This window comes from Pseudomonas sp. B14(2022) (assembly GCF_012030485.1).
In the GTDB taxonomy this organism is placed as follows: domain Bacteria; phylum Pseudomonadota; class Gammaproteobacteria; order Pseudomonadales; family Pseudomonadaceae; genus Aquipseudomonas.
In genome coordinates this window covers 1-55,419 of the sequence record NZ_JAAUVM010000024.1, presented here as the reverse complement: position 1 = coordinate 55,419, position 55,419 = coordinate 1, and the positions used below count along the sequence as shown (strand labels likewise).

Sequence of the window (55,419 nt, the reverse complement as noted above, 5' to 3'; positions counted from 1 at the left end):
CATATTGCCCGCCGGACACGGTACGGAACTGCGCCGTGAGCACCACGCCATTAAGGTCCATCTTGTCGACGCCAAACACCTCCAGCGGCCCTTGCAGGTTGTACTTGAGGAACACATCGTCGCGAATCGACTGCCCGGCCTCGCGGATCAGCTCCACGGCCTTGTCCACATCGGTGTCGTAGGTGAACTGCACCGAGAAGAACGCATAGGCAAATTGCCGCGACTGGTTGGTGACCGCCTTGATCTGCCCGAACGGCACCGAATGCACAAAGCCTTTGCCGTCACGCAGGCGCAGGGTGCGGATGGTCAGGCCTTCGACGGTGCCGGCGTGGCCGGAGTCGAGCACCACCCAGTCGCCGATGGACAGCGTGTCTTCGATGATGATGAACAGGCCGGTGATCACGTCCTGCACCAGTTGCTGGGAACCAAAACCAATCGCCAGGCCGACCACACCGGCACCCGCCAGCAGCGGCGCGACGTTGATGCCGAGGTTGGCCATGGTGGTGATTGCGCAGATCACCACCAGGATGATTTTGATCGCATTGCGCAGCAGCGGCAGGATGGTTTTCACCCGGGTGCTGGGCTGGCGGCTGGAGCGTTTGTTCACCGGCGGCTTCAGCGCTTCCTGGATCGCCGTGTCGAGCACCACCCAGAACAACCAGGTCATCAGCAGGATCAGGCCGATGCTGCTGAGGGAGTCGCTGATCGCACGGCCCACCGAGTTGCGCTGGGCAAATTCGAACAGCGACACGCCCCAGATCCGCCCGAGAATTTCGATAAAGGCGATGGCCATGACGATGCGCAAGATCGCGTGCAACAGGCTGAGAAAGCGCTCCTTGTAAGCACTGCTGCGTTGGATCGCCACCTGACTGCGGGACTTGAACAAGTGTTGCAGCACCGTGCTGAGAAACACCGTGCCGATCAACAGGATCGTGGTGAACAGCGCGCAGCGCAGGGCTTTCTGGTTGTCGTCACCGGCCCCGATCAGGTTGATCGCCGAGACCAGCACCATCAATAAGATCGGCCAGTACCACAGCCCGGAAAATATTCGCAGCGACTGCTGCAAGGCCGGGTGTTTCAGGCGCTGGGCCAGCGGTCGATTACGGATCAGATGGGCCACCGGACGGCGCAGGCGCACCACCAGCACGCCAAAGATCACTGCCGCGAACAGGCCGGTAAACACTGCGATGCTGCTGGTGATATTGCCGCCGAGCTGGCGCGCGATCTGCGGGCTGGTCAGGGCGTCGCTGAGGGCCGCGAGGAAGCCGATCAGGAACAGCGGCTTGGGGCAGTAGTCGCGAATGATCTGCACCGCCGGCCGCTTGTGGCCGACATTGAACATGACGATGACGCACAGCAGCATGGAGGTGGAAAAGATGCCGCTGCTGGTGGCGTAGGCAAAACACAGCGCCAGCGCACGGCCTATCGAGGCGGGTAAAAAGTGGCTGACGTAGAGTGTCAACGGCAGGCAGATCAGCGCCGGGATCGTGTAGGGCACCACATAACCCAGCACGCCTTGCAGGCGCCCCCGTCGTTCGATGAAAGGACGGCGACTCAGGCGCAGCACGATAAACCGCCCCAGCAGCGTCAACCCCACGAAGGCACCGACCCACACCCCGGACAGCAGCAGGAAGTCGCCGGCTACGCTCCACGGCGAACGCTCCGACGTCTGGTCAACCAACCGGCCGACCTCATCTGCCGCGCGGTCCGCGCGCAGGCGCCAGGCATCAACGAGGTTCTGATTGAGGTCGAGCTTGTTCTGCACATCATCGATGCTGGAACTGATGGCACCGAGCAGTCCGCCCTCCACCAGCAACTCGGGTTTGGCCGGCGCTTCGGCTTCCGGCGCGGTGGCCGCGGCTTGCAGTGCGTCGCTGCCGCAGAAAAGCAGCGCGCCGAGCAGTAATGCAGTCTTGAAATTCAGCAAAACACCGGGCTCCTTCAGAAGGGTCTGTAAGGAACTGACGGGTTTGAGCCTTGATCGTTCACTTCAGGTCGACATTCAGGCTCGGCGCGCCAAACGCCACCAACTGCGCGTTGGAGCCTGCAAAGTAGCCTTTCCAGAAGTCTTCCAACGCTTGAATGGTCTTGCCTGAGCGATAAGCGTGCTTGACATCCTTTGTCACCAGCGCAGCACCGACCACGTAGACGCGTGCGCCCTGCAGATCAGCGAACAGGCCCTTCTCACTCACCCGTTTAAGCTCGCCCTCCGGTTGCAGGTCACGAATCCGGTTGTTGACGTAGAAGCTGCCAAAGTCGCTGTTCTCCAGCATGTCAGAAATCAACAACACCACACGTTCCTGCGCCGGTTGTTGGCCCAAATCCTTGCCGATCTCGCGTAGTGAATGGAAGATCTCACTGCGCGCAATGTCCTCGGAAGCTTCACGTAACGTGGTGACAAACACCTTGCCCAAGGTCTTGTTGAAAAAGCTGCGTTGCTCGGCAAGACAGGTGTCCAAGGTGCGCAGCGATTGCATGCCGACGCGGTCGCGCGCGCTGTCATCGACGCCTCGGTTGAGTTCACCGGCAAACCGCAGTTGCATGAACTGCTCCGGCAAAAACGCCGAAAAGCTATACAGGCGAACCTTGTCGCCCGGCTGGACGAAGCGCTGGATCTGCGCCCAGGTTGCCTTCTGAATGTTCTCGGGCATCGGGATGGTTTGATCAACGATCACCGTCAATTCCCGCCCAACCGCAGCCGGGCGAAATTCACCGACCTTGGCATAGGCGTAACAGTCCGGAATGTCATTGCGCTCGCCTGCCGCCGCCATCAAGGGCGCCAGCAACAGGGCACAGAAAAAACGCGGGATTGTCATTCAGGCACCTGTGGCGTCAAAGTCTTTGAGCAGTTGCTGTTCAGCCCGCAGCGCCAGCACGTCTTCCAATGCATGACCCTTGGCGCGGCTGATCGTCGCCAATTGCTCTTCGCTGTAGGCCGTCAGGTCCTTACTGCGCAGGGCGTCGATACCCGCCGACGGTACCGCAGGTTCCGGGTTGGCCGCCTGGAGTGGAGCGGATGGCTGAATGGGAGCCGCCACCGGCGCCGCCGGCACCACCAAAGGTTTCTCGGGCGTGGCCGGCAATGTCTGTTTGCGCGCCACGAAGGTCTCGAAACTGCGATTGTGAGCACTGGTCAGCGCCGCCTGCTGCTGAGCGTTGGTGGTGGTGCGGCCGGCCAGCTTGAGCTGCAACTTGCTCAATTTGTGATCGGCATGGGAGGCGATTTCCACGCGCTGGCTCTGCATCCAGTTTTCCAGGGCCTCACCGCTGGAAAACTTATGGGTGTGTTCCCAAGCGGTCTTGGACTCAACCCCCGCAAAGCCGAAGATCGAGGCCAGCCAGATGCTGGTGATCTGAATCGCGATGTAGATCACCGACAGCACGATGAAGGTAATCAGTGAGGCTTTGCGAATTGCGTCCATCTTGTCGGTGAGGGTTTGTTTATCCGCTTGATCGTTGAGCTCAGCCGAATCGGCCGGCAATTCGAACGGGCTGGCCGAGTCGTAATTTTGCTGGGCAAACGCATGCGGGCTGCCGACCATCTCGGTCTCGATGCTTTTGAGTTGCATGGTGCGGATGCCGAACGCCGCAACCGCAATAATCGCGATCCAGATTCCCGTGGTCACCATCCAACCATGGCTTGGCGTCACCGTGTGATTGGTATTGATGCGCGCCAGGATACGGTTGTAATCCTTGCCGTCTTTATCGCTGTCGGTGTGTTTGATACCGATGCCAGGCAACTCCTTGAGCTGGTTGGGGCGATCACTTTCGGCGTCGTTTTCCCACCAGTGGCGAGCCTTGCTGATCAAGGCATTCTTGTGAGCGGCGCGGCCGGTCACTTCAGCCAGGATTGCCGAGGCGACGGCCAGCAGGAAGGCGAACAACCAGCCCATCCAGCTTTGGTCGTTGGCCGACAGGTTCTGGTTGATGAACGGCACCAGCACGTAGGCAAAACCCACGGCCTCGAACATGATCAGCATGAAGATCAGGGCAAACACCCAGAACGGCCGCTCACGTCGCCCCCGCTCACCGATGGTGCGCAGGTAGGATTCACTCTTGTTGAAAAAGTCGACGTTTTTCGCGCCAATTTTTTCATAGCGCGAATAGTAGGCGTCACACAGCTCGCTTTCGGATTTAGGCCAACCGTAGGCGTCGAGCATCAGGCTCTGCTTGGACAAACGCGCCACCTTGCCGATCAAGGGCACGCCGTGCCACACGCGCATGATGAAATAACCTACCTTGTCCCAATACGCTTGAATCAGGATGGCCGCCAGCAAGGTGGAAATCACCAGGCCGGTGATTAACTTGTTTGCCCAAAGCAGGGCTGTCAGCGCATTGAAGCTGAACTCTTCCATGGTGTATGTCCTTGAGTCTTACGCGCGAATCGGCACGAAACGGGTGGTGAAAGCTTCATGGCTGCGAGGGTAGAACAACGCACCATCAGTGGCTTCTGAGTTTTTCTTGCTGAACACCACGTCGATACACGACACCGGTGCCTTGGGGTCCTGGGTGAATACCCGATACAGCACCAGGTCCTCACCTTCATAGGTGTTGGCCACGGCTTTGCTTTTGATCGACTTGCGATTGCCTTGGTCGTAGCCCTTGACCACCTCGATGAAGGGTTGGCGATCAACGCTCGCACCGTCGCGCAGGATCGAGACAGGTGACAACGTCACCAAGTGACCATTGACGAGGTTGGCCCACACACGGTTGTTGTAACCCGGCAGGTAGTCGGTAGTCCCTTGGGTATCCAGGGCTTGACCGCTGGCAAGGTTGAACACCTTGCCGCTTTCACGCGGCCGGTCCGCCTCACAACTGCTGGATGGCAAGTCGCTGGCGTGAGCGCTGGCCACCAGGGCAAAACCGGCCTTTTTCGGCGCGATGGCCTGGCCCAGTATCCAGCGGGTGTCGCTGGCAGGGCCTCCACCGAAATCCACCAAGGCAGTACCCACATCGGCGGGTTTGCTCTCGCCGGTGGGTTTCGCGACAACGGTGGGTTTGCTTTTTGCGGGTTTGGCAGCGGTTCGCGCAGGCTCGGTCGAGGTGCCGTGCGCCAGATACTTGGTGTTGTTTTGTTCGGCGTTGACCCGCTTGACCAGCATATTGCGATCAGTGACTTCAACGATTTCAACGCGACGGTTCTTGCCCCGTTGCTGGCTGTCGCTGTTGTCGGCGATGGGTCGGGAAGCTCCCGCCCCTTGGAAAAACATGCGCTGTGCGGAGATGCCTTGTTCGGCGAGGATCGACGCTACGGCACGGGCACGCTGCTCGGACAGCCGTTGATTGGTGGCAGCGCTGCCAGTGGCGTCAGTATGACCCACGACGAGAATGGCAGCCTGGGTATTCTGGCCCTGCTTAGGCGCAAAGGCGGCAGCCAGTTTGCGAACCTGACGCTGACCATTGGCACTCAGTTGTGCACTGCCGGTGGCGAACATGCCTTCATCCTGAACCTGGGCGACGATGCCCGCATCGGCCGGAGCAGGCGCACGGGCGCTGCCGGTGGCCGCGTCCTGGGTCTGCAGGGTTTGCACCTCGATATTCAGGTTCTCTTCCCGGGCAACTCGCTCCAGCTCCTGCAAGCGGTTCTGCCACAAATTGCCCGCTACGCAACCGGCGGCCGCGCCCACGCCGCCACCGACGATGGCTTTTTTCGCATCGCCTGTAATCGCGTACGTCAAGCCAGCACCGAGTAACGCACCACCGGCGCAGCCAATGGCCGTGCCGTAGTTTTTGCCTGCATCGTTGAGCGTCGCACAGCCACTGAGCGCAACAGCTCCGGCAAGCAGGCTGATTTTTCGGGTAAAGGAGGTATTCACTTGATGGGTTCCGGCTTTCATGAATAGAGCCGCCGACCCACTGTTAACGCCAGAAAAGCGTCAACTGCGTCATCCATGAACAGGCCCTGCACAATCGTTGAATGGGGTAGATACGCGGGATTTGATCACGCCACTGATGGCAATTCAATACTATTTGTAACTCTTTATCTCCCCCCAGGAACCGTCTGTAGGGCGCTCGAAACTTTCTCCCGCCACCGGCAGTCAGCCATAAATGAAGCCTTGCCCCACTCTTCACAGGAATAAACATGGCTGCGATCCCCGAATGGGTGCCCATCACCCCTAGCGTCGCCATCACTCGTTTTACGGTGCTGACGGTCAATATCCACAAGGGCTTCACCGCCTTGAACCGGCGTTTCATCCTGCCCGAGCTGCGCGAAGCGGTGCGCAGTGTGGGCGCTGATATGGTGTTTCTGCAGGAAATCCACGGCACCCACGAGCGCCATCCCCAGCGTTACAGTGACTGGCCGAACATGCCGCAGTACGAGTTCCTCGCCGACAGCATCTGGCCGCAGTTCGCCTACGGGCGCAACGCGGTCTACCCCCATGGCGACCACGGCAATGCGTTGCTGTCGAAATTCCAGATCGTGAGTTACGACAACCTCGACATTTCCCAAAGCGGCCATGAAAACCGCGGCCTGCTGCATTGTGTGCTGCGCCTGCCCGGTACCGGGCAGGAGGTGCATGCGATCTGTATCCATCTGGGCTTGCGCGAGGTGCATCGCCAGCAACAATTGCGCTTGTTGGAGCAACGTATCAGCGAGATCCCGGCGGATGCGCCGTTGGTGGTTGCCGGTGATTTCAATGACTGGCGCCAACGCGCCGACCTGAGCCAAAGCGACCTGCAGGAAGTCTTCGTGCACGCCCACGGCAAACCCGCGCGCACCTTCCCGGCCCGCCTGCCGCTGTTGCCGCTGGACCGCATTTATGTGCGCAACTTGAAGATTCATAACCCGCGGGTGCTGACCTCCCGCCCCTGGTCCCATTTGTCAGACCATGTGCCGCTGTCGGTGGAGATCGAGCTATGAACGTTGCGGTCGAGCATATTTCCACCGACCAGCCGCCGGATGATGCCAAGGCTCGTGACCTCGATTACGGCTGGCAGAGCGGCAACCAGATCGAATTGCTGGAGAACGGCGAAGCCTATTTCCCCCAAGTGTTCGACGCGCTGCGCCAGGCCCAGCGCGAGATCCTGTTGGAGACCTTTATCCTTTTCGAGGACAAGGTCGGCCATGAGCTGCAAGGCATCCTGATCGAGGCTGCGCAACGTGGCGTGAAGGTAGTGGTCAGCCTCGACGGTTTTGGTTGCGGCGAGCTGAGCCCGTTGTTCCTGAGCGAACTGGCTGACGCCGGCGTCATGGTGCAAATGTTTGATCCCGCGTCAAAGACTCTGGGGATTCGTACCAACTGGTTTCGGCGCCTGCACCGCAAGATCGTGGTGGTGGACGCCAAGGTGGCGTTTATCGGCGGAATCAATTTTTCTGCCGACCATTTGGGGGATTTTGGCCCAGAAGCCAAACAGGATTACGCGGTGCAGGTGATAGGCCCGGCGGTGGCCGACCTGCATCATTTTGCCCTCGCCCAAAGCGGGCGCCAGGTGCGCACGCGGCGCGGTTGGCGACGGCGCCAGCAACGGCCATCGCCTTGGCCGACCGATACAGGCGACGGCCTGGTGCGCCTGATTTACCGCGACAATCTGCAACACCGCGACGACATTGAAGAGGCGTATATCCATGCCTTGAGCAAAGCCCAACAACGCGCGGTGATTGCCAATGCCTACTTTTTCCCCGGTTACCGCCTGCTGCGCGAGATCCGCAATGCGGCCCGCCGTGGCGTGAAGGTGCAATTGATCATGCAGGGCCAGCCCGATGTGCTGCTGGCCAAGCTGGCCGCGCGCATGCTCTACGACTATCTGCTTAAGGATGGCGTGGTGATTCATGAGTATTGCCAGCGCCCGCTGCACGGCAAGGTCGCGCTGGTGGATGACGAGTGGAGCACCGTGGGTTCGAGCAACCTCGACCCGTTGAGCCTGTCGCTGAACCTGGAGGCCAACGTGCTGATTCGTGACCGGGCGTTCAATCAGCAGCTGTACGAACGTCTGGACGTACTCGCCAAGGAGCATTGCCAGACCATGCCGGAAAACCGCAAGCCGCGCCTGTGGCTATGGCGATTGACCGTCGGTTTCCTGGTGTTCCATGTGATGCGCCACTTCCCCGCGCTGACGGGCTGGTTGCCGGCGCACAAGCCACGGTTGAAACCCTTTGAGGCTCGAACCCATGACATCTGAAGCTAACGGTTCACGCTTCAAGCGCTGGAAGAAACCGCTGACCGTGGCGTTCTTCCTGCTGCTGATCGTGCTGTTCACCCTGCTTGCAAGGCGTATCGACTGGAGCGAAGTATTCCAGACCCTGGGCGATTTCAAGCTGCGCACCCTGCTGATCGCGGGCACGCTGACGTTGTGCAGCTTTATCGTCTACGCCTGCTTCGACTTGATCGGCCGCACCTACATTCGCCAACCGCTGCGCTGGAAGCAGATTCTGCCGGTCGGGATCATCAGCTATGCGTTCAATCTGAACCTGAGTGCCTGGGTCGGCGGGATCGCCATGCGCTATCGGCTGTATTCGCGGCTGGGGGTGAGCACCGGCAATATCGCCAAGATCCTCGGCCTGAGCCTGGCCACCAATTGGTTTGGCTATATGGCCTTGGCCGGGGTGGTGTTCAGCAGCGGCCTGGTGACCATGCCGCCAGGCTGGAAACTGAGCAGCGGCGCCTTGCAGGGAGTTGGCGTGTTGTTGGTCCTGGCCAGCCTGGGTTACCTGGCGGCGTGCCAGTTTTCGAAAAAGCGTGCGTGGTCGATTCGGGGGATCGAGATCAATCTGCCGTCACTGCGCATGGCGTGCCTGCAGTTGGCATTGGGCGCGTTGAACTGGTCGCTGATGGCTGCGGTGATTTTCACATTGTTGCCCGCCAAACTGGACTACCCGCTGGTGCTGGGCGTGCTGCTGATTAGCGCGATCGCCGGTGTTATCACCCATATCCCGGCCGGGCTCGGGGTACTGGAAGCGGTGTTTATCGCCCTGCTGCAACATGAGGCGTCGCGCGGCAGTTTGCTGGCCGGGCTGATCGCCTATAGGGCCATCTACTTTATCCTGCCGCTGCTGATCGCCCTGGTGATGTACCTCGGTGTCGAGGCCAAAGCCAAGGCATTACGGGTGAAGAAAACACCGGCATGATCGCGTTACTGAGATTGGATGATGCTCAACCGCTCGCCCACCACCATCTCGGTGATCCAGTCCACCAGGATCGAGGTGTAAGCCTGCTGGGACACGGGGTCGCTAAGGGAATGGTCGGCACCGTCGATGATGCGGTGAGTCAGGGAATGGGTCTGCTGGCAGGCCGCGCGGTAGCTCATGATGGTGGCGTGGGGCACATGGTCGTCGGTTTCCGATTCGACGATCAGCACATCGCCAGTGAACGCCGAGCAGGCGTGCAAGGCGCGATTGGTCTCGGCGCGCACCAGCGTGCTGCGATAGTCCATCAAGTCCATTTTGTCCAAGTCACGTTTGGGCTTGAGCCATTCATCGTCGCGGTACAGCGCCGGCACACGCAGTGCCAGCCAGCGCACAGGGCGCAACGATGTCAGGATCGCCGCCAGGTAACCCCCGTAGCTGGTGCCCACCACCGCCACCGCCGAGGTGTCGATGGCCGGGTGCGAGAGCAGTCGGTCGTAGGCCGCCAGCAGATCGCGCAGGTTGTCTTCACGGGTGACGCGGGACAGCGGGATACCCGTGCCGGCGTGGCCACGCAGATCGAACGTCAGGCACACACATCCCAGGCCGGCGATACCTTTGGCGCGTTCCAGGTCACGCTCCTGGCTACCGCCCCAACCGTGCACGAATAACACCCCTGGCACCTTCGATTTGGGGCTCAGGAACGTGCCGCTCATCTGTTCGTCGTCGATATCGATCGCAATGCTTTCGCTTCTAGCCGTCATAAGATTCAACCGTCACATACTTGAGAAGAAAGTCGCTGTTTTCGGCCGGGCCTCGGTACACCTCGATGGCATCCGCGGGCAACGCCTGGTCCACGTAGGTTTCTACCGAGGACACATGAATCGCCTTCAGGCCCGGGTGGTTGATAAAACTCTGCAGCGCCGCGACTTCCGCGCTGCTGGCGCCGCCCATGCGCCAGGATTGCTCGAGCACGCCGCTGCGGCGCTGGCCGTCGCTGTCCAGGCCTTGGGCGATGTCGTAGTTGCGCCGGGACGCGTAGAAACCCGGGTAGGCCTCATCGGCGGCCGCGTCGAAGACCTGGGCTTGCTCGATGGCTTGGCGCACGTCGCCGGGCAGCTCGAGCTTGAGCAAATCGTCATAACCGCCAGGCACCACCAGCAGGTTGGAGCCACCGTAGACCTCCTCGCCCTGTCCGTCCTGGGTCAGGTATTGCTCGCCGCAGTAGCTGATGACGTGATCGCCGATAAAACTCTGGCCCACGCTATGGGTGACCACATCGTGCAGGTCTTGTTCCAGCACGACGCCTTCGCTGAACATTCGGACCGCTTCGGGGCGCTCCAGCACAGCCTCGAACTCATCCAGGCTGTGGATAACTTCCTGGCCGCGCCCGGCGCAGGCATGCACCGGTTTCAGGCGGATCGGCCCGTTGTACAGCAGGCGTTCGGCGGCAGGCCGTGCATCCTCCAAGGCAAATACGCTGAGACCCGCCAGCACAACATCGCGTACACGCTCGCAGAATAACGGCGACCAGCCTTCGGGGGCTTTCGCTTCGGGGCATAGCAGCCCATGGCTGATGGCCTTGGTGCAGATAAAGTCGTGATCGACATAACCGCCCCACAGGTCCGCCGGACCGCTGACGTGAAGTTCCCGGGCCTGGGCAGGACCTACCAGAGTCTGCGTGGGCAGCAGGTAAAGTTCACAGCCGGCATGCTTTTGTGGGTCATAACTGCCGCCGAATTTGAGCCTCAGTATCTGCGCCAGCCATCGGGCCAACGCGCGGTTGGTTTCGACTTCATGCTGGGGCGCGCCCGCTCGCGTGGAGTGAGCGACGATCCATTTTTTGCGTTGAATCGGGGTCATGCGTCCCCCTTGGCCATCCCGCCATGTGTGTGGCGGGAAGGCTGCAGGTATCACGCCAAGGTTGTTTCAAAGAGGATGCTTTTAAAATCAAGCCGTTGTCGAAAAAACGATGGCAGTTGGCCTGCCTGATTCTGCACGACGACACCTTGAACGTACGGTGTTCTGCACGATTCACACGCCAAACCGGCTGCGATAGTCACTGGGGGCCAATCCGGTAATCTTTTTGAAAATGGCGCGAAAAGCGCTGGGGTCCTGGTAGCCCACGGTCCAGGCAATATGGTCGATGGTGCCGTTGGTAAACTCCAGCATCTGCCGCGCCTTGCCCACGCGCAGGTGCTGGCAGTATTCAGTGGGTTTCAAGCCGGTAGCATTGCGGAAGCGTCGCAGGAAGGTGCGCTCCTCCAGCCCCGCCTCTTGCGCCATGCTGGCGACGGACACGTCCACCGCGCCACTAGCTTGCAACCCATGCTGAACCTTGAGGATGGCCGCGTCGCCATGGCTGAGGATCGGCGCGAAGTTACTGCCGCATTGGCTGGCACTGTCGCTGTGCTCGATCACCAGGAAACGCGCGGTATCGGCGGCGACGCTCGGGCCCATCAGGCGGTCGACGAGGCGCAGGCCCAGCTCGGACCAGGCCATCAGCCCGGCCGTCGTGATCAGATCGCCGTCATCGACGATGGGTTTATCCGCTTCCAGGCGCACGGCCGGGTAACGCGCGGCAAAGGACTTTGCGGAAGACCAATGGGTGGTGGCGCTGCGCCCATCCAGCAGCCCACTGCGCGCCAGCAGGATCGAGCCAATGCACACGCCCCCGAGTACGGTGCCCGCCGCGTGTTGCTGGCGAATCCACTCCAGCAACGCAGGGGGCGCCTGTTCTTCGGTGAATTCACCAATCGACGGTGGCACCAGCACGGCCATCATCGGTTGGTCAGGGCCGGAGTGGCTGGCGAATCCCCTTGTCGGCTTGCCACTGGCGTCCACCTGCCAATGGCTGACCCGCAACAACGGCAACTGCGCAGACTTATGCTCAGCGGCGATCCGGTTGGCGACGCCGAACAGGTCGGTCAAACCATGCACGGCAGCCAGTTGCGCCCCCTGATAAATCAACACGCCCAGTTCAACCACGGCCATTGTCAGTTTTCCCCCTGTTATTGTCGGTGCTGCCAATGCCCGGCGTCGGCGCCAGCTAAGATAATGGGCCCCATCACCCATCACGAGGCAATACCCATGGCCAAGCAAGCGCTCATCCTAATCGATATCCAGAACGACTACTTCCCTCAAGGCAAGTGGCCGCTCGATGGCGTGGAAGCGGCAGCGGACAAGGCTGCGCAGGTGCTTCAGGCGTTTCGCCAGAACGGGGATGCGGTGATTCATGTGCGCCATGAGTTCACCTCCGAGGATGCACCGTTCTTCACGCCGAACTCTGAGGGCGCCTATTTGCACCCCAAGGTGCTGAACGAGGGCAGCGAGCCGGTGGTGCTTAAACACTTCGTGAATGCGTTCCGCGAAACCCATCTACGCGCCCTGCTGGAGCAGCGCAGCATCACCGAACTGGTGATAGTCGGCAGCATGAGCCATATGTGCGTCGATGCGGTGGTGCGGGCGGCAGCGGACCTTGGCTACAAGGTCACGGTGATTCATGACGCGTGTGCCACCCGCGACCTGGAATTCAATGGTCAGGTGATTCCGGCGACGCAGGTGCATGGCGCGTATATGGCGTCGTTGGCGTTTGGCTACGCGGGCGTAGTGTCGGCGGATGAGTATTTGAAGGCGCAAGCAGCAGCGGCGTAAGCGCTGCTTGCTTCTGTGCCGTCAGCGGGTCGCGATGATAAACAGGCGCGGGAAGGGCAGTAATACGGTGCCATCCTCTAGAGCTGGATAAGCCTGTGTAATCCGCGCCTGGTATTCCTGTAGGAAGGCGGCTTTTTCGCTATCGTTCAGTGGCGCGAGGAAGGGTCGCAAGCCCGAGCCCTTGAACCACTCCACCACCGCCGCGTGATCCGCCAACGGGTGCTGGTAAGTAGTGCGCCATACGTCCACGGTGCTGCAGTGTTTGCTCAGCAACTCGTAGTAGTAGCTCGCCGAGTGGCGCTCATTGTGTTGGAACGCGCCGTTCTTTGCCGCCCATGGGCCATCTGCTGCCACTTCGCGCGCCAGCCGGTGCGCGGGTTCATTAAGGTTGTCTGGGGTTTGTACGGCGAGCGTGCCACCAGGCGACAACTGGTCGACCAGATGCGGATAGAGCGTGGCGTGGTTTGGCAGCCATTGCAGCGAGGCGTTGGCGAGGATCACGTCGAATGTCTGCGACGGGCTCCAGGCACCGATGTCCGCCAGCTCAAAGTTCAGCGCGGGCAGGCGTTTGCGGGCGTCGTCCAACATGTCGTCGGAACTGTCCATGCCGGTGACCTGCGCCAATGGGAAACGCTCGGCCAATACTTGCGTGGAATTGCCGGGGCCACACCCCAGATCGACCGCAGTGCGCACAACCATATTGGGAATGGCCGCGACCAGGTCACGGACAGGGCGCGTGCGCTGTTGTTCGAACATCGTGTACTGCTTGGCGGACCAGGTCATCACGAACTTCCTTCTTTTGAGAGGTTGGCCACAGCCTAAATCTTGGTAGTCATGAGAACAAATTCCGGGATTGCTGGCCTTCCCTGCCTGGAAAGCGTGGGGCATGAGAAACCTGCCATGGCGTCGACCACTATGCCCCTCAGTGGCGTTTAACTGTTGCAGGGCGACCATCCGAAGACGGTTTTTTCCCGCAGTGTCGCTCGAAAAACCGAGCTAAACTCATTTTTGCCCCGTGCAGACTCGGCATCAAGGGGGCGTTAGTGAAAATGCCAGCGTAGTGTCCATGGACGATTTTTCTGGCCCTTACCAGCCAAATTCATCCACATATCCATGGAGCTATGCCATGTCTTATCTGAAAACTCGCGAAGGCAATGATCTTTATTACAAGGACTGGGGCAGCGGTCAGCCCGTTGTGTTCTGTCACGGGTGGCCACTGAGCAGCGACAGCTGGGAGTCGCAGATGCTGCATTTCGCCAATAACGGTTTTCGCGCCATTGCGCATGATCGCCGTGGGCATGGCCGTTCAAGCCAGCCCTGGGATGGCAATGACATGGACCATTACGCAGATGATTTGGCGGAGCTGATCGAACACTTGGATCTGACAGATGTGATCCTTTTCGGGTTTTCTACCGGAGGCGGCGAAGTCGCGCGGTATATCGCTCGCCATGGCACTGCGCGCGTGGCCAAGGCGGGTTTGATTTGCGCCGTTACGCCACTGATGCTCAAAACCGTCAGCAACCCCCAAGGGACACCCATTGAAGTTTTCGACGGCATGCGAGCCGACTCCATAGCCAACCGCTCGCAGCTCTACCTTGATCTGGCCAGCGGCCCATTTTTCGGATTCAACCGGGAGGGCGTCGAATCCTCTCAGGGCTTGATCAATTCATTCTGGATGCAGGGTGTCATGGGCGGGCATAAAAATACTTTTGATAGCATCAAAGCGTTTTCGGAAACCGACTTCCGAGAGGACTTGAAGCACTTCAATATGCCCACGCTCATCATCCACGGCAGCGACGATCAAATCGTGCCGATACAGGCTTCTGCGTTGCAGACTAACTTCTTGATCCCGCACTCCGAACTGCTGATCTACTCGCGCGCGCCTCATGGCTTGACGGACACTCACAAGCAGCGGGTCAACGCAGATATGCTGGCCTTCGCCCTGCGTTAGGCGCCGTCAATACAAAAAAACCGCGCGGCCTTGTCGGCAGCGCGGTTTTTTTCAGCTTGCAGCGAATAGCTTTGATACGACTCTAGAACGGGATATCGTCATCAAAGCTGTCGAAATCTGGAGCTGGCTGCGGCGCGGCCTGTTGTGGCGCTGGGCGCGACTCACGCTGTGGCTGCTGGCTTGGCTGTGGACGCGACTGCTGTGGGCGCGGTGCCGAGTTGGACATGCCACCCTGGCCTTGTTGGTCGCCCTGTGGACGGCCGCCCAGCAGTTGCATGGTGCCTTGCATGTCGACCACAATTTCAGTGGTGTAACGTTTGATGCCGTCTTTTTCCCACTCGCGGGTTTGCAGCTTGCCTTCGATGTAGACCTGCGAACCTTTGCGCAGGTACTCACCGGCGATCTCTGCCACCTTGCCGAACATCGACACACGGTGCCACTCGGTTTTCTCGACCTTCTGGCCGGTTTGCTTGTCGGTCCACTGTTCGCTGGTCGCCAGACTCAGGTTGGTCACGGCGTTACCGTTAGGCAAGTAGCGAACTTCGGGATCCTGGCCGCATGTACCGACCAATATGACTTTGTTAACCCCACGGGCCATAACGTTCTCCTATGCTGGGCGCGCTGTCGGCACTGGGTTGACCAGTTGCTCGAGCGTCGCGCGATCCAATAATTCGGTGTCCAATTTGATGTAAATGGCCGCCTCTTCCGCGACCACGACGGCATCCGTTACCCCTACGACGGCCTTCAGGCGCTCTACCAGACCGCTTTCACGGATCGCCTCAGGCGATAGCGGCAAACGCAGACTTGTGACGTAGGGAGGTTCGCGCATGGTAACAGCAAAGGCCAACCAAAGTGCAGCCAGCCCGGCGCATCCGAGGAACACAACCGACAGACCGCCATGCTGGAACATCCAGCCGCCCATGATGCCGCCCAACGCCGAGCCAAGGAACTGGCTGGTGGAATACACCCCCATCGCAGTGCCCTTGCCACCGGCCGGTGAAACCTTACTGATCAGCGAAGGCAATGAAGCCTCCAGCAGGTTGAACGCGGTGAAGAACACCACCGTGCCGATAACCAGCGCCCGTAGGCTGTCGCCGAACTGCCAGAAGAATAGTTCAGTGAGCATTAATGTCGTGACGGCGCCGAGCAAAACTCGTTTCATTTTGCGTTTCTTCTCGCCATAGATGATGAACGGGATCATGGCGAAGAACGAAATCAGCAGTGCGGTGAGGTAGACCCACCAGTGCTGTTCCTTGGGCAGCCCGGCTTTTTCCACCAGCGCCAGGGGCAAGGCGACGAAGCTGCACATCAGCATTGCGTGTAATACGAAGATACCTAAGTCCAGGCGCAACAGGTCCGGGTGCTTGAGCGTCGGCAATAGTGCCTTGCGTGCAACGCCCGACTCACGGTGCTGCAACGTGCCGGTGGAGCTCGGCACCATGAAGGCCACGATCACGATCCCGAACAATGCCATGCCGCCGGTGGCAAGGAACAAGCCGTGCAAGCCAAAGGCACGTGTCAGCAACGGGCCGACGACCATGGCCACGGCGAACGACAGGCCGATGGTCATGCCGATCATGGCCATGGCCTTGGTGCGGTGTTGCTCACGGGTCAGGTCGGACAGCAGCGCCATGACGGCAGCGGAAATCGCCCCTGCACCTTGCAGGATGCGTCCGGCAATTACGCCCCAGATCGAATCGGATTGTGCCGCGAGCACGCTGCCGAGGGCGAAGACGATCAGCCCGAGGTAAATCACCGGGCGCCGGCCAATGCGGTCGGAAATGATTCCGAACGGAATCTGAAAAATCGCCTGGGTCAGGCCATAGGCGCCAATGGCCAAGCCGATCAGCGCGGGAGTCGCGCCTGCCAGATCCATTCCATAGGTCGCCAGTACCGGCAACACCATGAACATGCCAAGCATACGGAACGCGAACACCAGGGCCAGACCGCTTGCTGCTCGGGTCTCGCCGCTACTCATGCGTTCGCTGTGGGGATCGTGCATGGAAAAACCTCGTGTGAACCGGCGGCGATTCTACCAGTCCCATCGATTGAGAGGGTATATGCGGCGCTTTGCCGCGCAGCTTTCATGTAAGGCTGCAAGCGGCCTTTTGACAGTGTATATTCATCCAGTCTTTAGCCGTATACTCCGGCATTATTTACGCCCGCCGTGCGAGGCCATCTTGGACAAGATCCTGATTCGTGGGGCTAGAACCCACAACCTGAAGAACATCGACCTGACCCTGCCCCGGGACAAACTGATCGTCATCACCGGCTTGTCCGGCTCCGGCAAATCGTCCCTGGCGTTCGATACGCTGTATGCCGAAGGTCAGCGTCGTTATGTGGAATCGCTGTCGGCCTATGCCCGTCAGTTCCTGTCGATGATGGAAAAGCCAGACGTCGACACCATTGAAGGCCTGTCGCCGGCGATTTCCATCGAACAGAAGTCGACCTCCCATAACCCGCGTTCTACCGTGGGCACCATCACCGAAATCTACGACTATCTGCGCCTGCTGTACGCGCGGGTAGGCATCCCTCGCTGCCCGGACCACGACATTCCGCTGGAGGCCCAGACCGTCAGCCAGATGGTCGACCTGGTGCTGGCCCAGCCGGAAGGCGCCAAGCTGATGCTGCTGGCGCCGGTGATTCGCGAGCGTAAGGGCGAACATCTCTCTGTATTCGAAGAGCTGCGTGCACAGGGCTTTGTACGTGCGCGCATCAACGGCAAGCTGTATGAGCTGGACGAAGCGCCGAAACTCGACAAGCAGAAGAAGCACTCGATTGATGTAGTGGTCGATCGCTTCAAGGTACGGGCCGACCTGCAGCAGCGTCTGGCGGAATCGTTCGAGACCGCGTTGAAGCTGGCAGACGGTATAGCCCTGGTGGCGCCGATGGATGACGAGCCGGGCGAGGAGATCATCTTCTCCGCACGCTTTGCCTGCCCGATCTGTGGCCACGCCATCAGTGAGCTGGAACCCAAGCTGTTCTCCTTCAACAACCCGGCCGGCGCCTGTCCGACCTGCGATGGCCTGGGCGTGAAGCAATTCTTCGACATCAAGCGCCTGGTCAACGGCGACCTGACGTTGGCGGAGGGAGCGATACGCGGCTGGGACAGGCGTAACGTCTACTATTTCCAGATGCTGGGATCGTTGGCGTCTCACTACAAGTTCAGCCTTGAAGTGCCATTCAACCAACTGCCGGCAGATCAGCAGAAGGTCATCCTCAATGGCAGTGGCTCGCAGAACGTCGACTTCAAGTACCTGAACGACCGTGGCGACATCGTCAAGCGCTCCCACCCGTTCGAAGGTATCGTGCCGAACTTGGAGCGGCGCTACCGTGAGACTGAATCGGCAAGCGTGCGCGAAGAGCTGGCGAAATTCCTCAGCACTCAACCTTGTCCGGATTGCCGGGGCACTCGCCTGCGTCGTGAAGCGCGGCATGTGTGGGTCGGCGAAAAAACCTTGCCCGCGGTGACCAACCTGCCGATCGGCGATGCCTGCGAATACTTTGGTGTACTGAAGCTGACCGGACGACGAGGGGAAATTGCCGACAAGATCCTCAAGGAAATTCGCGAGCGCTTGCAGTTCCTGGTTAACGTCGGCCTGGATTATCTATCCCTGGACCGCAGTGCCGACACCTTGTCCGGCGGTGAAGCGCAGCGGATTCGCCTGGCCAGCCAGATTGGTGCCGGCCTGGTGGGGGTGTTGTACATCCTCGATGAACCATCGATTGGTTTGCACCAGCGCGATAACGATCGCCTTCTGGGCACGTTGAAACACCTGCGGGACATCGGCAACACGGTGATCGTGGTCGAGCACGATGAAGACGCGATTCGCCTGGCGGACTACGTGGTCGACATTGGCCCAGGCGCCGGCGTGCATGGTGGGCATATTGTCGCCGAAGGCACGCCTGCCGAGGTAATGGCACACCCCGACTCGTTGACCGGCAAGTACCTGTCTGGCCGCGTGAAAATCGCAGTGCCAGCCAAGCGCACACCACGCAACAAGAAGATGGCATTACACCTCAAGGGCGCGCGCGGCAACAATTTGCGCAATGTAGACTTGGAAATTCCGCTGGGCCTGCTGACCTGCGTGACCGGTGTTTCCGGCTCAGGCAAGTCGACGCTGATCAACAACACATTGTTCCCCCTGAGTGCCACCGCCTTGAACGGCGCCACTACCCTGGAAGCAGCCGCGCACGACAGCATTAAGGGCCTGGAACACCTGGACAAGGTGGTCGATATTGACCAGAGCCCGATTGGCCGCACACCGCGCTCCAACCCGGCTACCTATACCGGGCTGTTCACGCCAATTAGGGAACTGTTCGCTGGCGTGCCGGAATCCCGTTCTCGGGGCTACGGTCCTGGCCGGTTCTCTTTCAACGTCAAGGGCGGGCGTTGCGAAGCGTGCCAGGGCGACGGCTTGATCAAGGTGGAGATGCACTTCCTCCCGGACATCTACGTACCGTGCGATGTGTGCAAGAGCAAGCGTTATAACCGCGAAACCCTGGAGATCAAGTACAAGGGCAAGAGTATCCATGAAACCCTTGAGATGACCATCGAGGAAGCTCGAGTGTTCTTCGACGCAGTCCCGGCGTTGGCGCGCAAGCTGCAGACATTGATGGATGTGGGTCTGTCGTATATCAAGCTGGGACAGTCGGCGACTACGTTGTCCGGTGGTGAGGCGCAGCGGGTGAAGCTGTCTCGCGAGCTGTCCAAACGCGATACGGGCAAGACCTTGTATATCCTGGATGAACCAACAACCGGCCTGCACTTCGCGGATATTCAGCAGCTGCTGGACGTGTTGCACCGCTTGCGAGACCACGGCAACACCGTGGTGGTGATCGAGCATAACCTCGATGTGATCAAGACCGCCGACTGGCTGGTTGATCTAGGGCCGGAAGGCGGATCCAAGGGTGGCCAGATCATTGCCGTAGGTACCCCGGAGCAGGTCTCCGAGATGCCGCAATCGCATACTGGTTATTACTTGAAACCATTGCTGGCGCGCGACCGGGCCTGATATCAAGGCTCAATAAAAAGCCCCTGTCACTGCTGAGGTGACAGGGGCTTTTTTGTAGCCGGAAATCAGAACTGCGATTGCAGGTAATTCTCCAGCCCCACCAACTTGATCAGGCCCAGCTGCTTTTCCAGCCAGTAGGTGTGATCTTCTTCGGTATCGTTCAACTGCACGCGCAGGATTTCCCGCGTGACGAAGTCGCTGTGCTGCTCGCAGAGCTCGATGCCCTTGCAGAGCGCGGCACGCACTTTGTATTCAAGGCGAAGATCGGCTGCGAGCATATCAGGTACGCTGGTGCCCACGTCCAGGTCGTCGGGACGCATACGTGGCGTGCCTTCGAGCATCAGGATACGGCGCATCAGTGCATCGGCGTGCTGTGCCTCTTCTTCCATTTCGTGGTTGATACGCTCGTAGAGTTCGGTAAAACCCCAGTCTTCGTACATGCGCGAGTGGATGAAATATTGGTCACGAGCGGCCAGTTCGCCCGTCAGCAACGTGTTGAGGTAATCGATTACGTCGGGGTGACCTTGCATCGCTCTACATCTCCCTGCTTGAAAGTCTGTAGTTTGAACCATGATGACTCGGAGGTCACTGGACTAACGGCAGAAAAGTGAAGATTTCCGGAGAAAAGTAGCTGAAATAACGCAAAAACCGCCCAAATGAGGGCGGTTCTGCTTATCGTTTAGAGTCAGTTAAGCGATACACCCAGTGCCTTTGCGATTGCTTCTCCATAAGCAGGATCTGCCTTATAGAAGTGCTGCAATTGACGCTGGACCACATCACTGGAAACTCCGCCCATTGCCCCCGCGATGTTGCTGGTGAGCAATGTCTTCTGCTCATCGCTCATCAGGCGGAACAGCGCACCGGCATGGCTGTAGTAGTCGGTGTCTTCACGGTGATCGTAACGATCAGCTGCACCGCTCAAAGCCAACGCTGGCTCGGCGTACTGAGGCGCTTGCTTTGGTGCTTCGGCGTAGCTGTTCGGTTCGTAGTTCGGAGTCGCACCACCATTGCTGCCAAATGCCATCGAGCCATCACGCTGGTAGCTGTTCACCGGGCTGCGTGCAGCGTTCACCGGCAGTTGCTGGTGGTTGGTACCCACTCGGTAGCGGTGAGCATCTGCGTAAGCGAATACGCGGCCTTGCAGCATGCGGTCTGGCGATAAGCCAACACCTGGAACCATGTTGCTTGGACCGAATGCTGCCTGCTCCACTTCAGCGAAGTAGTTCTGCGGGTTACGGTTAAGCTCCAACTCGCCCACTTCAATCAACGGAAACTCTTTCTGCGACCAGGTTTTGGTCACATCAAACGGATTCTCGTAATGAGCATTAGCTTGGGCTTCGGTCATGATCTGGATGCAAACCCGCCATTTCGGGAAGTCACCACGCTCGATCGCACCAAACAGATCACGCTGGGCATAATCAGGATCGGTACCGGCCAAGCGTGCAGCCTCAGCCGGCGCCAGGTTCTTGATACCTTGCTTGGTCTTGTAGTGCCACTTCACCCAGTGCCGCTCGCCGTTGGCGTTAATCAAGCTGTAGGTGTGGCTACCAAAGCCGTGCATATGACGGTAGCCATCGGGAATGCCACGGTCCGAAAACAGAATGGTGACCTGATGCAGCGCTTCGGGAGAGTGCGACCAGAAGTCCCACATCATTTGCGCGCTTTTCAGGTTACTTTGCGGCAAGCGCTTCTGAGTATGGATGAAATCTGGGAATTTCAGCGGATCGCGTATGAAGAACACCGGCGTGTTGTTACCCACGATGTCCCAATTGCCTTCTTCGGTGTAGAACTTCAAGGCAAAACCACGGGGATCGCGCTCAGTGTCTGCCGAACCACGCTCACCACCCACAGTGGAGAAACGCAGGAACGTTGGAGTTTGCTTACCAACGGACTCGAACAATTTGGCGCTGGTGTACTGGGTAATGTCTCGGGTGACCGTGAAGGTACCGTAGGCACCCGACCCCTTGGCGTGCACGCGACGCTCAGGGATGTTTTCGCGGTTGAAATGGGCAAGCTTCTCGATCAGGTGAAAATCGTCAAGAAGCAGCGGGCCGCGCGGGCCGGCTGAACGGGAATTCTGGTTGTCCGCAACGGGAGCGCCGCTGGCGGTGGTAAGGATTTTATTCTGGCTCATGCTCAATTTTCCTCAGGTCGGACTTGGAACTGCCGGCTAATCGGCCTGGAGGAAGTATTGCCGATCAAGATGACACCATCAAATTTATTAAATCATGGTCTTTGATAGAGAATAACTAACCAACCACCAGTACAAAATTGGGAGCTTAGGAAAGTCGGCAGCGACCTGAAAAATATAGATCGCTTTTGCTACACCCACAAAAAACCGGGCACTGGGCCCGGTTCTTAGTTACAGCTTGTCGTCTTACTCGGCGCTTACAGCTTCGCCAGCAGTAGCACGATCAACCAACTCGACGTACGCCATAGGCGCGTTGTCGCCAGCGCGGAAACCGCACTTGAGGATGCGCAGGTAGCCACCCTCACGGGTAGCGTAACGCTTGCCCAGGTCGTTGAAGAGCTTACCAACGATAGCTTTCGAACGAGTACGGTCGAAAGCCAGACGGCGGTTAGCCAGGCTGTCTGTCTTGGCCAAAGTGATCAGCGGCTCAGCAACGCGACGCAGTTCTTTAGCTTTCGGCAGTGTAGTTTTGATCAGCTCGTGCTCGAACAGCGACACCGCCATGTTTTGAAACATGGCCTTGCGGTGCGAGCTGGTACGGCTCAGGTGACGACCACTTTTACGATGACGCATGGTTCATTCCTTACCAAACTCACGTTCGGTGATTACGACGATCAGGCAGTCGCCTTGTCGTCCTTCTTAAGACTTGCAGGCGGCCAGTTGTCGAGGCGCATGCCGAGGGACAGACCGCGGGAGGCCAGAACGTCCTTGATTTCAGTCAAGGATTTCTTGCCCAGGTTCGGAGTCTTCAACAGTTCTACTTCGGTACGCTGAATCAGGTCGCCGATGTAGTAAATGTTTTCCGCCTTAAGGCAGTTAGCCGAACGTACAGTCAGTTCCAGATCGTCAACCGGGCGAAGCAGGATCGGATCGATCTCGTCTTCCTGCTCGATTACCACTGGTTCGCTGTCACCTTTGAGGTCGACGAACGCAGCCAACTGCTGTTGCAGAATGGTTGCAGCGCGGCGGATAGCCTCTTCAGGATCCAGAGTACCGTTGGTTTCCAGATCAATAACCAGCTTGTCCAGGTTAGTACGCTGCTCGACACGGGCGTTTTCCACCACGTATGCGATACGGCGAACCGGGCTGAACGAAGAGTCAAGCTGCAAGCGACCAATGCTGCGGCTTTCGTCTTCATCGCTCTGACGCGAGTCGGCCGGTTCATAACCACGACCACGAGCTACGGTGAGCTTCATGTTCAGGGCGCCGTTAGACGCCAGGTTAGCGATTACGTGATCGGGGTTAACGATCTCGACATCATGATCCAGCTGAATATCGGCAGCGGTAACCACCCCCGAACCCTTCTTCGACAAGGTCAGCGTAACTTCGTCACGGCCGTGCAGCTTGATAGCCAGACCTTTAAGGTTCAACAGGATTTCAATTACGTCTTCCTGTACACCTTCGATGGCGCTGTACTCGTGGAGCACACCGTCAATCTCGGCCTCGACTACTGCACAGCCGGGCATTGAGGACAACAGGATGCGGCGCAGCGCGTTGCCCAGGGTGTGGCCAAAACCACGCTCGAGAGGCTCGAGAGTGATCTTGGCGCGGGTTGGACTGACAACCTGCACATCAATGTGGCGGGGTGTCAGGAACTCATTTACCGAAATCTGCATGGATGCACCTATTTTCTAGCCCTTACTTGGAGTAGAGCTCGACAATCAGGCTTTCGTTGATGTCGGCGGACAGATCACTGCGAGCAGGAACGTTCTTGAAAACGCCCGACTTCTTCTCAGTGTCTACTTCTACCCATTCTACGCGGCCACGTTGGGCACACAGATCGAGAGCTTGGACAATGCGAAGTTGGTTTTTTGCTTTCTCGCGAACTGCGACCACGTCACCAGCACGAACCTGGTAGGACGGAACGTTTACGGTCTGACCGTTAACGCTGATCGACTTGTGCGATACCAGCTGACGGGATTCGGCACGAGTCGAACCAAAGCCCATACGGTATACAACGTTGTCCAGACGGCATTCGAGCAGTTGCAGCAGGTTTTCACCGGTTGCACCTTTCTTGCCAGCAGCTTCTTTGTAGTAGCCGCTGAACTGACGCTCGAGAACGCCGTAGATACGACGGACCTTCTGCTTTTCACGCAGTTGGGTGCCGTAATCGGACTGGCGACCGCGGCGTTGGCCGTGGATACCAGGTGCTGCTTCAATGTTGCACTTCGATTCGATCGCGCGCACGCCGCTCTTCAGGAAGAGATCGGTGCCTTCGCGACGAGCGAGTTTGCATTTTGGACCAATGTAACGAGCCATTCTTTACAATCTCCTGGATTACACGCGGCGCTTCTTCGGCGGACGGCACCCGTTGTGCGGGATTGGCGTCACGTCGGTGATGCTGGCGATCTTATAGCCACAGCCGTTCAAAGCACGGACAGCAGACTCACGACCTGGACCTGGACCCTTGACGTTAACGTCGAGGTTTTTCAGGCCATATTCCAGCGCAGCTTGACCAGCACGTTCAGCAGCTACTTGAGCAGCAAACGGGGTGGACTTGCGGGAACCGCGGAAACCCGAACCACCGGAGGTAGCCCAAGAAAGCGCGTTACCTTGACGGTCGGTGATGGTCACGATGGTGTTGTTAAAAGATGCATGGATGTGGGCGATGCCATCAACCACTGTCTTTTTAACTTTTTTACGAGGACGAGCAGCAGGTTTTGCCATGATAATTTTCCTGTCGATTCGCTGGGGCGATTACTTGCGGATCGGCTTACGCGGACCTTTACGGGTACGCGCGTTAGTCTTGGTACGCTGACCGCGTACTGGAAGACCACGACGATGACGCAGACCGCGATAGCAACCGAGGTCCATCAAACGCTTGATTTTCATGTTGATTTCGCGACGCAGGTCACCTTCAGTGGTGAACTTCGCCACTTCGCCACGCAGCAATTCAATCTGCTCGTCGCTCAGATCCTTGATCTTAGCGGCTGGGTTTACCCCAGCAACCGCGCAAATCTTCTGCGCAGTAGTGCGACCAACACCATAGATGTAGGTCAGCGAGATAACAGTGTGCTTGTTATCTGGAATGTTAACGCCTGCAATACGGGCCATTCAGTGGGACTCCAATTGACAGCTACCTACGCCCCGGAAGCCAAGAAATAGGGCGCGAGATAATATCGCTGTAATAACAAATAATCAACCCGGCAGCGCACTAGCTGCCGGGCTTCAAGCGGATCACACTCAGCCTTGGCGCTGTTTGTGACGCGGTTCCGCGCTGCAAATTACTCGAACAACACCTTCGCGGCGAATAATCTTGCAGTTACGGCACAGCTTTTTCACCGATGCACGAACTTTCATCACCAACTCCTCGAACCTTATGGGTACTCAGCGCAACATGCCGCTGCCGTAACCCTTCAGGTTGGCTTTCTTCATCAGGGATTCGTACTGGTGCGAAACGAGGTGCGATTGTACTTGGGACATGAAGTCCATCACAACCACGACCACGATCAGCAACGAGGTCCCGCCAAGGTAGAACGGAACGTTTGCTGCAACCACCAGGAACTGGGGCAACAAGCACACGGCCGTCATATATAGAGCACCGAACAGGGTCAAACGAGTCAGAACGCCATCAATGTAGCGTGCAGACTGCTCACCTGGACGAATACCCGGAATAAAGGCACCGGACTTCTTCAGGTTTTCCGCTACGTCTTTCGGATTGAACATCAACGCCGTATAGAAGAAGCAGAAGAAAATAATCCCTGCACTAAACAGCAGAATATTCAACGGCTGACCAGGAGCGATCGACTGAGAGAGGTCCTGCAGCCAGCCCATATTTTCAGACTGACCAAACCAGGTACCCAACGAAGCCGGAAACAGCAAAATGCTGCTCGCGAAAATTGCCGGAATAACACCGGCCATATTCACTTTCAGCGGCAAGTGGCTGGTCTGCGCAGCAAAAACCTTACGGCCCTGCTGACGCTTGGCGTAGTGAACAGCAATACGACGCTGGCCACGCTCAATGAACACCACAAAACCGATAATCGCTACTGCCAGCAAACCGATGGCAACCAGGGCAAAGATATTGATATCACCCTGACGCGCAGACTCGAAAGACTGCCCGATTGCTCTCGGAAGACCGGCGACGATACCTGCGAAAATCAACATCGAGATACCGTTACCAACACCACGCTCAGTAATCTGCTCACCCAGCCACATCATGAACATCGCACCAGCCACAAAAGTGGATACCGCGACGAAATGGAAGCCAAAGTCACCAGTGAACGCAACACCCTGCCCCGCCAAGCCAACGGACATGCCGATAGCTTGAACCAGGGCGAGGATGACAGTGCCGTAGCGGGTGTACTGGCTAATCTTGCGACGGCCAGCTTCACCTTCCTTCTTCAACTGCTCCAGCTGCGGGCTGACGGCGGTCATCAGTTGCATGATGATCGATGCCGAGATGTACGGCATGATCCCCAGTGCAAAAATGCTCATCCGTTCCAGCGCGCCGCCAGAAAACATGTTGAACAAGCTAAGAATGGTCCCCTCATTCTGTCGAAACAGGTCTGCGAGTCGGTCCGGGTTGATACCTGGAACCGGGATGTGTGCGCCTATTCGGTAGACGATAATCGCCAGGAACAGAAAACGCAGACGAGCCCAAAGTTCAGACATACCGCCTTTGCCGAGCGCTGAGAGAGCACCTTGCTTAGCCATTTATTCCTCGAACTTGCCGCCAGCTGCTTCGATAGCCGAACGCGCACCTTTGGTGGCGCCGATTCCCTTGCCGATAGTGACAGCGCGAGTCACTTCACCGGACAGCATGATTTTCACACGCTGTACGTTGACGTTGATCACGTTGGCATCTTTCAGGGTCTGCACAGTAACGATGTCGCCTTCCACTTTAGCCAGCTCGGACAGACGCACTTCTGCGCGGTCCATGGCCTTCAGGGAAACGAAACCGAACTTAGGCAGGCGACGATGCAGCGGCTGTTGACCGCCTTCAAAGCCTGGAGCAATGGTGCCACCGGAGCGGGAGGTTTGACCTTTGTGGCCACGGCCACCAGTCTTACCCAAACCGCTACCGATACCACGGCCCGGACGATGCTTTTCGCGACGGGAACCCGGCGCTGGACTCAGATCATTGAGTTTCATCGATTAACCCTCGACACGCAGCATGTAGTAAGCCTTGTTGATCATCCCGCGATTCTCGGGAGTATCCTGGACTTCTACAGTGTGACCGATGCGACGCAGACCCAAACCCTTAACGCACAATTTGTGGTTAGGGATGCGGCCGGTCATGCTTTTGATCAGCGTTACTTTAACGGTAGCCATGATCAGAAGATCTCCTTGACGCTTTTGCCACGCTTGGCGGCAATGGATTCAGGAGATTGCATAGCTTTCAAACCTTTGAAAGTGGCGTGAACCACGTTTACCGGGTTAGTCGAGCCATAGCACTTGGCCAGAACGTTCTGAACACCAGCAACCTCGAGGACAGCACGCATAGCGCCGCCAGCGATGATACCGGTACCTTCAGAAGCAGGCTGCATGTACACCTTCGAAGCGCCGTGAGCGGACTTCATTGCGTACTGCAGCGTGGTGCCGTTCAGATCAACTTGGATCATGTTGCGACGAGCAGCTTCCATTGCCTTCTGGATCGCAGCAGGCACTTCACGTGACTTGCCACGGCCGAAGCCAACGCGCCCTTTACCATCACCAACCACGGTCAACGCGGTGAAAGTGAAGATACGGCCGCCTTTAACGGTTTTGGCTACGCGGTTAACTTGAACCAGCTTCTCAATGTAGCCTTCGTCGCGCTTTTGGTCGTTATTTGACATAACTTAGAACTCCAGCCCAGCTTCACGAGCAGCATCAGCCAGCGCTTTAACGCGGCCGTGGTACTTGAAGCCAGAGCGGTCGAAAGCCACTTGCGAGACGCCGGCGGCCTTAGCACGCGTAGCGACCAGCTGGCCAACCTTTGTGGCCGCGTCGATGTTGCCAGTGGCACCATCACGCAGTTCTTTATCCAAAGTCGAGGCGCTGGCCAAGACTTTGTTGCCGTCGGCCGAGATGACCTGGGCGTAGATGTGCTGCGACGAGCGGAACACGCAGAGACGCACGACTTCGAGTTCGTGCATTTTCAGGCGTGCTTTGCGAGCGCGACGCAGTCGAGTAACTTTTTTGTCGGTCATTTGCTATGCCCTACTTCTTCTTGGCTTCTTTACGACGGACGACTTCGTCCGCGTAGCGCACACCTTTGCCTTTGTACGGCTCTGGTGGACGGAAGTCGCGGATCTCAGCAGCCACTTGACCTACCAGTTGCTTATCGATGCCCTTGATCAGGATATCGGTCTGGCTAGGAGTCTCAGCGGTGATGCCTTCCGGCAGTTCGTAATCCACTGGGTGCGAGAAGCCAAGGGCCAGGTTCAAAACCGTGCCTTTTGCTTGCGCTTTGTAACCAACACCGACCAGCTGGAGCTTACGCTCGAAGCCTTGGCTTACGCCTTGGACCATGTTGTTTACCAACGCACGCGTGGTACCAGCCATTGCGCGAGTTTGTTGATCGCCATTGCGAGCAGCGAAACGCAGCTCACCAGCTTCTTCAACGATCTCAACGGACGAATGGATATTCAGTTCAAGAGTGCCCTTGGCACCCTTCACCGAAAGCTGTTGGCCTGCGAATTTGACTTCGACACCGGCTGGCAGCTTAACGGGGTTCTTAGCGACGCGAGACATGCTTATCCCCCCTTAGAACACAGTGCAAAGAACTTCGCCGCCGACACCGGCAGCGCGCGCAGCACGATCCGTCATCACACCTTTGTTGGTGGAGACGATAGACACGCCCAGACCGCCACGAACTTTCGGCAGATCTTCAGCGGACTTGTACTGACGCAGGCCTGGACGGCTAACGCGCTTCACTTCCTCGATGACCGAACGGCCTTCGAAGTACTTCAGCTCGATGGACAGCAGTGGTTTGATTTCGCTGCTGATCTGATAACCCGCAATGTAGCCTTCGTCTTTCAGGACTTTGGCAACAGCAACCTTCAACTTGGAAGATGGCATGCTTACGACGGACTTTTCAGCCATCTGGGCATTACGGATACGAGTTAGCATGTCCGCTAACGGGTCCTGCATACTCATGGGCTAGACGCTCCTAATACAAAAAAATTAGCCTTGCGGCTACATATGTCGCTGAGAATCTCCGGGTAAAAAAACACGGGCTCAGGCGAGCCGCGTATTTTAGACACACTCCGGAAATGAAACAAGCCCCAAAAGGGGCTTGTTCCAGATTCAGGGTCACCGGCGGTCAGTATCTTTCGATTCAGACCACCTGGACGCTGAAAGTACTTACCAGCTGGCTTTAACCAGACCTGGTACGTCACCACGCATTGCCGCTTCACGCAGTTTGTTACGGCCGAGGCCGAACTTGCGGTAAACGCCGTGTGGACGACCGGTCAGGCGGCAGCGGTTACGCATGCGCGAAGCGCTTGCGTCACGTGGCTGCTTCTGCAGGGCAACTGTAGCTTCCCAACGCGCTTCTGGACTTGCGTTCAGATCAACGATGATTGCTTTCAGTGCTGCACGCTTCTTGGCGTACTTGGCAACCGTGAGCTGACGCTTCAGCTCGCGGTTTTTCATGCTCATCTTGGCCATGGTCCTACTCCAATCAGTTGCGGAACGGGAATTTGAAAGCACGCAACAGGGCGCGACCTTCATCATCGTTCTTGGCAGTGGTGGTCAGGGTGATGTCCAGACCGCGGAGAGCATCGATCTTGTCGTAGTCGATTTCCGGGAAGATGATCTGCTCTTTCACGCCCATGCTGTAGTTACCACGACCATCGAAGGACTTGGCATTCAGGCCGCGGAAGTCGCGAACCCGAGGCAGGGAGATCGACAGCAGACGATCCAGGAATTCGTACATACGCTCACGGCGCAGAGTCACTTTGACGCCGATCGGCCAACCTTCACGGACTTTAAAGCCAGCGATGGATTTCCGAGCGTAAGTCACAACGACTTTTTGACCGGTGATCTTTTCCAGGTCAGCAACAGCGTGCTCGATGACTTTTTTGTCGCCGATCGCTTCGCCCAGACCCATGTTCAGGGTGATTTTGGTAACGCGCGGAACTTCCATCACGTTCCCGAGCTTAAGTTCTTCCTTAAGCTTGGGGGCGATTTCCTTCCGGTAAATCTCTTGTAGTCGTGCCATGGTCTTATCTACCTAGCAGTGTTCAAGCATCAACCGCTTTTTGGGTCGACTTGAAGACACGAATTTTCTTACCGTCTTCTACTTTGAAACCAACGCGGTCAGCCTTGTTGGTTTCGCCATTGAAGATGGCGACGTTAGAAGCGTGCAGTGGCGCTTCTTTCTCGACGATACCGCCTTGTACGCCCGACATCGGGTTAGGCTTGGTATGACGCTTGACCAGGTTCAGACCACCAACAACCAGACGGTCGTCAGCGAGAACCTTCAGCACCTTACCGCGCTTACCTTTGTCTTTGCCGGCGATCACGATGATCTCGTCGTCACGACGAATCTTTTGCATGTCGGATCTCCTTACAGCACTTCTGGGGCGAGCGAGACGATCTTCATGAACTTCTCAGTACGAAGTTCACGGGTCACTGGCCCAAAGATACGGGTGCCGATCGGCTCTTGCTTGTTGTTCAGAAGAACAGCAGCGTTGCCATCAAAGCGGATAATGGAGCCATCTGCACGGCGTACGCCGTGACGAGTGCGGACTACAACAGCAGTCATCACCTGGCCTTTTTTCACCTTACCGCGAGGAATTGCTTCCTTCACGGTAACTTTGATGATGTCACCGATACCAGCGTAACGACGATGGGAGCCACCCAGCACCTTGATGCACATAACACGGCGAGCGCCGCTGTTATCGGCCACATCGAGCATGGATTGAGTCTGAATCATATAATTTCTCCGACCCCTAGTCCTTAGACTTCCACAGCGCGTTCGAGAACATCAACCAGTGCCCAAGACTTAGTCTTGGCCAGCGGACGAGTTTCACGAATAGTGACTTTGTCGCCGATGTGGCACTGGTTGGTTTCGTCGTGCGCGTGCAGCTTAGTCGAACGCTTAACATATTTACCGTAGATCGGGTGCTTAACGCGACGCTCGATCAAAACGGTGATGGTTTTGTCCATCTTGTCGCTGACAACACGGCCAGTCAGCGTACGGACAGTCTTTTCGGCTTCAGCCATGATCACTTACCTGCCTGCTGGTTGAGCACAGTCTTCACGCGAGCAATGTCACGCTTAACTTGCGAGAGCAGATGAGACTGCCCCAACTGGCCAGTTGCTTTCTGCATACGCAGATTGAACTGGTCGCGCAGCAGGCCGAGCAGTTGCTCGTTCAGCTGCTGTGCGGATTTTTCACGAAGTTCATTCGCTTTCATCACATCACCGTCCGTTTAACAAAGGCGGTGGCGAGCGGCAGCTTTGCAGCAGCCAGGGCAAAAGCCTCACGCGCCAGCTCTTCAGTTACACCCTCGATTTCATACAGGACTTTGCCTGGCTGAATCTGGGCTACCCAGTATTCCACGTTACCCTTACCTTTACCCATCCGAACCTCGAGAGGTTTTTTGGAGATCGGCTTGTCCGGGAATACACGGATCCAGATCTTGCCGCCACGTTTTACGTGACGGGTCAGTGCACGACGCGCTGACTCGATCTGACGAGCGGTGAGACGACCACGAGCTACAGACTTCAGCGCGAACTCGCCGAAGCTGACTTTGCTACCGCGCTGAGCCAGACCACGGTTGTGGCCTGTCATCTGCTTGCGGAACTTCGTACGCTTTGGTTGCAACATTTGGCGTACCCCTTACTTAGCAGCTTTTTTACGAGGCGCTGGTGCTTGTGGTTTCAGTTCTTCTTGGCGACCACCAATTACTTCGCCTTTGAAGATCCAAACCTTTACACCGATCACACCGTAAGTGGTGTGAGCTTCGTAGTTGGCATAGTCGATGTCGGCACGCAGGGTGTGCAGTGGCACACGACCTTCGCGATACCATTCAGTACGTGCGATTTCAGCACCGCCGAGACGACCGCTCACTTGGATTTTGATGCCTTTGGCACCAATGCGCATGGCGTTCTGTACGGCGCGCTTCATAGCGCGACGGAACATTACGCGACGCTCCAGCTGCTGAGCTACGCTCTGCGCAACCAGCATACCGTCGAGCTCCGGCTTGCGGATCTCTTCGATATTGATGTGCACAGGCACACCCATTTGCTTGGTCAGGTCCTGACGCAGTTTCTCAACATCTTCACCTTTCTTCCCGATAACGATACCTGGACGAGCGGTGTGGATGGTGATACGTGCAGTTTGCGCCGGACGATGGATATCGATACGGCTTACGGACGCGCTTTTTAGTTTGTCTTGGAGATACTCACGCACCTTCAGATCAGCGAACAAATAGTCCGCATAAGTCCGACCGTCTGCGTACCAGACGGAGGTGTGCTCCTTGACGATTCCCAGGCGAATGCCAATGGGATGTACTTTCTGACCCATCTCTTCGACTCCGTTACTTGTCAGCAACCTTGACAGTGATATGGCAAGACCGCTTGACGATGCGATCAGCACGGCCTTTGGCACGCGGCATGATGCGCTTCAGCGAACGCCCTTCGTTGACGAAAACGGTGCTGACCTTCAGGTCATCAACGTCTGCGCCTTCGTTATGCTCGGCGTTGGCTACGGCCGACTCCAGCACTTTCTTCATGATCTCGGCGGCTTTCTTACTGCTGAAAGCCAACAGGTTGAGCGCTTCGCCCACCTTCTTCCCGCGGATCTGGTCGGCGACCAAGCGGGCTTTCTGGGCGGAGATTCGAGCGCCCGACAACTTAGCGGCTACTTCCATTTCCTTACCCCTTAACGCTTGGCTTTCTTGTCTGCCACGTGCCCACGATAAGTGCGGGTACCGGCAAACTCGCCTAGTTTGTGGCCGACCATGTCTTCGTTAACGAGAACTGGGACGTGCAGACGACCGTTGTGTACAGCGATGGTCAGACCGACCATTTGTGGCAGGATCATCGAACGACGCGACCAGGTCTTAACTGGTTTGCGATCATTCTTTTCCGCCGCCACTTCGATCTTCTTCAGTAGGTGAAGATCAATAAAAGGACCTTTTTTCAGAGAACGTGGCACTGTCGTATCCCTCTATTTACTTGCGACGACGGACGATCATTTTGTCGGTACGCTTATTACCACGAGTCTTCGCGCCCTTAGTCGGGAAGCCCCATGGCGATACCGGATGACGACCACCAGAGGTACGACCTTCACCACCACCGTGTGGGTGGTCAACCGGGTTCATGGCAACACCACGAACGGTTGGGCGAACGCCACGCCAGCGTTTGGCACCAGCTTTACCCAGCGAACGCAGGCTGTGCTCGGAGTTCGAGACTTCACCCAGGGTCGCGCGGCATTCAGCCAGCACTTTACGCATCTCACCAGAACGCAGACGCAGGGTCACGTAGACACCTTCACGAGCGATCAGCTGAGCCGAAGCACCAGCGGAACGAGCGATTTGCGCGCCTTTACCTGGCTTCAATTCGATGCCGTGTACGGTGCTACCAACTGGAATGTTACGCAGTTGCAGAGCGTTGCCCGGCTTGATCGGCGCCAAGGCACCTGCGATCAGCTGGTCGCCAGCACTCACGCCTTTAGGCGCGATGATGTAGCGACGCTCGCCATCTGCGTACAGCAGCAGAGCGATGTGAGCAGTACGGTTTGGATCGTATTCGATACGCTCGACAGTGGCAGCGATGCCATCTTTGTCGTTGCGACGGAAATCGACCAGACGATAATGCTGCTTATGGCCACCACCAATATGACGAGTGGTAATACGACCATTGTTGTTACGACCACCAGTCTTCGATTTCTTCTCGAGCAGCGGTGCGTGAGGAGCGCCTTTATGCAGCTCCTGGTTGACCACCTTGACCACAAAACGGCGGCCAGGGGAAGTCGGTTTGCATTTAACGATTGCCATGATGCACCCCTTCCTTACTCAGCACTGCTGCTGAAATCGAGATCTTGGCCTGGCTGAAGGGAGATAACTGCCTTCTTCCAGTCATTACGCTTGCCCAGACCGCGAGCAGTGCGCTTGCTCTTACCCAGAACATTCAAGGTAGTAACACGCTCAACTTTCACGCTGAACAGGCTTTCGACGGCCTTCTTGATTTCCAGCTTGGTTGCGTCAGTTGCAACCTTGAAAACGAACTGGCCTTTCTTGTCAGCCAGAACCGTAGCCTTTTCGGAAACGTGCGGGCCAAGCAGAACTTTAAATACGCGTTCCTGGTTCATCCCAGCAGCTCCTCGAATTTCTTCACGGCCGACACGGTGATCAACACCTTGTCGTATGCGATCAGACTAACTGGATCGGAACCCTGCACGTCACGTACATCAACGTGTGGCAGGTTACGAGCAGCCAGGTACAGGTTCTGATCAACAGCTTCAGACACGATCAAAACGTCGGTCAGGCTCATGTTGTTCAGTTTGCCCAGCAGATCTTTGGTTTTTGGACTTTCAACAGCGAAGTCCTGAACCACGACCAGGCGATCAGTACGCACGAGTTCAGCAAGGATGGAGCGCAGTGCTGCGCGATACATCTTCTTGTTGAGCTTCTGAGAGTGATCCTGCGGACGAGCTGCGAAAGTGGTACCGCCGCCGCGCCAGATTGGGCTACGGATAGTACCGGCACGAGCACGGCCAGTACCTTTCTGACGCCACGGGCGCTTACCGCCACCACGAACGTCGGAACGGGTCTTTTGCTGCTTGCTACCTTGACGGCCGCCGGCCATGTAGGCCACGACTGCTTGGTGAACCAGCGTCTCGTTGAATTCGCCGCCAAATGTCAGTTCGGAAACTTCGATCGCTTGAGCGTCATTTACATTTAATTGCATGTCAGCTTCCCCTTAACCGCGAGCCTTGGCCGCTGGACGTACAACCAGGTTGCCGCCAGTAGCGCCAGGAACAGCACCCTTGACCAACAACAGATTGCGTTCAGCGTCGACGCGCACTACTTCGAGGGACTGCACGGTCACGCGCTCAGCGCCCATATGACCGGACATTTTTTTGCCCTTGAATACACGACCAGGAGTCTGGCACTGGCCAATAGAGCCCGGGACGCGGTGGGAGACGGAGTTACCGTGAGTGTTGTCTTGACCACGGAAATTCCAACGCTTGATCGTACCCTGGAAGCCTTTACCCTTGGACTGACCGGTTACATCAACCAGTTGACCAGCGGCGAAGATTTCAGCGTTGATCAGATCGCCAGCCTGGTAGTCGCCTTCTTCAAGACGGAACTCCATGACAGTACGACCAGCTGCAACGTTTGCTTTAGCGAAGTGGCCTGCTTGAGCAGCAGTCACACGCGAAGCACGACGCTCGCCGACAGTGACTTGCACTGCACGATAGCCATCGGTTTCTTCAGTTTTGAACTGGGTGACGCGATTCGGCTCGATCTCAATGACCGTAACCGGAATGGAGACACCTTCTTCGGTGAAAATACGGGTCATACCGCATTTACGACCGACTACACCAATAGTCATGTTGTAAACCTCATGAGTGTACGGGGCTTTCACCCGCTATGGCCGCCCATTTCAGAGCGTTACACGACTAAGACCCAAGTCTTAGCCGAGGCTGATCTGTACTTCCACACCGGCCGCCAGATCAAGCTTCATAAGTGCATCAACGGTTTTATCCGTTGGCTGGACGATGTCCAGTACGCGCTTATGAGTACGGATCTCGTACTGGTCACGCGCGTCTTTGTTGACGTGCGGGGAGACCAGAACGGTGAACCGCTCTTTACGGGTAGGCAGTGGAATTGGACCACGCACTTGAGCACCAGTACGTTTCGCGGTTTCCACGATTTCCTGGGTGGATTGGTCGATCAGGCGATGATCAAAAGCCTTCAACCTGATACGGATTTGCTGATTTTGCATTGGATTTCAGACTCCGGCTGCTATTCCCAGCGAGCGCAATACGCCCGTTAAAAGGAGGCGCAATTCTATAGACGCCCTAGATAGGTGTCAACCCAATAAAAAAGCCCCCGCTGAGCGGGGGCTTTTCAAAGCATCGAAGCTATCTCAAAAGAGACGCTTACTCGATGATTTTAGCTACAACACCAGCACCAACGGTACGGCCGCCTTCACGGATAGCGAAGCGCAGACCGTCTTCCATTGCGATGGTCTTGATCAGGGTAACTTCCATTTGGATGTTATCGCCTGGCATTACCATTTCAACGCCTTCTGGCAGCTGGCAGTTACCAGTCACGTCAGTAGTACGGAAGTAGAACTGTGGACGGTAGCCTTTGAAGAACGGAGTGTGACGACCGCCTTCTTCCTTGCTCAGAACGTAAACTTCTGCGGTGAACTTGGTGTGCGGCTTAACCGAACCCGGCTTAACCAGAACCTGGCCACGCTCAACGTCGTCACGCTTGGTACCACGCAGCAGAACGCCGCAGTTCTCGCCAGCACGACCTTCGTCGAGCAGCTTGCGGAACATTTCAACACCAGTGCAGACGGTGTTGGTGGTGTCACGCAGACCAACGATTTCCAGTGCATCTTGAACGCGAACGATACCGCGCTCGATACGACCAGTAACAACAGTACCACGACCGGAGATCGAGAATACGTCTTCGATTGGCATCAGGAACGGCTTGTCGGTCAGACGAACTGGTTCTGGGATGTAGCTGTCCAGAGTTTCAACCAGTTTACGAACGGCAGTGGTGCCCATTTCGTTATCGTCTTTGCCTTCCAGCGCCATACGAGCAGAACCGATGATGATCGGAGTGTCGTCACCTGGGAAGTCGTAAGTGCTCAGCAGATCGCGCACTTCCATCTCAACCAGTTCCAGCAGCTCAGCGTCGTCTACCAGGTCAGCCTTGTTCAGGAAAACCACGATGTACGGAACGCCTACCTGACGGGACAGCAGGATGTGCTCACGGGTTTGCGGCATCGGACCATCAGCGGCCGAGCAAACCAGGATCGCGCCGTCCATCTGAGCAGCACCGGTGATCATGTTCTTCACATAGTCAGCGTGACCTGGGCAGTCAACGTGAGCGTAGTGACGGATCTTCGAGTTGTACTCGACGTGCGCGGTGTTGATGGTGATACCACGAGCTTTTTCTTCTGGAGCGCTGTCGATTTTATCGAAATCAACGACTGCAGAACCGAAAACCTCGGAGCAGACGCGAGTCAGAGCTGCGGTCAGAGTGGTTTTACCGTGGTCAACGTGACCGATAGTGCCAACGTTGACGTGCGGTAGGGAACGATCAAATTTTTCTTTAGCCACGACAATTAACTCCTTGCCTAAAGGACTGAATCAGCCTTGTTTTTTGGATACAGTTTCAGCGATGTGCGCCGGAGCTGTGTTGTATTTTTTGAATTCCATAGAGTAGCTTGCGCGACCCTGGGACATGGAGCGAACGTCGGTCGCATAACCGAACATCTCACCCAACGGAACCTCGGCGCGAATCACTTTGCCGGAAACCGTGTCTTCCATACCCAAGATCATGCCGCGACGACGGTTAAGGTCGCCCATGACATCACCCATATAGTCTTCAGGTGTAACAACTTCTACCGCCATGATTGGCTCAAGCAACTCACCACCGCCCTTCTGGGCCAGTTGCTTGGTTGCCATGGAAGCAGCCACCTTAAACGCCATCTCGTTGGAGTCGACGTCGTGGTAAGAACCGTCAAAAACGGTTGCTTTCAGGCCGATCAGCGGATAGCCGGCAACAACACCGTTCTTCATCTGCTCTTCGATACCCTTCTGGATAGCAGGGATGTATTCCTTAGGAACAACACCACCTACTACTTCGTTCACGAATTGCAGACCTTCCTGACCTTCGTCAGCAGGGGCAAAACGGATCCAGCAGTGACCGAACTGACCACGACCGCCGGACTGACGAACGAACTTGCCTTCGATTTCACAGTTCTTCGTGATGCGCTCACGATAGGAAACCTGAGGCTTACCGATGTTGGCTTCGACGTTGAACTCACGGCGCATCCGGTCAACCAGGATGTCCAGGTGCAACTCGCCCATGCCAGAGATGATCGTTTGACCAGTCTCTTCATCAGTTTTGACGCGGAAAGATGGATCTTCCTGAGCAAGCTTGCCCAGAGCGATACCCATTTTTTCCTGGTCATCCTTGGTCTTAGGCTCAACGGCAACCGAAATAACCGGCTCCGGGAAGTCCATGCGAACCAGGATGATTGGCTTGGCAGCGTCGCACAAAGTCTCACCCGTGGTGACGTCCTTCATGCCGATCAAGGCCGCGATGTCACCAGCGCGCACTTCCTTGATCTCTTCACGGGCGTTTGCGTGCATTTGCACCATACGACCCACACGCTCTTTCTTGCCTTTGACCGAGTTGATCACGCCGTCGCCGGAGGCCAACACGCCCGAGTAAACGCGGACGAAGGTCAGAGTACCCACGAATGGGTCAGTAGCGATCTTAAACGCCAGAGCCGAGAACGGCTCGCTGTCGTCGGCATGACGCTCCATCTCTTCTTCCTCGTTATCAGGGTTGGTACCCTTGATAGCAGGAATGTCGGTTGGAGCAGGCAAGTAGTCGATCACGGCGTCGAGAACCAGGGGAACACCCTTGTTCTTGAAGGAAGAACCGCAAACAGCCAAGACGATCTCACCAGCGATAGTACGCTGACGCAGAGCGGCCTTGATTTCCGCGTTGGTGAGCTCTTCACCTTCGAGGTACTTGTTCATCAGCTCTTCGCTGGCTTCGGCGGCAGCCTCAACCATGTTGTTGCGCCACTCGTCAGCCAGTTCCTGCAACTCTGCAGGGATAGGCTTGCGAACAGGAACCATACCTTTGTCAGCGTCATTCCAGTAGACCGCTTCCATGTTGACCAGATCGATCTGACCCTGGAAGTTGTCTTCGGAACCGATAGCCAATTGGATTGGCACCGGAGTATGACCCAGACGCTGCTTGATCTGACCGATCACGCGCAGGAAGTTGGCACCAGCACGGTCCATCTTGTTTACGTAAACAAGACGTGGAACGCCGTACTTGTTGGCTTGACGCCATACGGTTTCCGACTGAGGCTCGACGCCCGAGGTACCGCAGAACACAACGACAGCGCCGTCGAGTACGCGCAGGGAACGCTCAACTTCAATAGTGAAGTCTACGTGGCCTGGGGTATCGATAACGTTGAAGCGGTGCTCATCTTTGTACTGCTTCTCGGAACCTTTCCAGAAGGCGGTAATAGCAGCAGAAGTAATGGTAATACCACGCTCCTGCTCCTGAACCATCCAGTCTGTGGTCGCGGCGCCGTCATGCACCTCGCCCATTTTGTGACTTTTGCCGGTGTAAAACAGTACGCGCTCAGTGGTGGTGGTTTTACCAGCATCCACGTGAGCAACGATACCGATGTTACGGTAGCGGCTAATCGGAGTAGTACGAGCCATAAAGCCCTCGCAAAATTAGTGAAGCTAAGATTAGAAGCGGTAGTGCGAGAAAGCTTTGTTAGCTTCAGCCATACGGTGCACGTCTTCACGCTTCTTAACAGCAGCACCTTTACCTTCAGCAGCGTCCAACAGTTCGCCGGCCAAACGCAGAGCCATAGACTTCTCGCCGCGCTTACGGGCGAAGTCTACCAACCAGCGCATTGCCAGAGCGTTACGACGGGACGGACGAACTTCGACCGGAACCTGGTAAGTAGCACCGCCTACACGGCGCGACTTCACTTCGACCAGCGGAGCGATGGCGTCGAGAGCTTTCTCGAAGATTTCCAGGGGGTCGCTGTTCTTGCGTTCTTTAACCTTTTCCAGCGCGCCATAAACGATACGCTCGGCAACGGCTTTCTTGCCGCTTTCCATCACGTGGTTCATGAACTTGGCCAGAATTTGGCTTCCGTATTTTGGATCGTCAAGCACTTCGCGCTTGGCTGCTACGCGTCTTCTTGGCATGGATAAGCCCTCAAACGGTCTTCAGGTTCGCTCGGAATCGGTGCCCTTTCGGGACGCCTCCGACCTTACTCTTATCGACTCAGAAAATAAGATGATTCAGTTTTACAAAAAGCCGCTACTACTTAGGCTTCTTGGTACCGTACTTCGAACGACCCTGGTTACGACCTTTAACGCCGGAAGTATCCAAGGAGCCGCGTACGGTGTGATAACGAACACCTGGCAAGTCTTTTACACGACCGCCGCGGATCAGTACCACGCTGTGCTCTTGCAGGTTGTGGCCTTCACCACCGATGTACGAGGAAACCTCGAAACCGTTGGTCAGGCGCACACGGCATACTTTACGCAGTGCCGAGTTAGGTTTTTTCGGCGTAGTGGTATACACACGAGTGCATACGCCACGACGTTGCGGGCAGTTCTGCAGCGCAGGCACGTCGGATTTCTCGACGATACGCTTACGCGGCTGACGTACCAGCTGGTTGATAGTTGCCATCTACTAGCTCCACTGTTGTCTTGCGACGCTATTGTCTTGCAAGAAAAGCAAAATGGCAGGAACGAATTCCCGCCAAATTTAGGGGTACAAGAGTCTAAAGAGGATCTTGCCCCCAGTCAAGGCAAGGCCCCGACCTCCCCTCTCGTCGAACCCGGGCAAAATTGCCTTGATCCGACGAATGGGGCTGCCAGGGCCCAGACTTATTTATCGCAGAACTCAGTTACCGCTTGAGTTCAGCGCTTCGGTCAGTGCAGCTTCCACTTCACTGGCGCTTACGCGCAACGGCTTGTCAGCATCACGGCGACGCTTACGCTCGCTGTGGTAAGCCAAACCGGTACCAGCCGGGATCAGACGACCCACGACCACGTTCTCTTTCAGGCCGCGCAGGTAATCGCGCTTGCCGGTTACCGCTGCTTCGGTCAGTACGCGAGTGGTCTCCTGGAAGGAGGCCGCCGAGATGAACGACTCAGTGGACAACGACGCCTTGGTAATACCCAGCAATACGCGAGTGAACTTGGAAACGAATTTCTCGTCGCCAGCCAGACGCTCGTTTTCCACCAGCACGTGAGTCAGTTCCATCTGGTCGCCCTTGATGAAACTGGAATCGCCGGATTCAGCGATCTCAACTTTACGCAGCATCTGACGCAGGATGGTCTCGATGTGCTTATCGTTGATCTTCACGCCTTGCAGGCGGTAAACGTCCTGGATCTCGTTAACGATGTACTTGGCCAGCGCACTCACACCCAGCAGACGCAGGATGTCGTGTGGATCGCTCGGGCCGTCGGAGATAACTTCGCCGCGGTTTACCTGTTCGCCTTCGAACACGTTCAGGTGACGCCACTTTGGAATCAGCTCTTCGTACGGATCGGTACCGTCGTTCGGGGTAATGACCAGACGGCGCTTGCCCTTGGTTTCTTTACCGAACGCGATGGTGCCGCTGACTTCTGCCAGAATCGACGCTTCTTTCGGACGACGCGCTTCGAACAAGTCAGCAACACGCGGCAAACCACCGGTGATGTCACGGGTCTTCGAAGTTTCTTGCGGGATACGCGCGATAACATCACCGATCGCGATCTTCGCACCGTCCGCTACACCGACCAGGGCGTTGGCTGGCAGGAAGTACTGAGCGATTACGTCAGTGCCTGGCAGCAACAGATCCTTGCCGTTGTCATCGACCATCTTCACGGCAGGACGGATGTCTTTACCGGCAGCTGGACGATCTTTCGCGTCGAGCACTTCAATGTTGGTCATACCGGTCAATTCGTCAGTCTGACGCTTGATCGTGATGCCTTCTTCCATGCCCACGTAGGTCACGGTACCTTTCATTTCGGTAACGATTGGGTGAGTGTGCGGATCCCACTTGGCCACGATTGCGCCAGCGTCGACCTTGTCACCCTCTTTAACCGAAATCACAGCACCGTACGGCAGCTTGTAGCGCTCACGCTCACGACCGTAGTCATCAGCGATTGCCAGCTCACCGGAACGGGACACAGCCACCAGGTGACCATCCACTCGCTCAACGTGCTTCAGGTTGTGCAGGCGGACAGTACCGCCATTCTTCACCTGAACGCTGTCGGCTGCGGAGGTCCGGCTTGCCGCACCACCAATGTGGAACGTACGCATGGTCAGCTGGGTACCCGGCTCACCGATGGACTGGGCAGCAATAACGCCGACCGCTTCACCGATGTTCACCTGGTGACCACGAGCCAAGTCACGGCCGTAGCACTTGGCGCAAATGCCGTAGCGGGTTTCGCAGCTGATAGGCGAGCGAACGATCACTTCGTCGATGCTGTTGAGCTCGATGAACTCGACCCACTTCTCGTCAACCAGTGTGCCGGCAGGAACGATAATTTCCTCGGTACCTGGCTTGAATACGTCACGGGCAATAACACGACCCAATACGCGCTCACCCAGTGGCTCTACAACGTCACCGCCTTCAATGTGCGGAGTCATCAGCAAGCCGTGTTCGGTGCCGCAATCGATCTCGGTTACAACCAGATCTTGCGCAACGTCTACCAGACGACGAGTCAAGTAACCGGAGTTAGCGGTTTTCAACGCGGTATCCGCCAGACCTTTACGAGCACCGTGAGTGGAGATGAAGTACTGGAGTACGCTCAACCCTTCACGGAAGTTCGCAGTAATCGGCGTTTCAATGATGGAACCGTCCGGCTTGGCCATCAGGCCACGCATACCGGCGAGCTGACGGATCTGCGCAGCAGAACCCCGTGCGCCCGAGTCGGCCATCATGTACATCGAGTTGAAAGACTCCTGGTCGACTTCGACGCCATGACGGTCGATGACTTTCTCTTTCGAGAGGTTGGCCATCATCGCCTTGGATACTTCGTCGTTGGCCTTGGACCAAAGGTCGATCACTTTGTTGTACTTCTCGCCCTGTGTTACCAGGCCCGAGGCGTACTGGCTTTCGATCTCTTTCACTTCATCAGTAGCAGCACTGATGATGCGGGCTTTTTCATCAGGGATAACGAAGTCGTTAACGCCAATGGAAACGCCGGAAATAGTCGAATAGGCAAAACCGGTGTACATCAACTGGTCCGCGAAGATCACGGTCTCTTTCAGACCAACCACGCGATAGCATTGGTTGATCAGCTTGGAGATTGCCTTTTTCTTCATCGGCAGGTTGACGACGTCGTACGACAGGCCTTTTGGCACAACCTGGTACAACAGCGCACGACCAACGGTGGTGTCGACAATACGAGTGCCGCTCACGCTGCCGCCGTCACGGTCGTTGACCGTTTCGTTGATGCGCACCTTGACCTTGGCGTGCAGTGCGGCTTCGCCGGCACGGAACACACGATCAACTTCCTGCAGGTCAGCGAACACACGACCTTCGCCTTTGGCGTTGATCGCCTCACGGGTCATGTAGTACAGACCCAATACAACGTCCTGCGACGGAACGATGATTGGCTCACCGTTGGCTGGCGACAGAATGTTGTTGGTCGACATCATCAACGCACGCGCTTCCAACTGGGCTTCCAGTGTCAGCGGTACGTGCACGGCCATTTGGTCGCCGTCGAAGTCGGCGTTGTACGCAGCACAGACCAGAGGGTGCAGCTGGATAGCCTTACCTTCGATCAGTACCGGTTCAAACGCCTGGATACCCAGACGGTGAAGGGTCGGTGCACGGTTGAGGAGAACCGGGTGTTCGCGAATCACTTCAGCGAGAACGTCCCAAACCTCTGGCAGCTCGCGCTCGACCATTTTCTTGGCCGCTTTGATGGTGGTCGCGAGACCGCGCATTTCCAGCTTGCCGAAGATGAATGGCTTGAACAGCTCAAGTGCCATCTTCTTAGGCAGACCGCACTGGTGCAGACGCAGGGTCGGGCCTACGGTAATTACCGAACGACCAGAGTAGTCAACACGCTTACCGAGCAAGTTCTGACGGAAACGACCTTGCTTACCCTTGATCATGTCAGCCAAGGATTTCAGAGGACGCTTGTTGGAACCGGTAATAGCGCGGCCACGACGACCGTTGTCGAGCAGGGCATCGACAGCTTCCTGCAACATACGCTTTTCGTTGCGCACGATGATGTCCGGTGCGGACAGATCGAGCAGGCGCTTCAAGCGGTTGTTACGGTTGATCACACGGCGGTACAGGTCGTTGAGGTCGGAGGTCGCGAAACGACCACCATCCAACGGTACCAGCGGACGCAGATCTGGCGGCAGAACCGGCAGAACGGTCAGCACCATCCACTCTGGCAGGTTGCCGGAACCCTGGAAGGCTTCCATCAACTTCAGACGCTTGGACAGCTTCTTGATCTTGGTTTCGGAGTTGGTTTGCGGAATTTCTTCGCGCAGACGGCCAATCTCGTGCTCCAGGTCGATAGCGTGCAGCAGTTCGCGGACAGCTTCGGCACCCATGCGGGCATCGAAATCATCACCGAACTCTTCCAACGCCTCGAAGTACTGCTCGTCGTTCAGCAGCTGACCTTTTTCAAGGGTGGTCATGCCTGGGTCGATAACGACATAGCTCTCGAAGTAGAGAACGCGTTCGATATCACGCAGGGTCATGTCCATCAGCAAGCCGATACGGGACGGCAACGATTTCAGGAACCAGATGTGGGCAACCGGCGAAGCCAGCTCGATGTGCGCCATGCGCTCACGACGAACCTTGGCGAGTGCAACTTCAACGCCACACTTCTCGCAGATAACACCACGGTGCTTCAAGCGCTTGTACTTACCGCACAGGCACTCGTAATCCTTTACCGGGCCAAATATCTTGGCGCAGAACAGGCCGTCACGCTCAGGTTTGAACGTACGGTAGTTGATGGTTTCCGGCTTTTTAACTTCACCGAACGACCACGAACGGATCATCTCAGGCGATGCCAATCCAATGCGGATGGCGTCGAACTCTTCGACTTGACCCTGGTTTTTCAGCAAATTCAGTAGGTCTTTCAAGGCCTTTCCTCCTGGCGGAGCAGAGAGCGGGCCAAACAGCCCCGCTCTCGATTCGCGTCACGTGTTATTCGGTTTCCAGATCGATATCGATGCCGAGGGAACGAATTTCTTTGATCAACACGTTGAAGGACTCGGGCATGCCCGGCTCCATACGGTGATCGCCATCCACGATGTTTTTGTACATCTTGGTACGACCGTTCACATCGTCCGACTTCACTGTGAGCATTTCTTGCAGAGTGTATGCAGCACCGTATGCTTCCAGTGCCCAAACCTCCATCTCCCCGAAACGCTGACCACCGAACTGAGCCTTACCACCCAGCGGCTGCTGGGTAACCAGGCTGTACGAACCGGTAGAACGAGCGTGCATCTTGTCGTCTACCAAGTGGTTCAGCTTCAGCATGTACATGTAGCCAACAGTAACCGGGCGCTCGAACTTGTTACCGGTACGGCCATCGAACAGCTGCATCTGGCCGCTTTCTGGCAGGTCTGCCAGTTTCAGCATGGCCTTGATTTCGCTTTCCTTGGCACCGTCGAACACCGGGGTAGCCATTGGAACGCCGCCGCGCAGGTTCTTCGCCAGATCCAGGATTTCCTGGTCGGAGAAGGTATCCAGCTCTTCCTTACGACCGCCGATCTCGTTGTAGATCTCGTGCAGGAACTTGCGCAGGTCAGCAACCTTGCGCTGCTCTTCGATCATACGATTGATCTTCTCGCCCAAACCTTTAGCCGCGAGGCCCAGGTGGGTTTCAAGGATCTGACCAACGTTCATACGCGAAGGTACGCCCAACGGGTTGAGGACGACGTCGACCGGGGTGCCATTGGCATCGTGCGGCATGTCTTCAACCGGCATGATCACGGAGACCACACCTTTGTTACCGTGACGACCGGCCATCTTGTCGCCCGGTTGGATGCGACGACGGATTGCCAGGTAAACCTTGACGATTTTCAGCACGCCTGGAGCCAGGTCATCGCCCTGCTGCAGTTTGCGCTTCTTGTCTTCGAACTTGTCGTCCAGCAGACGGCGGCGATCAACGATGTAGGCCTGGGCCTTCTCAAGTTGCTCGTTCAGAGCATCTTCAGCCATGCGCAGTTTGAACCACTGACCATGTTCAAGACCATCGAGGACTTCGTCGGTGATGTCCTGACCTTTCTTCAGACCTGCGCCGCCTTCAGCCTTGTGGCCTACCAGAGCGGAGCGCAGACGTTCGAAGGTCGCGCCTTCAACGATACGGAACTCTTCGTTCAGGTCCTTGCGGATCTCGTCGAGCTGGGTCTTCTCGATGGACAGTGCACGAGCATCACGCTCGACGCCGTCACGGGTGAAGACCTGTACGTCGATGACAGTACCCTTGGTACCGGTAGGTACACGCAGGGAAGTATCTTTAACGTCGCTGGCTTTTTCACCGAAGATGGCACGCAACAGCTTCTCTTCTGGAGTCAGTTGGGTCTCGCCTTTCGGAGTGACCTTACCAACCAGAATGTCGCCTGCACCAACTTCAGCACCTACATAAACGATACCGGCTTCGTCCAGCTTGTTCAGTGCAGCTTCACCCACGTTCGGGATGTCTGCAGTGATTTCCTCTGGCCCAAGCTTGGTGTCACGTGCCACACAGGTCAGTTCCTGAATGTGGATCGTGGTGAAGCGATCTTCTTGAACCACACGCTCGGACAGGCAGATGGAGTCTTCGAAGTTGAAGCCGTTCCATGCCATGAACGCGATGCGCATGTTCTGACCCAAAGCCAGTTCACCCATATCGGTGGACGGACCGTCAGCCATGATGTCGCTGCGCTGAACGCGATCACCCTTACGCACCAGCGGACGCTGGTTGATGCAAGTGTTCTGGTTCGAGCGGGTGTATTTGGTCAGGTTGTAGATGTCGACACCGGCTTCACCCGTTTCAACTTCATCATCAGCAACACGAACCACGATACGGCTGGCATCAACGGAGTCGATCACGCCGCCACGACGAGCCACGACGCAAACGCCGGAGTCACGGGCTACGTTACGCTCCATGCCGGTACCTACCAGCGGCTTGTCAGCACGCAGGGTCGGTACAGCTTGACGCTGCATGTTGGAACCCATCAACGCACGGTTGGCGTCATCGTGTTCCAGGAACGGGATCAGCGACGCAGCAACCGAAACTACCTGCTTCGGCGACACGTCCATCAAGGTAACGTCTTCCGGCGCCTTGACGGTGAACTCGTTCAGGTGACGAACAGCTACCAGCTCGTCGATCAGGACTTTCTTGTCGTTCATCGTGGCCGAAGCCTGAGCGATCACGTGATCAGCTTCTTCGATGGCGGACAAGAACACGATCTCATCGGTGACCAGAGCGTCTTTCACCACACGGTACGGGCTCTCGAGGAAGCCGTACTGGTTGGTGCGCGCATAGGCGGCCAGGGAGTTGATCAGACCGATGTTCGGGCCTTCCGGCGTTTCGATCGGGCAAACACGACCGTAGTGCGTCGGGTGTACGTCACGCACTTCAAAGCCTGCACGCTCACGGGTCAGACCGCCCGGGCCCAGTGCGGAAACACGGCGCTTGTGGGTGATCTCTGAGAGCGGGTTGTTCTGGTCCATGAACTGCGAGAGCTGGCTGGAACCGAAGAACTCTTTCACCGCTGCAGCCACTGGCTTAGCGTTGATCAGGTCCTGTGGCATCAGGCCTTCGCTTTCAGCCATCGACAGACGCTCTTTGACCGCACGCTCAACACGCACCAGGCCAACGCGGAACTGGTTCTCGGCCATTTCGCCTACGCAGCGAACACGACGGTTACCCAGGTGGTCGATGTCATCGACGATGCCTTTGCCGTTACGGATGTCGACCAGAGTCTTCAGGACCGCAACGATGTCTTCCTTGCACAGCACGCCCGAACCTTCGATCTCGGTGCGACCGATACGACGGTTGAACTTCATCCGACCGACCGCAGACAGGTCGTAGCGCTCAGGGCTGAAGAACAGGTTGTTGAACAGGGTTTCTGCAGCGTCTTTGGTTGGTGGCTCGCCAGGACGCATCATGCGATAGATTTCTACCAGCGCTTCCAATTGGTTGCTGGTGGAGTCGATCTTCAGGGTGTCGGAGACGAATGGACCACAGTCGATATCGTTGGTGTACAGGGTCTCGATACGAACAACTTGAGCCTTAGCGATTTTCGCCAGGATCTCGGTGTTCAGCTCGGTGTTGCACTCAGCCAGGATTTCGCCTGTAGCCGGGTGAACAATGACCTTGGCGGTCGTGCGACCCAGGACGTAGTCCAAAGGCACGTCCAGCGACTTGATACCTGCTTTTTCGATCTGGTTGATGTGGCGCGCAGTAATACGACGACCCGCCTCAACAATGACCTTGCCCTTTTCATCCTGGATGTCCAAGACGGCAATTTCACCACGCAGGCGAGATGCAATCAGTTCCAGGCTGAGGGTTTCATCCTTCAGGCTGAATACGTTGGTGGTGTAGAACGCATCCAGGACTTGCTCAGTGGTGTAGCCGAGCGCGCGCAGCAATACCGAGGCCGGCAGCTTACGACGACGGTCGATACGCACGAACACGCAGTCTTTCGGATCGAACTCGAAGTCCAACCACGAACCGCGGTACGGAATGATCCGCGCGGAGTACAGGAGCTTGCCGGAGCTGTGCGTCTTACCGCGGTCGTGGTCGAAGAACACGCCCGGGGAACGGTGCAGCTGGGAAACGATAACACGCTCGGTACCGTTGATAACGAAGGTACCGTTCTCAGTCATCAATGGGATTTCGCCCATGTAGACTTCTTGCTCTTTGATGTCCTTGATCGCTTTGTTCGACGACTCTTTGTCGAAAATGATCAGACGGACTTTTACCCGCAAAGGTACGGCGTACGTAACACCGCGCAACACGCATTCTTTGACATCAAATGCCGGTTCGCCCAGGCGATAACCGACGTACTCCAGCGCAGCATTGCCGGAGTAGCTGATGATCGGGAAAACGGATTTGAAGGCCGCATGCAGGCCCACGTCGCGGAACTGATCTTTGGTCGCTCCCGCCTGCAAGAATTCACGATACGAATCCAGCTGGATAGCCAGAAGGTACGGGACATCCATGACGTCCGGCAACTTGCTAAAGTCCTTGCGGATACGTTTTTTCTCAGTATATGAGTAAGCCATCAGCGTTCCCCAGCTTGGTCACCTGCTTGTTTGGCCCTCCCGACGGGAGCAGCCAGAAAATCTTGCAAACCCCATGGTTTGCACCACCGCATCGGGTGGCTACAGCGCGTTAATGGCGGCGACCGAGTCGACAGCCAAGAACGGAAAAAGGCCGGTGGCAAGAGCCACCAGCCATCAGCCTTCAGCTTAACGCTTGGGCTGGAGACGCAAGGTCGATGCTTACTTCAGCTCGACTTTAGCGCCTGCTTCTTCCAGAGTTGCTTTGGCTTTGTCGCCTGCATCTTTGGTCACTGCTTCCAGAACCATAGCAGGAGCGCCGTCAACTACAGCCTTGGCTTCTTTCAGGCCCAGACCGGTCAGTTCACGTACTGCCTTGATCACGTTAACTTTCTTCTCGCCAGCTTCCAGCAGCATGACGTTGAATTCGGTTTGCTCTTCAACAACGGCAGCAGCAGCAGCTGGGCCAGCGGAAGCAGCGGCAGCGGAAACGCCGAATTTTTCTTCGAAAGCTTTGATCAGCTCAACAACCTGCAGAACCGACATTTCAGCTACGGCGTTGAGGATATCGTCTTGGGAGATAGACATTGCTGTATTTCCTGAATTGGGGGACGGCCTACGCGGCCATCGAAATAAACAAAAATACGCGAGAGAAGTTGCTCAGCCTTAGGCTGCGGCAGCTTCTTTTTGCTCGCGAACTGCAGCCAGAGTACGAGCCAGCTTGCTGGTAGCGCCTTGAATCACGCTCATCAGCTGCGAAATGGCTTCGTTACGGGTCGGCAGTGTTGCCAGTACGTCGATTTGGTTAGCTGCGAGGAACTTGCCCTCGAACGCAGCTGCCTTGATCTCGAACTTATCCTGACTCTTAGCGAACTCTTTGAACAAACGGGCAGCAGCGCCTGGATGATCCTTGGAGAAAGCAATCAGAGTCGGGCCGGTGAACACGTCGTTGAGGACACTGTATTCAGTGTCAGCAACAGCGCGCTTGAGCAGGGTGTTACGTACAACACGTACGTACACGCCAGCTTCACGAGCCTCTTTACGGAGTCCGGTCATAGCGCCTACTGTCACACCACGGGCATCAGCCACGACAGCGGACAGAGCAGCTTTGGCAGCCTCGTTGACTTCAGCGACGATGGCCTTCTTGTCTTCGAGATTAATTGCCACGGGTTTAACTCCTGCTTGTTACCGTTTCATCTGGCCGAGGCCGGATGTCGTTTTGGTGTCTGATTCGGTAAGGAACCGGGAGCACCATCTGCGTAGGCTTGTGGTTTAAGACTTGCGCCGCCTACGGTCTTGGATAGCCCCCGCCAGGCAGGGACCCCAATTTTTCCAATTGGCGCAATTGCTTGCGCCAATCTGTGTCTTATACGTCCAGCGAGCCTTGGTCGATGACCAGACCTGGGCCCATAGTGGTGCTCAGGGTAACGCGCTTGACGTAGATACCTTTCGAGGAAGCTGGCTTGATACGCTTCAGATCAGCGATCAGGGCTTCAACGTTTTCCTTCAGCTTGACGGCGTCAAAGCCGACTTTGCCAACGGAGGTGTGAATGATGCCATTTTTGTCGGTGCGATAACGAACCTGACCAGCCTTGGCGTTTTTAACCGCGGTAGCTACGTCGGGTGTTACGGTGCCGACTTTAGGGTTAGGCATCAGGCCTCGCGGGCCCAGGATCTGACCCAATTGACCTACAACACGCATTGCATCCGGGGAAGCAATAACTACGTCGTAGTTCAGGTCGCCGCCTTTCATTTCGGCAGCCAGGTCGTCCATACCAACGCGGTCGGCGCCAGCGGCCAGAGCAGCTTCAGCTGCCGGGCCTTGAGTGAAGACAGCTACACGAACAGTCTTACCAGTACCGTGTGGCAGCACAGTAGCGCTACGAACGACCTGGTCAGATTTACGTGGGTCAACACCCAGGTTTACAGCAACGTCAACGGACTCGCTGAACTTGACAGTCGACAGCTCGGTCAGCAGAGCAGCAGCGTCTACAAAGCTGTAGGACTTGCCCGCTTCGATTTTGCCGGCGATAGCCTTTTGGCGCTTGGTCAGCTTAGCCATTACACACCCTCCACGTTAAGGCCCATGCTACGAGCAGAACCGGCGATGGTACGCACGGCTGCATCCATATCAGCTGCAGTCAGATCCGCGTTTTTGGTTTTCGCGATCTCTTCCAGCTGAGCACGAGTTACGGTGCCAACCTTAACGGTGTTAGGACGAGCGGAACCGCTAGTCAGACCAGCAGCTTTCTTCAGCAGAACCGAAGCCGGGGTCGACTTGGTTTCGAAAGTGAAGCTACGGTCGCTGTATACAGTGATGATCACTGGAGTCGGCAGACCTGGCTCAAGACCCTGAGTACGGGCGTTGAAGGCCTTGCAGAACTCCATAATGTTCACGCCGTGCTGACCCAGAGCTGGACCAACAGGTGGGCTTGGGTTGGCCTGAGCGGCCTTCACTTGCAGCTTGATGTAAGCGGTAATCTTCTTGGCCATGAGGCACTCCAATTACGGGTTCAAGCGCCTCGAAAGGCTCCCCGGTTACTTGCGCGTTTATCCCAGTGACGACAAAACCCCACAGCCTAAGGCTGCGGGGTTGGGATGCTTACTCAGCTAGACCTTCTCGACCTGGCTGAATTCCAACTCTACCGGAGTAGAGCGACCGAAAATGAGCACCGCGACCTGGATCCGGCTCTTCTCGTAGTTAACCTCTTCGACGGTACCGTTGAAATCAGCAAACGGACCATCAGTGACACGAACAACCTCACCCGGCTCGAACAACGTCTTCGGCTTAGGCTTGTCGCTACCGTCGGCGACACGACGCAGAATTGCTTCCGCCTCTTTGTCAGTGATCGGAGCAGGCTTATCAGCAGTACCACCGATGAAACCCATAACACGAGGAGTATCCTTGACCAAGTGCCAAGTACCTTCGTTCATGTCCATCTGCACCAGCACATAGCCAGGGAAGAACTTGCGTTCACTCTTGCGCTTCTGACCATTCCGCATTTCAACCACTTCTTCAGTGGGAACCAGAATTTCGCCGAAGCCATCTTCCATGCCTGCCAGCTTTACGCGCTCCAGCAAAGAGCGCATAACATGCTTCTCGTAACCCGAGTAAGCATGCACAACGTACCAACGCTTAGCCACGGGACACCCTTAGCCAACAATCAAGGAAACAAGCCAGCCGAGCAGGGAATCGAGCCCCCACAACAGCAACGCCATAACCAGAACAACAGCCACGACAATCAATGTGGTCTGCGTGGTTTCTTGGCGAGTCGGCCAAACGACTTTACGAATTTCGGTGCGAGCTTCCTTCACCAGGACCGCGAAAGACTTGCCTTTGGCAGTCTGCAGACCTACAAAGGTAGCTACAGCAGCAAGGGCCAGCAAAACGAGAACGCGGTACAGGATCGGCGAAGCAGAGTAGTACTGATTGCCAACAACGCCTACGACCACCAAAGCGACTACAGCGAGCCACTTGACCAGATCGAAACGAGAGCTTTGAGCTTCAGCCTTAGGAGTCATCTATGAAGATCCTGTGAAAAGAAAGCCAGATACACCACGTGAATCTGGCAGGTCAGGAGGGAATCGAACCCCCAACCTACGGTTTTGGAGACCGTCGCTCTGCCAATTGAGCTACTGACCTAAAACAAAATCAGGCCGACCATTATGCAGACCTGAAAAAGACTTTACAACAGCCAACCCCCAGAGACTTGAAATCACTCAACCACAAGCGATCTGAAACACCATCAAGCCGAGTCAACCGTTAAAACAAAGGCAGATATTTTCATATCTGCCTTGTTATATGGAGCTCTTGAGCGGATTTGAACCGCTGACCTCACCCTTACCAAGGGTGTGCTCTACCAACTGAGCTACAAGAGCGAAACACTATGCACAACCTGCAAACTTGGAGCGGGTAGCGGGAATCGAACCCGCATCATCAGCTTGGAAGGCTGAGGTTCTACCACTAAACTATACCCGCGGAGCTTGCAGCTCACGCTAAAATGGTGGAGGGGGAAGGATTCGAACCTTCGAAGTCGTAGACGTCAGATTTACAGTCTGATCCCTTTGGCCGCTCGGGAACCCCTCCTAAGCGAGCCGGCATTCTACATCATGCCAGCCTTCTGTCAAGCATTTTCTCATTAAAAATATGAGGTTAGCTGCATTGACCTTAGCTTCGCACCGTACACTTTAAAGGTCTTCACTGCGAAGCGGGCGCCATTCTATGCAAACTATTCGAGAGTTGCAATGCCTTCGCACAGCATTATTTTATGTTTTAACTCATTGAATTCCTTAGCAAGGTTTTCAAAGGGCAGATCATCAGCCAGACGTCGGCTTTCTGGGGCAACCCGGAGCCAGTAACCCTGCGCATCAGGAGTGCTCAGCAACTGAACCTTAACCTTTATATCCAGGCTAGTGAGACGCTGCTCAACGAATTGCGCCTGTCGCTGGTCGGCAAAGCCACCAATGTACAAGCAAGTACTTTGCGCATCAGATGCCTTAGCTCGATCCCTGCGGACCACAGCATCGGAGGACTCACTCAGCAGACGAATATCCTGCTGAGTATTCCGATAGAGACTCAAAGGGGTAACATCTTTAGCGCGCAACGGCGCTTCTTGCTGATGCCATATGTAGTAGAAGGCGTTGAGGATCAATAAAAGCAAAAACAGCCAACGCATAAACACCTCAAGATAAAGGGCACGCCATCGCCAGACCTACGAAAATCAAATCAGGCACGAGTCGAGCCTGAGGCACGGCATCCCTCACCAAATCAGCATCGCCTCCTGTCAGGAATACAGTAAAGTTATCACCCCAATAACTTCGGGCCAGCTCAAGCTGCGTCAGTACAAACCCTCTGAGCATCAACGTACAGCCACGCTCTACAGCCTCTACGGTCGTACGCCCTGGTGACAGGCACCCCAAGGCTCTTTCGGCAGCAGCATCGTCGTAACGTATCTTACGTGTATGTGTACGCAACTGATTACGCATGAGAGGCATACCAGGACAGATGAAACCACCTAAATGCTCACCGTCTCCAGCAATAAAATCTGCAGTCGCAGCCGTACCAAAATCGAGCACCAGGCATGCCCCCGACGCCAACTTGAAACCGCCCAGCATTGCCAACCAGCGATCAAGGCCGAGACGCTCGAAATCTTCGTAGCCGTTGCGCACCCCAGCCATTTCTCGCGCAGAAACAGCGCAGGAAACAGCAACACCAAAAGCCGCCACCAGCGCCTCAACCAGATTGTTTGTTTCGTCCAGAGCACGAACACTCACCAACCGGCAACGCGTCAATGAGACACCAGACAGCACTGACAGACTTTCAATCAATGCAACATCCGAACTAGCGACACCCTCTGCAGATGCGATCGCCCGATCCGAATTAAGTACACGCCACTTGATAAAGCTATTCCCACAGTCGAGTTCAAGAATCATCACGCAACCTCAGGCTTAACTCACCACCACTGTATATTTTCTCAACACCACCGACACTTAAACGCAATGCACCCTGACCGTCGATACCCAGCACCACCCCATCAACACGGTTGGCCCCAGCGATGAGTGATACCGCCTTTCCCTGCCAGGCGTGACCTTTCTCCCACTCATCCTTAAGCGACGCAAAACCTAGTGCCCTGTGCCGCCCCAAGTAGCTTTGCAACTGCAAGCACAGGCACGCCACCAAAGAGTTGCGATCAACAGGAGACCCCGTCTCCAACTGCACTGATGTCCATTGCTGATCAACCTCATCAGCCTTCTGCATATTCACGTTAATACCGATGCCAAGGACAACGTGGCAGATATCCGCGGGATTCCCTACGAGTTCCAGCAAAATCCCGGCAATCTTCTTCTGCCCCACCAAGACGTCGTTTGGCCACTTCAAGGCCGCCCCCTGGACTCCAGACTCACGCAGCGCCTGCATGACCGCCAAGCCAACCACAAGGCTCAGGCCTTCCAGCTGTCGCGGACCATCCTCAATACGCAATAAGAGGCTGTAATACACATTCTGAGCGAATGGACTGACCCACTTTCGACCACGCCGCCCCCTTCCAGCCGTTTGCTGCTCCGCAAGCACCATGTACGGCGTCGTACACTCAACCTCAACAAGGCGCAGAGCCTCGGCATTTGTCGAGTCAATGGAGTCGTAGATATGGATAGGCCATGCCAGGGAAGACGCACGTAGTGCAATCTGCTCGGAACTCAAGAAAACCAGTGGCGAAGCTAATTGATACCCCCTCCCACGAACCTTATGGACAGGCAGATTCAATTCAGCCTCAAGATGCTGGAGTTGCTTCCAGACAGCACTGCGGCTAACGCCCAGGGCAGCGCCAAGTGCCTCTCCGGAATGGAATCGACCATCTTTTAGAAGTTTTAACAACGTCAGCATGCAAGTATCGCCTCACAATGAGGCACGCATGATAGCCATGCGCAGGGTCATTGCATAGAAAGGCGGGACTTTAGCACTGAAGGCCACCCCGAGGCGCCTCTTCGCACTTTTCGACCGCGCAAAACAAAACCCCATCTGCTTTCGCAAATGGGGTTTCGGAATTTAATCTTGACGATGACCTACTCTCACATGGGGAAACCCCACACTACCATCGGCGATGCATCGTTTCACTGCTGAGTTCGGGAT

At 56.5% G+C, this 55,419-nt stretch carries 61 protein-coding genes, 4 tRNA genes and 1 rRNA gene (1 of these 66 only partly in view); 6 read left to right on the top strand and 60 right to left on the bottom strand.

The annotated features are described in order from the left end of the window. The 4 genes in view from HCF10_RS26285 to HCF10_RS26270 are tightly spaced (at most 58 nt apart) and all read right to left on the bottom strand, a layout consistent with a single transcriptional unit that may run on beyond the window. A protein-coding gene (locus HCF10_RS26285; RefSeq protein ID WP_167656708.1) for a mechanosensitive ion channel family protein crosses the window boundary here: on the bottom strand, positions 1–1,927 show its 5' portion. 179 nt of this gene lie to the left of the window's left edge; the window shows 1,927 of its 2,106 coding nt (coding positions 1–1,927); it begins with the start codon at positions 1,925–1,927; its stop codon lies beyond the left edge, outside the window. Between the two features lie 58 nt (positions 1,928–1,985). Beyond that, positions 1,986–2,816, bottom strand: a complete 831-nt coding sequence (locus tag HCF10_RS26280) for a hypothetical protein (protein WP_131700328.1) — start codon at positions 2,814–2,816, stop codon at positions 1,986–1,988. Then, complete coding sequence (locus HCF10_RS26275; RefSeq protein ID WP_131700329.1) at positions 2,817–4,355, bottom strand: hypothetical protein; 1,539 nt, start codon at positions 4,353–4,355, stop codon at positions 2,817–2,819. An 18-nt stretch (positions 4,356–4,373) separates the two neighbouring features. Further along, on the bottom strand, positions 4,374–5,816 hold the full coding sequence (locus tag HCF10_RS26270; protein WP_205885887.1) for an OmpA family protein: 1,443 nt from the start codon (positions 5,814–5,816) through the stop codon (positions 4,374–4,376). Positions 5,817–6,082: 266 nt separating this feature from the next. Here HCF10_RS26270 and HCF10_RS26265 point away from each other — a divergent pair, with 266 nt between their 5' ends. The 3 genes from HCF10_RS26265 to HCF10_RS26255 are packed head-to-tail and all read left to right on the top strand — an operon-like array spanning position 6,083 to position 9,067. Further along, complete coding sequence (locus HCF10_RS26265; protein ID WP_167656707.1) at positions 6,083–6,862, top strand: endonuclease/exonuclease/phosphatase family protein; 780 nt, start codon at positions 6,083–6,085, stop codon at positions 6,860–6,862. Next, positions 6,859–8,121, top strand: a complete 1,263-nt coding sequence (gene clsB, locus HCF10_RS26260; protein WP_167656706.1) for a cardiolipin synthase ClsB — start codon at positions 6,859–6,861, stop codon at positions 8,119–8,121. The genes HCF10_RS26265 and clsB overlap by 4 nt, the downstream gene beginning before the upstream one ends. Next, positions 8,111–9,067: a lysylphosphatidylglycerol synthase domain-containing protein gene (locus HCF10_RS26255; RefSeq protein WP_131700333.1), complete on the top strand. Its 957-nt coding sequence runs from the start codon at positions 8,111–8,113 to the stop codon at positions 9,065–9,067. The genes clsB and HCF10_RS26255 overlap by 11 nt, the downstream gene beginning before the upstream one ends. A gap of 5 nt (positions 9,068–9,072) precedes the next feature. On the opposite strand, the gene HCF10_RS26250 is transcribed toward HCF10_RS26255, so the two are convergent. The 3 genes from HCF10_RS26250 to HCF10_RS26240 form a co-directional block, all read right to left on the bottom strand. After that, positions 9,073–9,828 (bottom strand): alpha/beta hydrolase family protein, encoded by a 756-nt coding sequence (locus HCF10_RS26250; protein ID WP_131700334.1) that lies wholly within the window; start codon positions 9,826–9,828, stop codon positions 9,073–9,075. Beyond that, complete coding sequence (locus tag HCF10_RS26245; RefSeq protein ID WP_167656705.1) at positions 9,818–10,927, bottom strand: DUF3182 family protein; 1,110 nt, start codon at positions 10,925–10,927, stop codon at positions 9,818–9,820. Before HCF10_RS26245 ends, HCF10_RS26250 begins: the two co-directional genes overlap by 11 nt. A gap of 171 nt (positions 10,928–11,098) precedes the next feature. After that, positions 11,099–12,058 (bottom strand): GlxA family transcriptional regulator, encoded by a 960-nt coding sequence (locus HCF10_RS26240; RefSeq protein WP_167656704.1) that lies wholly within the window; start codon positions 12,056–12,058, stop codon positions 11,099–11,101. A 96-nt stretch (positions 12,059–12,154) separates the two neighbouring features. Here HCF10_RS26240 and HCF10_RS26235 point away from each other — a divergent pair, with 96 nt between their 5' ends. Then, on the top strand, positions 12,155–12,718 hold the full coding sequence (locus HCF10_RS26235; RefSeq protein ID WP_131700337.1) for a cysteine hydrolase family protein: 564 nt from the start codon (positions 12,155–12,157) through the stop codon (positions 12,716–12,718). A gap of 21 nt (positions 12,719–12,739) precedes the next feature. On the opposite strand, the gene tam is transcribed toward HCF10_RS26235, so the two are convergent. Then, positions 12,740–13,501, bottom strand: coding sequence for a trans-aconitate 2-methyltransferase (gene tam, locus HCF10_RS26230; protein WP_145336804.1), 762 nt, complete (start codon positions 13,499–13,501; stop codon positions 12,740–12,742). Between the two features lie 343 nt (positions 13,502–13,844). On the opposite strand from tam, the gene HCF10_RS26225 reads away from it, so the two are divergent. Next, positions 13,845–14,669 (top strand): alpha/beta fold hydrolase, encoded by an 825-nt coding sequence (locus tag HCF10_RS26225; RefSeq protein ID WP_131700339.1) that lies wholly within the window; start codon positions 13,845–13,847, stop codon positions 14,667–14,669. An 82-nt stretch (positions 14,670–14,751) separates the two neighbouring features. On the opposite strand, the gene HCF10_RS26220 is transcribed toward HCF10_RS26225, so the two are convergent. Both HCF10_RS26220 and HCF10_RS26215 read right to left on the bottom strand, forming a co-directional pair. Next, on the bottom strand, positions 14,752–15,267 hold the full coding sequence (locus HCF10_RS26220) for a single-stranded DNA-binding protein (protein WP_003232445.1): 516 nt from the start codon (positions 15,265–15,267) through the stop codon (positions 14,752–14,754). A 9-nt stretch (positions 15,268–15,276) separates the two neighbouring features. Then, positions 15,277–16,671 (bottom strand): MFS transporter, encoded by a 1,395-nt coding sequence (locus HCF10_RS26215; RefSeq protein ID WP_131700340.1) that lies wholly within the window; start codon positions 16,669–16,671, stop codon positions 15,277–15,279. 178 nt (positions 16,672–16,849) lie between these two features. On the opposite strand from HCF10_RS26215, the gene uvrA reads away from it, so the two are divergent. Beyond that, the gene (gene uvrA / locus HCF10_RS26210; RefSeq protein ID WP_065925355.1) at positions 16,850–19,684 is read left to right on the top strand and encodes an excinuclease ABC subunit UvrA; all 2,835 of its coding nucleotides are present in this window, start codon (positions 16,850–16,852) and stop codon (positions 19,682–19,684) included. 65 nt (positions 19,685–19,749) lie between these two features. On the opposite strand, the gene bfr is transcribed toward uvrA, so the two are convergent. The 50 genes from bfr to rrf form a co-directional block, all read right to left on the bottom strand. Continuing rightward, positions 19,750–20,214 (bottom strand): bacterioferritin, encoded by a 465-nt coding sequence (gene bfr, locus HCF10_RS26205; protein ID WP_032884537.1) that lies wholly within the window; start codon positions 20,212–20,214, stop codon positions 19,750–19,752. A 155-nt stretch (positions 20,215–20,369) separates the two neighbouring features. After that, entirely contained in the window at positions 20,370–21,818 is a 1,449-nt protein-coding gene (locus tag HCF10_RS26200; protein ID WP_145336808.1) for a catalase, read from the bottom strand. Positions 21,819–22,061: 243 nt separating this feature from the next. Next, on the bottom strand, positions 22,062–22,448 hold the full coding sequence (gene rplQ / locus HCF10_RS26195) for a 50S ribosomal protein L17 (RefSeq protein ID WP_003176402.1): 387 nt from the start codon (positions 22,446–22,448) through the stop codon (positions 22,062–22,064). Positions 22,449–22,489: 41 nt separating this feature from the next. Then, entirely contained in the window at positions 22,490–23,491 is a 1,002-nt protein-coding gene (locus HCF10_RS26190; protein ID WP_003176403.1) for a DNA-directed RNA polymerase subunit alpha, read from the bottom strand. A 22-nt stretch (positions 23,492–23,513) separates the two neighbouring features. Beyond that, a complete protein-coding gene (rpsD, locus tag HCF10_RS26185; protein WP_003176404.1) occupies positions 23,514–24,134 on the bottom strand; it encodes a 30S ribosomal protein S4 in 621 nt (206 codons plus the stop codon). A gap of 18 nt (positions 24,135–24,152) precedes the next feature. After that, positions 24,153–24,542, bottom strand: a complete 390-nt coding sequence (gene rpsK / locus HCF10_RS26180) for a 30S ribosomal protein S11 (RefSeq protein WP_002555466.1) — start codon at positions 24,540–24,542, stop codon at positions 24,153–24,155. A gap of 30 nt (positions 24,543–24,572) precedes the next feature. Next, positions 24,573–24,929 (bottom strand): 30S ribosomal protein S13, encoded by a 357-nt coding sequence (gene rpsM / locus HCF10_RS26175; RefSeq protein WP_024077676.1) that lies wholly within the window; start codon positions 24,927–24,929, stop codon positions 24,573–24,575. A 129-nt stretch (positions 24,930–25,058) separates the two neighbouring features. Next, on the bottom strand, positions 25,059–25,175 hold the full coding sequence (gene rpmJ, locus HCF10_RS26170; protein WP_002555468.1) for a 50S ribosomal protein L36: 117 nt from the start codon (positions 25,173–25,175) through the stop codon (positions 25,059–25,061). Between the two features lie 27 nt (positions 25,176–25,202). Beyond that, the gene (secY, locus tag HCF10_RS26165) at positions 25,203–26,531 is read right to left on the bottom strand and encodes a preprotein translocase subunit SecY (RefSeq protein ID WP_003176406.1); all 1,329 of its coding nucleotides are present in this window, start codon (positions 26,529–26,531) and stop codon (positions 25,203–25,205) included. Beyond that, positions 26,532–26,969, bottom strand: a complete 438-nt coding sequence (rplO, locus tag HCF10_RS26160; protein WP_003176407.1) for a 50S ribosomal protein L15 — start codon at positions 26,967–26,969, stop codon at positions 26,532–26,534. Between the two features lie 3 nt (positions 26,970–26,972). After that, complete coding sequence (gene rpmD, locus HCF10_RS26155; RefSeq protein WP_003176408.1) at positions 26,973–27,149, bottom strand: 50S ribosomal protein L30; 177 nt, start codon at positions 27,147–27,149, stop codon at positions 26,973–26,975. Between the two features lie 2 nt (positions 27,150–27,151). Beyond that, positions 27,152–27,652, bottom strand: coding sequence for a 30S ribosomal protein S5 (gene rpsE / locus HCF10_RS26150; RefSeq protein ID WP_003186035.1), 501 nt, complete (start codon positions 27,650–27,652; stop codon positions 27,152–27,154). Between the two features lie 3 nt (positions 27,653–27,655). Continuing rightward, on the bottom strand, positions 27,656–28,006 hold the full coding sequence (gene rplR, locus HCF10_RS26145) for a 50S ribosomal protein L18 (RefSeq protein ID WP_003186037.1): 351 nt from the start codon (positions 28,004–28,006) through the stop codon (positions 27,656–27,658). A gap of 10 nt (positions 28,007–28,016) precedes the next feature. Beyond that, entirely contained in the window at positions 28,017–28,550 is a 534-nt protein-coding gene (gene rplF / locus HCF10_RS26140) for a 50S ribosomal protein L6 (protein WP_003176412.1), read from the bottom strand. 12 nt (positions 28,551–28,562) lie between these two features. After that, positions 28,563–28,955: a 30S ribosomal protein S8 gene (gene rpsH, locus HCF10_RS26135; protein ID WP_003176413.1), complete on the bottom strand. Its 393-nt coding sequence runs from the start codon at positions 28,953–28,955 to the stop codon at positions 28,563–28,565. A 207-nt stretch (positions 28,956–29,162) separates the two neighbouring features. Continuing rightward, on the bottom strand, positions 29,163–29,468 hold the full coding sequence (gene rpsN / locus HCF10_RS26130; protein ID WP_003176414.1) for a 30S ribosomal protein S14: 306 nt from the start codon (positions 29,466–29,468) through the stop codon (positions 29,163–29,165). 13 nt (positions 29,469–29,481) lie between these two features. After that, positions 29,482–30,021, bottom strand: coding sequence for a 50S ribosomal protein L5 (rplE, locus tag HCF10_RS26125; RefSeq protein WP_003194642.1), 540 nt, complete (start codon positions 30,019–30,021; stop codon positions 29,482–29,484). 22 nt (positions 30,022–30,043) lie between these two features. Then, positions 30,044–30,358, bottom strand: a complete 315-nt coding sequence (rplX, locus tag HCF10_RS26120) for a 50S ribosomal protein L24 (RefSeq protein WP_007896770.1) — start codon at positions 30,356–30,358, stop codon at positions 30,044–30,046. Positions 30,359–30,369: 11 nt separating this feature from the next. Then, positions 30,370–30,738, bottom strand: a complete 369-nt coding sequence (rplN, locus tag HCF10_RS26115) for a 50S ribosomal protein L14 (protein ID WP_002555479.1) — start codon at positions 30,736–30,738, stop codon at positions 30,370–30,372. Positions 30,739–30,761: 23 nt separating this feature from the next. After that, positions 30,762–31,028: a 30S ribosomal protein S17 gene (gene rpsQ / locus HCF10_RS26110; protein ID WP_003176419.1), complete on the bottom strand. Its 267-nt coding sequence runs from the start codon at positions 31,026–31,028 to the stop codon at positions 30,762–30,764. A gap of 2 nt (positions 31,029–31,030) precedes the next feature. Beyond that, entirely contained in the window at positions 31,031–31,222 is a 192-nt protein-coding gene (gene rpmC / locus HCF10_RS26105) for a 50S ribosomal protein L29 (RefSeq protein WP_002555481.1), read from the bottom strand. After that, the gene (gene rplP / locus HCF10_RS26100; RefSeq protein ID WP_003232424.1) at positions 31,222–31,635 is read right to left on the bottom strand and encodes a 50S ribosomal protein L16; all 414 of its coding nucleotides are present in this window, start codon (positions 31,633–31,635) and stop codon (positions 31,222–31,224) included. Before rplP ends, rpmC begins: the two co-directional genes overlap by 1 nt. A 12-nt stretch (positions 31,636–31,647) precedes the next feature. Further along, on the bottom strand, positions 31,648–32,334 hold the full coding sequence (gene rpsC, locus HCF10_RS26095) for a 30S ribosomal protein S3 (RefSeq protein WP_003176422.1): 687 nt from the start codon (positions 32,332–32,334) through the stop codon (positions 31,648–31,650). 13 nt (positions 32,335–32,347) lie between these two features. Beyond that, positions 32,348–32,680 (bottom strand): 50S ribosomal protein L22, encoded by a 333-nt coding sequence (rplV, locus tag HCF10_RS26090; RefSeq protein WP_003103908.1) that lies wholly within the window; start codon positions 32,678–32,680, stop codon positions 32,348–32,350. 11 nt (positions 32,681–32,691) lie between these two features. After that, the gene (gene rpsS / locus HCF10_RS26085; protein WP_003232420.1) at positions 32,692–32,967 is read right to left on the bottom strand and encodes a 30S ribosomal protein S19; all 276 of its coding nucleotides are present in this window, start codon (positions 32,965–32,967) and stop codon (positions 32,692–32,694) included. A gap of 16 nt (positions 32,968–32,983) precedes the next feature. Then, complete coding sequence (gene rplB / locus HCF10_RS26080; RefSeq protein ID WP_003210080.1) at positions 32,984–33,808, bottom strand: 50S ribosomal protein L2; 825 nt, start codon at positions 33,806–33,808, stop codon at positions 32,984–32,986. Positions 33,809–33,822: 14 nt separating this feature from the next. Then, the gene (gene rplW, locus HCF10_RS26075; protein ID WP_002555488.1) at positions 33,823–34,122 is read right to left on the bottom strand and encodes a 50S ribosomal protein L23; all 300 of its coding nucleotides are present in this window, start codon (positions 34,120–34,122) and stop codon (positions 33,823–33,825) included. Further along, entirely contained in the window at positions 34,119–34,721 is a 603-nt protein-coding gene (rplD, locus tag HCF10_RS26070) for a 50S ribosomal protein L4 (RefSeq protein ID WP_003176424.1), read from the bottom strand. Before rplD ends, rplW begins: the two co-directional genes overlap by 4 nt. A 12-nt stretch (positions 34,722–34,733) precedes the next feature. Next, positions 34,734–35,369 (bottom strand): 50S ribosomal protein L3, encoded by a 636-nt coding sequence (rplC, locus tag HCF10_RS26065; RefSeq protein WP_007253310.1) that lies wholly within the window; start codon positions 35,367–35,369, stop codon positions 34,734–34,736. 81 nt (positions 35,370–35,450) lie between these two features. Further along, entirely contained in the window at positions 35,451–35,762 is a 312-nt protein-coding gene (gene rpsJ / locus HCF10_RS26060) for a 30S ribosomal protein S10 (RefSeq protein ID WP_003186070.1), read from the bottom strand. Positions 35,763–35,919: 157 nt separating this feature from the next. Beyond that, on the bottom strand, positions 35,920–37,113 hold the full coding sequence (gene tuf / locus HCF10_RS26055; RefSeq protein WP_027605166.1) for an elongation factor Tu: 1,194 nt from the start codon (positions 37,111–37,113) through the stop codon (positions 35,920–35,922). 30 nt (positions 37,114–37,143) lie between these two features. Next, complete coding sequence (fusA, locus tag HCF10_RS26050; RefSeq protein WP_145336809.1) at positions 37,144–39,249, bottom strand: elongation factor G; 2,106 nt, start codon at positions 39,247–39,249, stop codon at positions 37,144–37,146. A gap of 30 nt (positions 39,250–39,279) precedes the next feature. Further along, positions 39,280–39,750: a 30S ribosomal protein S7 gene (gene rpsG, locus HCF10_RS26045; protein ID WP_002555493.1), complete on the bottom strand. Its 471-nt coding sequence runs from the start codon at positions 39,748–39,750 to the stop codon at positions 39,280–39,282. A 118-nt stretch (positions 39,751–39,868) separates the two neighbouring features. Then, positions 39,869–40,240, bottom strand: coding sequence for a 30S ribosomal protein S12 (gene rpsL / locus HCF10_RS26040; RefSeq protein WP_002555494.1), 372 nt, complete (start codon positions 40,238–40,240; stop codon positions 39,869–39,871). 216 nt (positions 40,241–40,456) lie between these two features. Continuing rightward, entirely contained in the window at positions 40,457–44,656 is a 4,200-nt protein-coding gene (gene rpoC, locus HCF10_RS26035) for a DNA-directed RNA polymerase subunit beta' (protein ID WP_053138307.1), read from the bottom strand. A 64-nt stretch (positions 44,657–44,720) separates the two neighbouring features. After that, positions 44,721–48,794, bottom strand: coding sequence for a DNA-directed RNA polymerase subunit beta (rpoB, locus tag HCF10_RS26030; protein WP_024077680.1), 4,074 nt, complete (start codon positions 48,792–48,794; stop codon positions 44,721–44,723). A 219-nt stretch (positions 48,795–49,013) separates the two neighbouring features. Further along, positions 49,014–49,379, bottom strand: a complete 366-nt coding sequence (gene rplL, locus HCF10_RS26025) for a 50S ribosomal protein L7/L12 (protein ID WP_053138313.1) — start codon at positions 49,377–49,379, stop codon at positions 49,014–49,016. A gap of 78 nt (positions 49,380–49,457) precedes the next feature. Then, on the bottom strand, positions 49,458–49,958 hold the full coding sequence (gene rplJ, locus HCF10_RS26020; protein WP_003176433.1) for a 50S ribosomal protein L10: 501 nt from the start codon (positions 49,956–49,958) through the stop codon (positions 49,458–49,460). A 199-nt stretch (positions 49,959–50,157) separates the two neighbouring features. Next, entirely contained in the window at positions 50,158–50,853 is a 696-nt protein-coding gene (gene rplA / locus HCF10_RS26015) for a 50S ribosomal protein L1 (RefSeq protein ID WP_028618134.1), read from the bottom strand. Next, complete coding sequence (gene rplK, locus HCF10_RS26010) at positions 50,853–51,284, bottom strand: 50S ribosomal protein L11 (RefSeq protein ID WP_003176435.1); 432 nt, start codon at positions 51,282–51,284, stop codon at positions 50,853–50,855. The genes rplA and rplK overlap by 1 nt, the downstream gene beginning before the upstream one ends. 117 nt (positions 51,285–51,401) lie before the next feature. Further along, positions 51,402–51,935 carry a transcription termination/antitermination protein NusG gene (nusG, locus tag HCF10_RS26005; protein ID WP_003176436.1) on the bottom strand — a complete coding sequence of 178 codons (534 nt, stop codon included), beginning with the start codon at positions 51,933–51,935 and terminating at the stop codon, positions 51,402–51,404. Between the two features lie 9 nt (positions 51,936–51,944). Continuing rightward, positions 51,945–52,313: a preprotein translocase subunit SecE gene (gene secE, locus HCF10_RS26000; protein ID WP_131700342.1), complete on the bottom strand. Its 369-nt coding sequence runs from the start codon at positions 52,311–52,313 to the stop codon at positions 51,945–51,947. 45 nt (positions 52,314–52,358) lie between these two features. Further along, positions 52,359–52,434, bottom strand: a tRNA-Trp gene (locus HCF10_RS25995). 160 nt (positions 52,435–52,594) lie between these two features. Next, positions 52,595–52,670 (bottom strand) — tRNA-Thr (locus tag HCF10_RS25990). Positions 52,671–52,696: 26 nt separating this feature from the next. Beyond that, positions 52,697–52,770, bottom strand: a tRNA-Gly gene (locus HCF10_RS25985). Positions 52,771–52,793: 23 nt separating this feature from the next. Further along, positions 52,794–52,878 (bottom strand) — tRNA-Tyr (locus HCF10_RS25980). Between the two features lie 142 nt (positions 52,879–53,020). Further along, positions 53,021–53,467, bottom strand: coding sequence for a hypothetical protein (locus HCF10_RS25975; protein WP_131700343.1), 447 nt, complete (start codon positions 53,465–53,467; stop codon positions 53,021–53,023). 7 nt (positions 53,468–53,474) lie between these two features. Beyond that, positions 53,475–54,224 carry a pantothenate kinase gene (locus tag HCF10_RS25970; protein WP_145336811.1) on the bottom strand — a complete coding sequence of 250 codons (750 nt, stop codon included), beginning with the start codon at positions 54,222–54,224 and terminating at the stop codon, positions 53,475–53,477. After that, positions 54,214–55,173, bottom strand: a complete 960-nt coding sequence (gene birA, locus HCF10_RS25965) for a bifunctional biotin--[acetyl-CoA-carboxylase] ligase/biotin operon repressor BirA (RefSeq protein WP_167656703.1) — start codon at positions 55,171–55,173, stop codon at positions 54,214–54,216. Before birA ends, HCF10_RS25970 begins: the two co-directional genes overlap by 11 nt. Positions 55,174–55,339: 166 nt before the next feature. Then, positions 55,340–55,419: ribosomal RNA gene (rrf, locus tag HCF10_RS32185) — 5S ribosomal RNA — on the bottom strand; the annotation flags it as partial.

What these genes read in the sequence shown, in the direction of transcription:
- rplX (WP_007896770.1), bottom strand. Translation starts at nt 30,358, where the DNA reads ATGCAAAAGATTCGTCGTGACGACGAGATCATCGTGATCGCCGGCAAA.
- clsB (WP_167656706.1), top strand. Translation starts at nt 6,859, where the DNA reads ATGAACGTTGCGGTCGAGCATATTTCCACCGACCAGCCGCCGGATGAT.
- bfr (WP_032884537.1), bottom strand. Translation starts at nt 20,214, where the DNA reads ATGCAAGGTCACCCCGACGTAATCGATTACCTCAACACGTTGCTGACG.
- rplW (WP_002555488.1), bottom strand. Translation starts at nt 34,122, where the DNA reads ATGAACCAGGAACGCGTATTTAAAGTTCTGCTTGGCCCGCACGTTTCC.
- rpsC (WP_003176422.1), bottom strand. Translation starts at nt 32,334, where the DNA reads ATGGGTCAGAAAGTACATCCCATTGGCATTCGCCTGGGAATCGTCAAG.
- HCF10_RS26235 (WP_131700337.1), top strand. Translation starts at nt 12,155, where the DNA reads ATGGCCAAGCAAGCGCTCATCCTAATCGATATCCAGAACGACTACTTC.
- HCF10_RS26245 (WP_167656705.1), bottom strand. Translation starts at nt 10,927, where the DNA reads ATGACCCCGATTCAACGCAAAAAATGGATCGTCGCTCACTCCACGCGA.
- rplR (WP_003186037.1), bottom strand. Translation starts at nt 28,006, where the DNA reads ATGACCGACAAAAAAGTTACTCGACTGCGTCGCGCTCGCAAAGCACGC.
- HCF10_RS26200 (WP_145336808.1), bottom strand. Translation starts at nt 21,818, where the DNA reads ATGAGCCAGAATAAAATCCTTACCACCGCCAGCGGCGCTCCCGTTGCG.
- rplQ (WP_003176402.1), bottom strand. Translation starts at nt 22,448, where the DNA reads ATGCGTCATCGTAAAAGTGGTCGTCACCTGAGCCGTACCAGCTCGCAC.
- HCF10_RS26190 (WP_003176403.1), bottom strand. Translation starts at nt 23,491, where the DNA reads ATGCAGATTTCGGTAAATGAGTTCCTGACACCCCGCCACATTGATGTG.
- rplO (WP_003176407.1), bottom strand. Translation starts at nt 26,969, where the DNA reads ATGAAACTCAATGATCTGAGTCCAGCGCCGGGTTCCCGTCGCGAAAAG.
- rplE (WP_003194642.1), bottom strand. Translation starts at nt 30,021, where the DNA reads ATGGCACGACTACAAGAGATTTACCGGAAGGAAATCGCCCCCAAGCTT.
- secE (WP_131700342.1), bottom strand. Translation starts at nt 52,313, where the DNA reads ATGACTCCTAAGGCTGAAGCTCAAAGCTCTCGTTTCGATCTGGTCAAG.
- rpsJ (WP_003186070.1), bottom strand. Translation starts at nt 35,762, where the DNA reads ATGCAAAATCAGCAAATCCGTATCAGGTTGAAGGCTTTTGATCATCGC.
- rplA (WP_028618134.1), bottom strand. Translation starts at nt 50,853, where the DNA reads ATGGCTAAGCTGACCAAGCGCCAAAAGGCTATCGCCGGCAAAATCGAA.
- rplP (WP_003232424.1), bottom strand. Translation starts at nt 31,635, where the DNA reads ATGTTGCAACCAAAGCGTACGAAGTTCCGCAAGCAGATGACAGGCCAC.
- HCF10_RS26220 (WP_003232445.1), bottom strand. Translation starts at nt 15,267, where the DNA reads ATGGCCCGTGGGGTTAACAAAGTCATATTGGTCGGTACATGCGGCCAG.
- HCF10_RS26275 (WP_131700329.1), bottom strand. Translation starts at nt 4,355, where the DNA reads ATGGAAGAGTTCAGCTTCAATGCGCTGACAGCCCTGCTTTGGGCAAAC.
- rpmC (WP_002555481.1), bottom strand. Translation starts at nt 31,222, where the DNA reads ATGAAAGCGAATGAACTTCGTGAAAAATCCGCACAGCAGCTGAACGAG.
- rpsD (WP_003176404.1), bottom strand. Translation starts at nt 24,134, where the DNA reads ATGGCTCGTTACATTGGTCCAAAATGCAAACTCGCTCGTCGCGAAGGC.
- HCF10_RS26240 (WP_167656704.1), bottom strand. Translation starts at nt 12,058, where the DNA reads ATGGCCGTGGTTGAACTGGGCGTGTTGATTTATCAGGGGGCGCAACTG.
- HCF10_RS25970 (WP_145336811.1), bottom strand. Translation starts at nt 54,224, where the DNA reads ATGATTCTTGAACTCGACTGTGGGAATAGCTTTATCAAGTGGCGTGTA.
- rplL (WP_053138313.1), bottom strand. Translation starts at nt 49,379, where the DNA reads ATGTCTATCTCCCAAGACGATATCCTCAACGCCGTAGCTGAAATGTCG.
- tam (WP_145336804.1), bottom strand. Translation starts at nt 13,501, where the DNA reads ATGACCTGGTCCGCCAAGCAGTACACGATGTTCGAACAACAGCGCACG.
- rpmJ (WP_002555468.1), bottom strand. Translation starts at nt 25,175, where the DNA reads ATGAAAGTTCGTGCATCGGTGAAAAAGCTGTGCCGTAACTGCAAGATT.
- rpsN (WP_003176414.1), bottom strand. Translation starts at nt 29,468, where the DNA reads ATGGCCAAGATGAGCATGAAAAACCGCGAGCTGAAGCGTCAGCTCACG.
- rplV (WP_003103908.1), bottom strand. Translation starts at nt 32,680, where the DNA reads ATGGAAGTAGCCGCTAAGTTGTCGGGCGCTCGAATCTCCGCCCAGAAA.
- rpsG (WP_002555493.1), bottom strand. Translation starts at nt 39,750, where the DNA reads ATGCCAAGAAGACGCGTAGCAGCCAAGCGCGAAGTGCTTGACGATCCA.
- rplF (WP_003176412.1), bottom strand. Translation starts at nt 28,550, where the DNA reads ATGTCTCGCGTCGCTAAGAACCCCGTTAAGCTGCCAGCCGGTGTCGAA.
- rpsK (WP_002555466.1), bottom strand. Translation starts at nt 24,542, where the DNA reads ATGGCAAAACCTGCTGCTCGTCCTCGTAAAAAAGTTAAAAAGACAGTG.
- fusA (WP_145336809.1), bottom strand. Translation starts at nt 39,249, where the DNA reads ATGGCTCGTACTACTCCGATTAGCCGCTACCGTAACATCGGTATCGTT.
- rplD (WP_003176424.1), bottom strand. Translation starts at nt 34,721, where the DNA reads ATGCAATTAAATGTAAATGACGCTCAAGCGATCGAAGTTTCCGAACTG.
- rpsM (WP_024077676.1), bottom strand. Translation starts at nt 24,929, where the DNA reads ATGGCCCGTATTGCAGGCGTTAACATTCCAGATAACAAGCACACTGTT.
- secY (WP_003176406.1), bottom strand. Translation starts at nt 26,531, where the DNA reads ATGGCTAAGCAAGGTGCTCTCTCAGCGCTCGGCAAAGGCGGTATGTCT.
- HCF10_RS26250 (WP_131700334.1), bottom strand. Translation starts at nt 9,828, where the DNA reads ATGACGGCTAGAAGCGAAAGCATTGCGATCGATATCGACGACGAACAG.
- HCF10_RS26255 (WP_131700333.1), top strand. Translation starts at nt 8,111, where the DNA reads ATGACATCTGAAGCTAACGGTTCACGCTTCAAGCGCTGGAAGAAACCG.
- rpsH (WP_003176413.1), bottom strand. Translation starts at nt 28,955, where the DNA reads ATGAGTATGCAGGACCCGTTAGCGGACATGCTAACTCGTATCCGTAAT.
- rplK (WP_003176435.1), bottom strand. Translation starts at nt 51,284, where the DNA reads ATGGCCAAGAAGATTACCGCTTACATCAAGCTGCAAGTGAAGGCCGCT.
- birA (WP_167656703.1), bottom strand. Translation starts at nt 55,173, where the DNA reads ATGCTGACGTTGTTAAAACTTCTAAAAGATGGTCGATTCCATTCCGGA.
- rpoB (WP_024077680.1), bottom strand. Translation starts at nt 48,794, where the DNA reads ATGGCTTACTCATATACTGAGAAAAAACGTATCCGCAAGGACTTTAGC.
- rpsQ (WP_003176419.1), bottom strand. Translation starts at nt 31,028, where the DNA reads ATGGCTGAAGCCGAAAAGACTGTCCGTACGCTGACTGGCCGTGTTGTC.
- rplB (WP_003210080.1), bottom strand. Translation starts at nt 33,808, where the DNA reads ATGGCAATCGTTAAATGCAAACCGACTTCCCCTGGCCGCCGTTTTGTG.
- HCF10_RS26280 (WP_131700328.1), bottom strand. Translation starts at nt 2,816, where the DNA reads ATGACAATCCCGCGTTTTTTCTGTGCCCTGTTGCTGGCGCCCTTGATG.
- rplC (WP_007253310.1), bottom strand. Translation starts at nt 35,369, where the DNA reads ATGACTATTGGTGTAGTCGGTCGTAAATGCGGTATGACCCGTATTTTC.
- HCF10_RS25975 (WP_131700343.1), bottom strand. Translation starts at nt 53,467, where the DNA reads ATGCGTTGGCTGTTTTTGCTTTTATTGATCCTCAACGCCTTCTACTAC.
- rpsE (WP_003186035.1), bottom strand. Translation starts at nt 27,652, where the DNA reads ATGTCAAATAACGACCAAAAGCGCGACGAAGGCTACATTGAGAAGCTG.
- rplN (WP_002555479.1), bottom strand. Translation starts at nt 30,738, where the DNA reads ATGATTCAGACTCAATCCATGCTCGATGTGGCCGATAACAGCGGCGCT.
- HCF10_RS26225 (WP_131700339.1), top strand. Translation starts at nt 13,845, where the DNA reads ATGTCTTATCTGAAAACTCGCGAAGGCAATGATCTTTATTACAAGGAC.
- rpmD (WP_003176408.1), bottom strand. Translation starts at nt 27,149, where the DNA reads ATGGCTACCGTTAAAGTAACGCTGATCAAAAGCATGACCGGCCGCATC.
- rpsL (WP_002555494.1), bottom strand. Translation starts at nt 40,240, where the DNA reads ATGGCAACTATCAACCAGCTGGTACGTCAGCCGCGTAAGCGTATCGTC.
- HCF10_RS26215 (WP_131700340.1), bottom strand. Translation starts at nt 16,671, where the DNA reads ATGCACGATCCCCACAGCGAACGCATGAGTAGCGGCGAGACCCGAGCA.
- HCF10_RS26265 (WP_167656707.1), top strand. Translation starts at nt 6,083, where the DNA reads ATGGCTGCGATCCCCGAATGGGTGCCCATCACCCCTAGCGTCGCCATC.